The sequence below is a fragment of the Saccharothrix carnea genome (genome assembly GCF_003014735.1).
GTDB classification, from domain to species: domain Bacteria; phylum Actinomycetota; class Actinomycetes; order Mycobacteriales; family Pseudonocardiaceae; genus Actinosynnema; species Actinosynnema carneum.
This window is the reverse complement of the sequence record NZ_PYAX01000002.1, coordinates 576,716-634,386: the sequence shown is the minus strand read 5'-3', so window position 1 is coordinate 634,386 and position 57,671 is coordinate 576,716. Positions and strand designations below refer to the sequence as shown.

The following is a 57,671-nucleotide window of genomic DNA, read 5'->3' as shown; positions in this document are numbered from 1 at the left end:
GGCGGCGGAGGCCTCGCCGGCGCCGGACCCGCCACCTACGACTACCCCGTCCTCGTCCACTGGGACGGCCACACCTGGACCGAGATCGCCGGACCACGCCTCGAACGCGGCCACGTCGCCCGCCTCGCCGCCACCGCACCCGACGACATCTGGCTCGGCCACGTCCGCGACACCGAAGGCCTGCGCGTGCACCGCTGGGACGGCCGGCAGTGGAACGCCGTCCCCACCCCCGACCACACCGGCCGCCTCAGCGTCCACGGCGTCGCCGCCGGCTGGACCTGGGGCGTCCGCGCCACCCGCCGCTCCTTCGACACCCGACCCGCCTTCCACCGCTGGACCGGCCACCGCTGGACCACCGTCGCCCTGCCCGACGACCTCGCCCGCACCTCCGCCTCCCACGTCGGCCTCGCCACCACCGGCACCACCACCTGGGCTTACCTGAAAACAGCGGCGGGCGTCCACGTCCTGCGCCACACTGCCCCGTGACCTTCCGCCTCACCGTCCTGGGCACCGCCACGCCCTACCCGCGCCCCGGCAACCCCTGCTCGGGCTACCTCCTGCGCACCGAGCACACCGCAATCTGGGTCGACGCCGGCCCCGGCACCCTCGCCGAGCTGCAACGCCACCACCGCCCCGACCTGCTCGACGCCGTGTGGATCTCCCACACCCACGCCGACCACGCCGCCGACCTACTGCCCTACTACTACGCACTCCTGTTCGCCGACCGACAACCCCACGCACCCATCCCGCTCTACGGCCCACCCGGACTCGCCGACCGACTCGAGCACTTCCTCGCCGGCGCCACCCCCAACCCGGCCGCCGCCGCGTTCGACATCCACGAACTGCACGACGACCACCACACCGAGATCGGCGACATCACCCTCACCAGCCGCGCCGTCCACCACGGCCTGCCCGCCTTCGGCCTGCGCGCCACCCACGACGACACCACCTTCGCCTACTCCGGCGACACCGGACCCTGCCCGGCCCTCGACGACCTCGCCGAAGGCGCCGACCTGTTCCTCTGCGAAGCAGACGGCACCGGACCACACCACTGCTCCCCCGAAGACGCCGCCACGGCCGGCCGCGGCGCCCGACGCCTCCTGCTCACCCACATCGGCCACACCCTCGGCACCGCCGAAGCCACCGAACGCGCCCACGCCCCCGTCGCACGACCAGGCGAAAGCTTCACGATCAGATGACACCGACCCCCACACCACCGCGACCGCGGCGGACAACCGCCCGAAACCCCACCCGCCGAAGTCACCGCAAAACCGGCGAACGATGCCATTCCACTCCACCCGACACCGGCGAGGTAAATGGTCACCGGCCTCACCACCGCCACCAACAACAGCCACGAACTTTCACCGAACGTTCCCCCCGCCGCCCACGACGACGGATGACCCACGACCGCCACAAACCTGTAACCCCACACACCCCGAAACCGAGAAAAACCACCCACAACCACGGCAACCCACAACCAAAGCGGGGCATGATGCCTGCCCCCGACACCAACACAGTAGGCTGCCTCCTCGCCACCTCCGCAAAGCCGGTATCCCCGGCCCTCGGGTGGAACCACCAAGGACAGGACACAAGGGGAAGGGTCGTGGCAGGGGGATGGGTGTTCCACACCGCAACCTGATCGTCGGTCCTACGAGGTGACCATGAACGGCATCGACATCATGCTCCCCCACTACGGGGACATCTCGTACCTGAAGACCGCGGTGCGCAGCATCATCGCCCAGGACGACACCGACTGGCACCTCACCGTCATCGACGACAGCGTCACCGACAACGGCCTGCCCGACTGGTTCGACGCGCTGCGCGACGACCGCATCGACTACCAGCGCAACGAAGCCAACCTCGGCATCAACGCCAACTTCCAGAAGTGCCTCGACCTCGCCGAACGCGACTTCCTCGTGGTCATGGGCTCCGACGACGCGATGCTGCCCAACTACGTCAGCACCATCCGCCGGACCCTCCAGCGCTACCCCGACGCCGACGTCGTCCAAGCCGGCGTCGAAGTCATCGACAGCACCGGCCAGGTCGTAAGACCCCTCACCGACCGCGTCAAACGCGGCATCTACGCCCCCGACACCACCACCCCCAAACTCATGGGCGGCGAAGACCTCGCCATCAGCCTCCTGCGCGGCAACTGGACCTACTTCCCCTCCCTGTGCTGGCGCCGCGACGCCCTCAAAGACCTCGGCTTCCGCCAAGGCCTCAGCGTCGTCCTCGACCTCGCCCTCATGCTCGACCTGCTCCAACGCGGCGGACAACTCGCCGTCGTCCCCGACGTCTGCTTCCAGTACCGCCGCCACAACGCCAGCGTCTCCTCCTCCCTGGCCTCCCTCGGCGGCCGCTTCACCGAAGAACGCGACTTCTTCGTCGACGTCGCCGCACACCTGGAGGGCATCGGCTGGCACCGCGCCGCCAAAGCCGCCCGCCTGCACCTCTCCTCCCGACTCCACGCCCTGCTCATGCTGCCCGGCGCCGTGACCTCCCGGCAGACCGCCAGCGCCAAAGTCCTCGTCCGCCACGCATTCGGAACCACCAAACCCGTGAGGAAGTGATCAACGGTGCTGTCGACCGCGCCAGAACAACCGCCGCGGACCAGCCCCGAGCACCCCCCGCCGCCACCCACCACCGCACAACCCCGCAGAGGATGGCTCTTCGCCGCCGAAGCCGTCGTGTCCGTGGCCGCCGCGGCGCTCATGGTGTTGCTCGCCCGCCGCATCGAGGTCAACCCCCTCGACCGGATCGGCCAGATCAGCGGCCTCGCCGGACTGCAACTCCGCTACGCCCTCATCGTCCTCGTGCTGCTGATCCTCGTCGTGATCACCGCCCGCGTCCGCTGGGCCGCCCACGCACCCACCGCCCGCCGACTCACCGCCGCCGCGGCAGCAGGCCTGTTCAGCGGCCTCGTCGCCGGCGCGATCCTGATCGCCCTGCGCGGCACCTCCTGGGGACTGTTCGCCAACTACGGCGACGCCGGCACCCTCAGCGACTGGGCACAAGCCCTCATCGACACCGGCACCATGAAAGACGACTACCCGCCCGCCTGGATCCACCTCACCGCCTGGCTCTCCCAGCTCACCGACACCGCGCCCGACAACCTCCTCAAACCCCTCCAGATCGTCGGCACCGCCCTGTTCGGACCCGTCGCCTACCTCGCCTGGCGACTGCTGCTGTCCCCCATGTGGGCACTCGCCCTCGGCGTACTCCCCGCCATCGTGCTCATCGAGCCGTACAAGCCCTACACCACGATCATGCTCGTCGTGATGGTCCCCGTGCTGCTCGCCCTGCTCCGCCGACTCCGGCGCGCCGGCGACACCACCTGGCGCGGCATCGTCCTGCCCGCCCTCGGCTTCGGCCTCGCCCTCGGCGTGATCTTCCTCATCTACTCCGGCTGGTTCGTCTGGTCCGCACCCGGCGTCGTGGTCGCCGCCCTCGTGCTGTTCCCCTGGCGCACCGGCTGGGCCAAGGGCCTCACCCTCATCGCGATCACCGCCGCCGCCTTCGTCGCCGTGTCCTACCGCCACCTCTTCGGCCTGCTGGACGCCTCCGGCTCGGTCAAGGACCGCTACTTCTACTGGGACACCTGGACCGAACCCACCTACATCGCCATGTGGCGCACCGACCTCCCCGGCACCACCGGCCCCTGGCCCCCACCCGGCGAGATCGGCGGCGTCGGCCTGTTCACCATCTTCGCCCTCATCGGCCTGGCCACCGCGATCGCCGTCGCACGCAGCCGCACCATCGTCATCACCCTCACCTGCGTCTTCGCCGGCGCCTGGCTGCTGCGCTTCCACTTCGGCTCCCAGATGTACGCCGCCGACGCCGTGCAGCTGTACCCCCGCAGCACCGCCGAACTCCTCTACTGCCTGCTCCTGCTCACCGGCTTCGCCGCCTACTACGGCGTCCGGCGCTTCGACACCGTCACCCGCGCCCGCGCCGCGCTCACCTCACCCTCGCTCGGCCTCGGCGCACTCGTCGCCGTGTTCCTCCTCCTGGCCTCCGCGGGCTCCTCGATCGGCGACCGCTACATGCCCCGCGCCGACAACTCGCTCGGCGTCCTCGCCCTCGCCTCGCACCTGACCAGGCAGACCGACGGCAACTGCGCCGCCTACGCGCACACGCTGGGCAAGGGCTGCTTCACGAAGAACGACCCGCGCTACCACGAGTCGCTGCTCGAACTGGCCGAGCTCAGCCCCAAGCGCGGCGAACTGCCACACCCGCGCTCGGAAGACGGCTGACGCACGGGCACGTCACGCGCCGGTGGGGCGGTCGGAGCATTCCGACCGCCCCACCGCTGTGTCGGCCCGAGCGCGAAGACCACCCGGCACCGCGACGATCATCGGCGGGCTGAGACGCGCGTTCACCGCCCGGGTGGGATCGGCTCCTGCTGGAGCGACCCGCGCTGACCGCATCGACGGCGTTCGACCGCGACTCCACGCGACCGCGCGACTCCCGCGACGGGACAGCGCGGGCGGTGCAGATGCGCCACGCCTGCGCCGAGGCCTTGGCCCGCAGCACCGTCGAAGGGCGGCACCCGAGAGGGCGGCGGGCCTGCTGGAGGCGTGCGGCCGGTCGAGGCGGGCCTTGTTGTTTCTCCCGACGTTTCAGGTGAATAATAACACCGTTTTTTTTGAAGTCGGGAGCATGATCACCCGATCGTGAACACGGCCGTCAGCAAAAGCGCAGGTCAGAGTGCTTCGATCGCCTTGGTGATGGAGTCCAGAACGCCGGGGAACCGGTGTTCCATCTCCGCGCGCCGCAGCTCGTGGGTGCGGTAGCTGCCCTGCGGCGTCACGCGGAGCACCCCGGCCTCGCGGAGCACCTTCAGGTGATGCGACAGCGTCGACATGCTGACCGGCACGTCGAACTGGCCGCACACGATCCCACCCGATCGTGCGAGCTCGGCCACGATGCGCAGCCGGATGGGGTCCGCGAGCGCGCTCAGCACGGTCGCGAGTTGGAGGTCCTCCACGTCCGGGTGTTGTAGGGCTCGCACGGTTTCGCATAGTAGCGGCCACGGTCAAGAGGCATATTAGTCCACACTGAAGATATCAAGACTATCAACGGTGTTAGGGTGACGGGATGACCTTGCCGGAGCCGGTGCGCGCGGAACTCGACCGGGTGCGGCACGCGGCACCGGTGGACTTCGCGGCACTGGAGCAGGTACGCCGCCGGTTCGACGACGAGCAGGCCGAGGCGCTGTCGGGCTACCTGCGGGCGGCGCAGTCGGCGAACACGGTACGTGCCTACCGCTCGGACTGGGTCGGGTGGGCCGCGTGGTGCGAGGCCGAGGGCCGGGTGGCGTTGCCCGCGGACCCGGTGGACGTCGCGGTGTACCTGGCCGTGGCGGCGGACGCGACGAAGCCGGACGGCTCCCCCGCGTTCGGTCCGTCCACGTTGGAGCGCAAGGCGGCGGCGATCGCCGCGGTGCACGCGGCGGGCGGCCTGCCCTCCCCCACCCGGTCGGACGTGGTGCGGTTGACGTTGCGCGGTATCCGCCGCACCCGGCAGGCGCAGCCGCGGCGCAAGCGGCCGGTGCTGCTGGGCACGTTGGAGGCGTTGCTGGCGGAGCTGCCGCCGCCCGGCTGGCCCACCGGGATGGCCCGGCGGCGTGACGCGTTGCTGCTGCTGGTGGGGTTCGCGGGCGCGTTGCGGCGCAGCGAGCTGGCGGCGGTGGCGTTGGAGGACGTCACGGTGGACGTGGACCCGCGCACGCACGAGCCGCTGCTGCTGGTCGAACTCGGCGTCACGAAGACCGACCGGACGGGCGTGCACCGGCAGCGCGTGGTGCTCCCGCGCGGCGCGCGGCGGCCGACGTGCCCGGTGTGCGCGTTCGCGGATTGGGCGGACGTGCTGACCGCACCGGACCCGCGGGCGCTGCTGGACGGCGAGGGCGGCCCGGAGGCGACGCACCGCTGCCACTCCTACCGGCCGGGGCCGTTGCGCGGCCCGCTGTTCCCCTCGGTGAGCAAGCACGGGCGGATGGGTGGCCGTTCGATGTCGGACCGGGCGGTGTCGGACGTGGTGAAGCGGTACGCGGCGAAGGCGGGGTTGGACCCGGCGCTGTTCGGCGGGCACTCGCTGCGGGCGGGGTTCGCCACCCAGGCGGCGCTGGGCGGCGCGAGCGACCGGGAGATCATGCGGCAGGGCCGCTGGACCAACCCGCGCACCGTGCACCGCTACATCCGCACGGCGAATCCGTTGGAGGACAACGCGGTCACCCGTCTCGGACTGTGATCAAGAGCGCACGCCGGGTCGTTAACTTCTAACACGCCCGGTCCGTCCGGGCGGGGCCGAACGGTCCAACAGGTTAGCGCGCCGGACTGCTTGCAGGTTTGTTTCGCCGGTGTTTCCACCCGTGTTGAGCTGGGCTTTTGATCGTCGTCCCGGTCCGGGGTGGCCGTGCTGACCTGCGCAAGTGCCGTGGCACCGGTGAGAAACCGCACCCGCACGACGGCATTCACCGGCGTGGTGGCGCCCATACGATCGTCTGCACGTGGTCGCCCGCCCCGACCAAGCGCACCGTGGCCCCCGGACTACCCTGCACTGTTCGGGGGCCACGCGCTGCTCAGGCCGAGCGCGTCAGGCGCCGGTGGTGCCGCCCACGACGGCGTCGGAGGACGGCGGTTCCCCGGTCTTCTCCGGCGGCGGCACGAGGACGGACAGGTCGCCGCCGTTGTCGTTGACGCGCAGCACGAACGGCCGGGTCTCGGTGTACTGGACGACGGACACCGACGCGGGGTCGACCACGATGCGCTGGAACCCGTCGAGGTGCACGCCGAGCGCGTCGGCGAGGACGGCCTTGATCACGTCACCGTGGCTGCACGCCACCCACACGGCACGCGGGCCGTGTTCGGCGGTGACGCGGGCGTCGTGGGCCCGGATGGCGGCCACGGCGCGGGCCTGGACGGTGGCGAGGCCTTCGCCGCCGGGGAACACCGCGGCGGACGGGTGCTGCTGCACGACCGACCACAGGGGCTCTTCGAGCAGGTCCTTGATCTCGCGGCCGGTCCACTGGCCGTAGTCGACCTCGGCGAGGTCGGGTTCGACGGTCGGTTCGAGGCCGAGCCGGTCGAGCAGGGGCGCGAGGGTCTGCCGGCAGCGTTCCAGCGGCGAGGTGACGACGGCGGCGAGCGGGATGCCGGCGAGCCGGTCGACCAGTGCCGCGGCCTGCTCCTCGCCCCGCTCGGACAACTGGACGCCGGGTTGGCGGCCCGCGAGGACGCCCGCTCCGTTGGCGGTGGAGCGGGCGTGTCGCAACAAGATCACGGTAGCCACGGTGCCAACCCTATGTCGGGTTGATGAGCCCCATCGACAGCAGCCCCATCAGGACGATGCCGAGCAGCAGCCGGTACCACACGAACGCCGAGTAGCTGTGCTTGGAGACGTAGCGCAGCAGCCACGCGATGGTGGCGTAGCCGACCACGAACGACACGATCGTGGCGACGATCATCTGCGGCACGGAGGCGGCGTTGGGCTCGGCGCGTTCGAGCACGTCGGGGATGCTGAACAGGCCCGCGCCGAACACGGCGGGCAGGGCCAGCAGGAACGAGTAGCGGGCCGCCGAGGCGCGGTCCAGGCCGAGGAACAGGCCCGCGGTGAGCGTCCCGCCGGAGCGGGACACGCCGGGGATCAGCGCCAGCGCCTGGGCCAGGCCCATGCCGACCGCGTCCTTGAGCTGGAGCTTGTTGCGGAGGTGCTGGGCGAAGTGGTCGGCGACGCCGAGCAGGATGCCGAACACCACGAGCACGGTGGCGGTGATCCACAGGTTGCGCAGCGACGACCGGATCTCGTCCTTGAACAGGTAGCCGAGCACGCTGATCGGGATGGACCCGATGATCACGTACCAGGCCATCCGGTAGTCCTCGGTCTTGCGCGCCGCCTTGCTGAACAACCCGCGGAACCAGGCGGCGATGAAGTTGCCGATGTCCTTGGCGAAGTAGATCAGCACCGCGACCTCGGTGCCCAGCTGGATGACCGCGGTGAACGACGCGCCCGCGTCGTTGCCGAAGAACAGCGTGGAGACGATCCTGATGTGACCCGACGAGGAAATGGGCAGGAATTCCGTGAGCCCTTGGACGAGTCCGAGGACGATGGCCTGCAACCAGCTCAACTACCCACTCCTGCCAGATCCAGAGCTTCGGTCGCCGTGCGGAGCGCGGCGATCCCCTGCTCGAGATCTTGCAGCATGGGCGAAAGGGTGAGCGTGGTGACCCCCGCTTCGGCGTAGGCGCGCATCTTCTCGGCGATGCGCTCCTTCGGGCCGAGCAGGGAGGTGGCGTCGAGGAACTCGACGGGCAGGGCGGCCATCGCGCCGTCGTAGTCCTTGGCGAGGTAGCGGTCCTGGACCTGCGCGGCCTCGGCCGCGAAGCCCATGCGGACGGCGTTGTCGTTGTAGAAGTTCTTCTGCCGGCTGCCCATGCCGCCGACGTAGAGCGCGGCGTAGGGGCGGACGCGGTCGGCGCACGTGCGCCAGTCGTCGCCGACGACCACGGGCACGGTGGCGGCGATGTCGAACCCGTCGAGGGTCCTGCCCGCCTTCTCACGGCCCGCCTTGAGCGAGGCGAGCACGTCGCCGGAGTGCTCGGGCGACAGGAACAGGGCGAGCCAGCCGTCGGCGATCTCGCCCGCCAGCTCGACGTTCTTGGGGCCGACGGCGGCGAGGTAGACGGGGATGTGCTCGCGCACGGGGTGCACGGTGAGGGTGAGGGCCTTGCCGGGGCCGTCCGGCAGCGGCAGCGTGTAGTGCTCGCCGTCGTAGCGCAGCCGGTCGCGGCGCAGGGCGGCGCGGACGATGTCGACGTACTCGCGGGTGCGGCCCAGCGGCTTGTCGAACCGCACGCCGTGCCAGCCCTCCGACACCTGCGGCCCGGACACGCCCAGGCCGAGGCGGAACCGGCCGCCGGACAGCGAGTCGAGGGTGGCGGCGGTCATCGCGGTCATCGCCGGGGTCCGGGCGGGGATCTGCAGGATCGCGCTGCCGACGTCGACGCGTTCGGTCTGCGCGGCCACCCACGCCAGGACCGTGGGCGCGTCGGAGCCGTAGGCCTCGGCGGCCCACACCACCGAGTAGCCCAGTCGGTCGGCTTCCCTGGCCAGTTCGAGGTTCGCGGCGTCGTTGCCCGCGCCCCAGTACCCGAGGTTCAGTCCCAGTCGCACGAACCGGACCCTACCGGCCGGTAACCTGCTCCGCCAGGCCGGGTGCGCCACGATCGTGACGGGATTCGGCCTTGACAGGCGCGTGCCACGACCCGCCGGAAAGTCGATCACCCTTTAGGCTCCCCCGCGTGGAACAGCGATACCTCGGGCGCAGCGGACTGCGGGTCTCCCGGATCGCCCTGGGCACGATGACCTGGGGCCGGGACACCGACGCGGACGAAGCGGCCACTCAGCTGCTGGCCTTCACCGAGGCGGGCGGCACGCTGGTGGACACCGCCGACGTGTACGTGGAGGGCGAGAGCGAGCGGATCCTGGGCGGCCTGCTGGGCGAGGTCGTGCCGCGCGACGAGCTGGTGATCGCGACGAAGGCGGTGGCGCGGCGCAACGACGGCCCGTTCGGCGGCGGCGCGTCGCGGGGCGCGCTGCTCAACGCCCTGGACGGGTCGCTGCGCCGGCTCGGCGTGGAGCACATCGACCTGTGGCAGTTGCACGCGTGGGACGCGAACGTGCCGCTGGAGGAGACGCTGTCGGCGCTGGACACGGCGGTGTCGTCGGGCCGGGTCCGCTACGCGGGGGTGTCGAACTACTCGGGCTGGCAGCTGGGCACGGCGGCGGCGCTGCCGGGGCACACGCCGCTGGTGTCGACGCAGGTGGAGTACTCGCTGCTGGAGCGGGGCGTGGAGCGGGAGGTGGTGCCCGCGGCGCGGCACCACGGGATCGGCCTGCTGCCGTGGGCGCCGCTGGGGCGTGGCGTGCTGACCGGCAAGTACCGCAACGGCACGCCATCGGACTCGCGAGGCGCGTCGGCGCACTTCGCCGGGTACGTGGAGCAGCACCGCACGGAACGGGCGGCGCGGATCGTGCAGGCGGTGGCGACGGCGGCGGACGGGCTGGGCACGAACGCGCTGTGCGTGGCGCTGGCGTGGGTGCGGGACCGGCCGGGCGTGGTGGCGCCGGTGGTGGGCGCGCGGGACACGGCCCAGTTGCTGGGGTCGCTGGCGGCGGAGGAGCTGACGTTGCCGCCGGCGATCTGCGCGGCGCTGGACGACGTGAGCGCGGTCGAGCTCGGCTATCCCGAACGGCCGCTGGGCTGAGGCCACGCGGGCGTGTCCGAAATGGACCGGAATGTTGCTTTCCGTGACCGAGGCAGTCGGGTTCGTGACCCCGCGTCACGCCGAGAGTTCGAGTCGGGTCTAGGTTCGGGTCGTGCGTGAGACAAGTGAGCCGGCCGCGGTGACGCGCCGCCGGTTGTTCGGCATCACGGCCGGTACCGCGGCGACCGTCGTGGCCGCCGGAGCGCCCGCGTCGGCCCAGGACCCGGCGACGCGGCGGACCGCACCGGCGCCGGCCCTGGACGCGGAGGGCGCGTGGCGCAAGCTCGCCGAGGGCAACCGGCGGTTCGTCACCGGGCAGCAGACCCACCCGCACGAGTCGCTGCGGTGGCGGGAGTCGCTGGTGCGGGGCCAGCACCCGTTCGCGGTGGTGCTGGGCTGCGCGGACTCGCGGGTGCCGCCGGAGCTGGTGTTCGACCACGGGCTGGGCGACCTGTTCACGATCCGCGCCGCGGGCGAGGTGCTGGACAACAGTGTGCTGGGCAGCGTCGAGTACGCGGTGGAGCACCTGGGCATTCCGCTGGTGGTGGTGCTGGGGCACGCGAACTGCGGCGCGGTGTCGGCGGCGGTGGACGTGGTGCGCGGCCGGGCGGCGGTGTCGGGTGACGTGAGCGTGCTGGTGCGGGCGATCGAGCCCGCCGTGCTGTCCACGCCGGCCGACGCCGACGAGGCGCGGTTCCTCGCGGCGGCGGTGGACAACCAGGCCAGGCGGGTGGCGTCGCTGGTGTTGGAGCGGTCGGTGACGATCCGCACGGCGGTGCGGCACCACGGGGTGCGGGTGGTGGCGGCGAGCTACCGGCTCGACACCGGCGAGGTCACCCGTCTGACGTGACGTCCCCCGGCGGGAGCGGTGCCTTCGCCGGTGCCTCAGATCAGGGCTTCGTCGACGAGCCGGAACCACTCGCGCACCCCGCCGAGCCGGCCTTCCAGCCAGGTGGCGACGTCGGCGGCGAGGTCGAGGGCACGGGGCGTGCGGACGTGCCCGGCGAGGTGCTCGACCAGGGTCTGGATGCGCCGCACCGGCGGCGGGTGGTTGCCCGCGAACGGCACCGCCAGGCCGAGCTCGTCGGCCAGTCGGTCGGTGACCTCGTGCAGGAACAGCACCAGCAGCACCGCGCCGACCAGGCACGGCTCGTACGCCTCCAGCTCGCGGGGCCCGAGGTCGTCCAGGGTGCGCAGCATGATCGTGGCGGCGACGCGGTCGGCCTCGTGCTCGCGCGGCCAGCCGACGGACCGGGCGTCGAGGGCGCCGACCGGGGTGTGGGTGTCGGTGACGCGGCGGGCGTGCAGCAGGTGCCCGGCCAGCACGTGCCCGACCTCGTGGGCCAGCGCGAACTGGGTCGCGCGCCGCGCCATCAGCGAGACCAGCGCGGCCCGCTGCCCGGTCAGCTCGGGCAGCCGCCGCGCCTCGACCGCGCCGTTGCCGTACAGGTGGGCGTTGACGGCCTCGGCCAGCGCGAAGGACGCCTGCTCGGAGGTCAGCAGGGGCGGGGTGCCGTAGTTCGGCAGCGCCCCGGTCATGATCTTCAGCACGGCGCCGAGCAGGTCCAGCAGCGAGGTGTTGACCAGCACCAGCACGCCGCGCCCCGGCACGGGGACGCTGAGCGCGTCGAGCGTGCCGGTGGGGAACACGCCGGCCAGCATCGGGGTGGTGGCGTCCCACCCGGCGACGCGGGCCAGGTGCAGCACCTCCGGCTGCAGGGCGTCGAGGGTGCGTTGCTGCTCGCGCAGGTGCGCGGGCCGGTAGGCGGCGGGCCGGACCCGCACGTCGGCCAGCCGCCCGAGCAGGTCCGGCAGCGGCTCGGCGGCCACCTGGGTCCAGGTGTGGTAGCGCGCGGCGGTGTCGGCGGGGTGCGCCGGTGGGTCGAGGTGGTCGGCCACCCGCCGGTCCCGCAGCAGTTGCACGTGCCGGTTGCGCAGCTCCTCGACGGTCATCGTGACGCCTCCCCGTTCACTTGGGATAGTCGCCGGGAAAGCGCGAGGGGTACGGGTGGGGCGCGACTATCACCTGCCCAGACCAACGACAACACCCGCCCCCTGCGTGACGATGGTGGTTCGGTGATGGATGCTGGGAGGGCTGAACGGGGTCGACTGGGAGGTCCGACGTTGCGCCGACTGGCGGCGGTAGTGCTCACCGGGGTCGCCTTGGTCTCGGGCTGTGCAACCGAGGAGAACCCGGCCGATCCGCTGCAGCTCGCGGCGACGTTGGAGCCCGCGCGGCCCGCCGCGTCACCGGAGCAGGGCACCGCGCCGCACGGCCGGGTGGTGCCGCTGGGACGGGCCACGGCGGTCGCGGTCGCGGGCGGGCGGGTGGCGGTGGCGCTGGCCGATCCGCCGTCGGTGGCCCTCTACCCCGCCGACACGCTGGGTGAACCCGTAATCGTGCCGCTCCCCGGTCCGGCCGAACAGCTGGTCACGGTCGGTGACGCGGTGGAGGCCGTGGTCCCCGCCGGTGCCGTGGTGACGATCCGGCCGGACGGCACGACGTCGCAGCGCGCGGTGGACGGTGCCCCGGCGGACGTGGTCCGGGTGGGCGAGCGGACGTTGGTGGCGCAGCGCGACCTGCGGCAGGTGTCGGTGGACGGGCACGTGGTGCGCGGTATCTCCAGCCCGGACCGGCTGGTCGCGGTCGGCGGCGCGGCGGTGGTGCTGGACCGGCCGCGCAGCGCGGTGTTCGACCTGGACCCGGCGGCGGACGGCCCCGGTGCCGGGCTGCGCGCGGGCGAGGGTGCGACGAACGCGGTGGCCGACCGGTTCGGCCGGGTGCTGGTGGTGGACACGCGCGGCGGTGAGCTGATGGCGTTCTCCACCGGCCCGTTGATCATGCGGCTGCGCTACCCCGTGCCGGGCGAGCCGTACGGGATGGCCTACGACGAGGCGCGCGACCTGGTGTGGATCACGCTCACCGGGCGCAACGAGGTCGTGGCGTTCGACGTGTCCGGTGCGGAGCCGGTGGAGCGGCACCGGTACGCCACGGTCCGGCAGCCGGACTCGGTGGCGGTTGATCCAGGCAGCGGGCGCGTGTTCGTCGCGTCCGGGAACGGCGCAGGGATGCAGGTGATCGGATGACGGGCGAAGGGGTGGTCGACGGGGACTGGGAGTACCGGCCGCTGCGGTTGCCGGCCGGTGTCTCCCGTCGCACGGCGACGACGCAGCTGACGATCCACGCGGAGTTCGCCGGGTGGGAGCTGTCGCGGACGTTGTTGTTCGGCGACGGTTCCCGCAAGGTGTGGCTGCGGCGCAAGCGGACGGCCGCCGTGGTGCCGGGCGTGATCACCTAGAACGCTCGGACCCGGCCCTCCCGCCACCGCTTCGGGCGGTGGCGGAGATCCCGTCCGGCCTACCACCACACCTGTGGTACCACAGGTGTGGTGAAGCGGGCTCGACCTGCACTTCCGCCACGCCCTGGTCGGGCGGAGGAACGCCGGGCGACCGCTTCACGGCCGCTCGGAGCCGGTCTCGGGGACCAGGGTGCGGAGTGCCAGTTCGGCCACCCGGTGCAGCTCGTCACGGGTGCGACCGCTCGCCGCCTGCACCGCGATGCCGTCGGTGACAGTGTGGACCAGGCGGGCGAGGGTGGTGGCGTCGCAGTCCGCGGGCAGGTCCGCCGCCTGCTCGAACCTGCGGCGCAGGGCCGCCTCGCCGGCCATCCGGCAGGCGATGGCCGCGTGGCGCACGGCCGCCGAATCCGGGTCGCAGGCGTGGACGCCGTGCACGGTGAGGCACCCCGGCGGCGTGTGCGGTCCGGTGGTCAGCTCGACGGCGCCGAGGACCAAGCGCTGGACGACCTCCCGCACCGTGGGCGCCGCCAGGGCCTCGGCGGCGTAGGCACCCGGGCCGGAGTTGTAGCGCTCCAGCGCCTTGAGGAACAGCTCCTCCTTGTTGCCGAAGGCCGCGTACAGGCTGGGCCGGTTGATCCCGAGCGCGGTGGTCAGGTCGGTCAGCGACGTGCCCTCGTAGCCCTGCCGCCAGAACACCTCCAGGGCGCGGTCGAGCGCGGCGTCGGCGTCGAAGGCCCTCGGGCGCCCGCCTGCCATGCCCCTCCCCCGTTCTTTACCTGTCGATACAGTACCGGGTTGAGTTCCGGACCGACCTCCCCTAGTTTCATACCTATCGGTACACAAATGGGGGTGCGTGTGATCAAGGTCGGAGTGGTCGGGGCGAGCGGGTGGGCGGCCGGGTCGCACCTGCCGGCCCTCGCGGGGCTGGCCGAGTTCGAGGTGGCTGCGGTGGCGACCACGAGGCGGGCCAGCGTCGCGCGGGTGGCGGAGGCTCACGGCGTGCCGCTGGCGTTCACCGACGCGGCGGAACTCGTGTCGCATCCCGACGTGGGCCTGGTCGTGGTGTCGGTGAAGGCGCCCGGTCACGCGGAGCTGATCAGGGCCGCGGTGCGGGCGGGCAAGCACGTGCTGTCGGAGTGGCCGCTGACCGTGGGACCCGGCGAGGCCGACGAGCTGGCGCGGTTGGCGACCGGCGCCGGCGTGACGCACGCCGTGTGCCTGCAGGGGTACTGGTCCCCCGACGCCAGGTTCGTCGCCGACCTGCTCGCCGGTGGCCGGATCGGCCGGGTGGTGTCGGCCGCCCTGTCCGCCTCGGGCGCGCCGTTCGGGGGTGGCAGCGTCCCGGCGGAGCTGGAGTGGGCCACCGATCCCGCCGGTGGCTCGTCGATCCTGACGATCATGGCCGGGCACTTCCTGGCGACGTTCGAAGCGGTGGTGGGCGAATTCGCGGAGGTGTCCGCGCGGCTGCCCCGGCGGCACGACCGGATCACCGTCGCCGGCACCGACCGGACCGTCCCCAACCGCACACCCGACGACGTGCTGGTCCGAGGTGTGCTGCGGGACGGTGCGACGGCGTCGGTGACCGTCCGCGGGGGCAGCGGGAGCCCGGACGGGTTCCTCTTCGAGGTGGTCGGCTCCCGAGGCACGCTGACCGCCGTGCCGACGCGGCCGGACCACTACCCGCACTGGACCGACTGGGAGATCCGCGTCGACGGCGAGCCGGTGACGGTGCCCGCCGGCTACCGGCGGACGCCGTTCGGTCCGGCCGCCGGGCCGGTCGCGGGCATCGCGGAGCTGTACCTGGAAGTCGCGCGGGCGATCGCGGAGGGACGCCCGCCGCACCCCGACTTCCACACCGCCGCCCGGCTGCACCGCCTGCTCGCGACGATCGAGGCCGCCGCCCGGACCGGCGGGACGGCGCCGGTCCGGTGAGGGTCAGTCGGGATCGGTGTCGGTGAGGGCGGCGGTCGGGTCGCGGTGCGGGATGCCGGTCGGCCACCAGGTGCCGTCCGTGTCGCGGTAGGGGTACCAGCGGCCGTCGCGGCCGTAGCGGAGTTGTCGGTCGTGGACGGTCCAGCGGTTGCGCCACACGGTCGGTTCGGGGAGTTCGCCGCTGTCCCAGGCGGCACGGGCGCGGGCGGTGTCGGTCCTGCCCGGGGTCCAGGGTTGTTCGAGGACGTCCAGGGCGGCGAGGCCGCCTTGGCGCCAGGCCCGGACGGCGCGGGGGTCGGCGTCGAGCCGGTCGCGCAGGGCGGGCACGGTGGCGGCCAGCCGGATGTGGTCGCGGCGGTCGTCGGGCGCGGGCCAGTGGCCGGTGGCGAGCACGTCGCGGGCTTTGGCGGCGGCGTCGGCGACCAGCAGGCGCAGCACGTCGACGTCCAGGCCCGGCGCCGGTTCGAACTCCGGCAGCGGGCCGAGGTCGCCGGGCGGCGGGTCGCCGGGCAGGTCCCGGACCGGTTCGGCGTAGGCGGCGGTGGCCAGGACGCCGGCGGTGGGTCGGGAACCGGCGACGACTTCGTCCTGGTCGCGTCCGCGCAGGAGCAGCAGGACCCACGGGTCGGCGTCGAGCAGCCACGACGCCTGGTGGCACAGCGCGGCGGCGTGGCGGCAGGGCAGTTCCCAGCCGGGGCAGGTGCACTCGGGGTCGAGGTCGCCGATGCCGGGCAGGAGCGGCACGCCCGCGTCCGCGGCGGCGTCGGCGAGTTCACGGGGCATCTCGCGGTCGAGCAGTGCGGCGAGGTGGCCCGCCTTCACGGCGATCTGGCCGAGGAACCGGTTCCACTCGCCGTCGGTCAGCTCGGTGACGTGGACGGTGGTCCGGTAGGTGTCCTCGGTGTCGTAGACGGTGGCGTCGAGGCGGCCGGGGCTGACGGTGATGGTGCCGACGAGCCCGGCGTGGGCGTACTTGCGGCCCTGCCGCAGCGGCGCCTGGTCCAGCGAGGTGTCCTCCAGGGCCTGCAGCCACGCCCTGCCCCACCAGGAACGGGCGCGGCGCACGCCCTTGCCGAACGCGGGGAAGCCCTTGACGCGGTCGCTCACGTGCCGCTCCTGAGTTCGACCAGGTTGCCCAGTTCGTCGTCGGACAGTTCGGTCAACGCGGCGTCACCGCGGGCCAGGACGGCGTCGGCGAGGTCGCGCTTGGCGCGCAGCATCGCGGCGATGCGGTCCTCGATGGTGCCCTCGGCGATGAGCCGGTGCACCTGCACGGGCCGGGTCTGGCCGATGCGGTGGGCGCGGTCGGTGGCCTGGTCCTCCACGGCGGGGTTCCACCACCGGTCGTAGTGCACGACGTGGTCGGCGCGGGTGAGGTTGAGGCCGGTGCCGGCGGCTTTGAGGGACAGCAGGAACACCGGGCACCCGCCGTCCTGGAAGCGGCGCACCATGTCCTCGCGGGCGGGGACGGGCGTGCCGCCGTGCAGCAGCTGGGTCGCGATGCCGCGGCCGGCGAGGTGGCGTTCGATGAGCCGGGCCATGGCGACGTACTGGGTGAACACCAGCACCGCGCCGTCCTCGGCGAGGATCGTGTCGAGCAGTTCGTCGAGCAGTTCGAGCTTGCCCGACCGACCGGCGAGCTTCGGCGAGGTCTCCTTGAGGTACTGGGCGGGGTGGTTGCAGACCTGCTTGAGGCCGGTGAGCAGCTTGACGATCTTGCCGCGGCGGGCGATGCCGTCGGCTTCGCGGACCTCGGCCATGAGCTCCCGCACGACCGCCTCGTAGAGCGCGGCCTGTTCACGGGTCAGCGCGACGGGCTGGTCGGTCTCGGTCTTCGGCGGCAGTTCGGGCGCGATGCCGGGGTCGGTCTTGCGGCGGCGCAGCAGGAACGGCCGCACGAGCCGGGCGAACCGCTGCGCGGCCTCGTGGTCGTGGTCGCCTTCGATGGGACCCGCCCAGCGGGCCTTGAACTGCGCCATCGTGCCGAGCAGGCCGGGGGTCGTCCAGTCCAGGATCGCCCACAGCTCCGACAGGGCGTTCTCCACCGGCGTGCCGGTGAGGGCGATGCGGGCGCGGGCGGGGATGCGGCGCAGCGCCTTGGCGGTGTCGGAGGCGGGGTTCTTCACGTGCTGGGCCTCGTCGGCGACGACCATGCCCCAGTCGACGTCGGCGAGCCGGTCGGCGTCCAGGCGCATGGTGCCGTAGGTGGTGAGCACGAAACCCTCGTGCGCGACCTCCCGGCGGGGACCGTGGAAGCGCCGCACGGGCACGCCGGGCGCGAAGCGCTCGATCTCGCGCTGCCAGTTGCCCATCAGCGACGCGGGGCAGACCACCAGCGTGGGTCCGGGGTCGCGCCGGTCGCGGTGCAGGTGCAGCGCGATGAGGGTGACGGTCTTGCCCAGGCCCATGTCGTCGGCCAGGCACGCGCCCAGGCCGAGCGAGGTCATGCGGTCCAACCAGCGCAGGCCGTGCAGCTGGTAGTCGCGCAGGGTCGCCCGCAGCGCGGACGGCTGGGCGATCGGGTCGGTGTCCAGGTCGGCGAGGCGCGACTTCAGCTCGTCCAGCCAGCCGGTGGCGGCGACCTCCACCTCGACGCCGTCGACCCGGGTGCTGCCGGTCAGCGCCGCGCCGAGCGCGTCGATCGCGGTGACGGGTTTGAGGGCGCGCTCGCGGGCGCGGCGGGCCAGCTCGGGGTCGACCAGGGTCCAGCGGTCGCGCAGCCGCACGACCGGCCGGGTGGCCTCGGCGAGCCGGTCCAGTTCGTCGGGGGTGAGCGGGTCGTCGCCCAGGGCGAGCTGCCAGTCCACGGAGGTGAGCTGGTCGGGGCCGAAGAACGCGTGGCCCGAGGAAGCGGGCACAGCGCTCGGCCGTTCGCCGATGACGACCTTGGCCGACAGGTCCCGCACCAGGTCCTTGGGCCAGTGCACGTCCACGCCCGCGCCGGCCAGCCGGACCGCGCCGGTCGTGAGCAGGTGCTCGACGTCGGAGTCGAGCAGGGCGACCTCGTCGGGCACGGCCTGGTCGAGCAGCCGTTCCAGCGGCGCCCAGGCTCGGGCGGCACGGCGCAGGGCGACCATGGCGTCGGCGCGGGACCGCTGGTTGGCCGACGCCCACAGCTCGGCGGCGTCGACCACGCGGGCCGGGTCGGCGAGGCTGTGCACCTGCACGACACCGCGGAACGGGCCGAAGCCCTCGATCCGCAGGGAGACGCGCACGCCCTGGTCGGCCCAGTCGCGCAGGTGCGGCACCTGCTGGGGCGCCACCGCGGCGAACGCCGGCGCGCCGGCCGCGTGCACGGCCGCCGCGCCACGCGGCATGGTGTCGGCGACGGCGTCGAGGAAGGCGCGCAGCAGCGGTTCGGCGTCGGGCAGTTCGAGCGGGTCGCGGCCGGGCAGCGGCACGGCGCGGGCGTGCGCGGGCATCGCGTCGGCCAGGTCGCGCACGCGGGCGTGGTCGCCCGCGTCGAGCGGGCCGAGCAGCCACGCGTCGAAGTCGCCATCGGTGACCGCGGGCCGCACCCGGCCCCGGGCGACGAGCTGCAACGCCACCACCACGGCCGCGCCCCAGAACGCGGTGGCGGGGTGGGCGTGCGCGGTGCGGCGGGCACGGCTGAGCAGCGGGACGGCCTCGGCCACCGGCAGCCGCAGGGCGGGCACGGTCTGCCGGGTGCCGTCCGCGGTGGCGATGGTGAGCCGGTCCGGGCCGGGTGCGTCGACCTCGTCGACCTCATCCGGGTCCGCGGACGGCTGCGGCGACAGCACCGAACCGGCGGGACGGGGGTCCTGGGCGGGGTAGAAGGCGATCGTGGACGTGCGTGGCGGGTCGGCGACCTCGAAGACGGCCGCGTACCGCTCCAACCCTGTGTTCAGCACTCCCCCTCGCGCTACTCAAGTTTGAGTATAACCCAGCTGCCCGGTGCGCCCGGCGATCCCGGTTCGCCGGCCATCGGGTAGGCGCCCGACTCCAGGCGCTCGACCAGGCCCCGCGTCCACTCCGCCCCGGTGGCCGCGGTGTGCTCCCACAGCCCGAACAGCTCCTTCACGTGCGGCGGCTCCCGCCATTGCCCCACCTGCTCGCGCGCCGCGTCACGGCGGGTCTCCAACGCCGCCAGCCGCTCGGTGAGCAGGCCGACCGCCTCCTCCCGCGTCAACGACGGCAGCAGCGCCAACCCGGCCGCGAGCAGGTCCGGCCGGGTCTCCGGCCGCCGCAGCGCGTCCCTGAGCAACGTGCGGTACTCGGCCTCCCCCGCGGGGGTGATCTCGTAGTCCGTGCGACCGGGCGGCACGCTGTGGTCGACCAGGCAGCCGTCCTTGGTCAGCTGCTTCAACGCGTGGTAGATCGAGCCCCACTTGACGTTGGCCCACTCCCCCGCACCCCACGACATCAGGTCGTTGCCGATCAGGTAGCCGTGGGCGCGCCCGTAGCCGCGCACCACCCCGAGCACCAGCAGCCGTGTTGCCGACATCGCGTCCTCGTCCAGCGGTCTCCGGGTTGCGTGGATCCCGGTTTCGCCGATCAGGGTAGATCGCCGAGGATGGACCGGTGACGCTCGCCAAGATCGACGACGCCCAGCGGCGGGCCCGCCTCGGCGTCCGGCACCTGCTGTCCGCCCGTGTCACCGCGGTGGAGGAGGTGGTCGAGGCGCTCGTCGGCCTGCACGCCACCGACCCGGCCACGGTGTTCCTCTCCGCGTGCGCCCGCCTGGAACACCCCTCGGTGGCCGAGGTGGAAGCCGCGTTCTACGACCGGCGGACGCTGGTCCGGTCGCTGTGCATGCGCCGCACGATGTTCGCCGTCACCGCCGGGACCGCACCCGTGGTGCGGGCCGCCGCGGGCGCCGCCATCGCCGCCAAGGAACGGCAGAAGCTGCTCACCTACCTCGCGGACGGCGTCGGCTGGGACGCCGAGCGCCTCGCCCGGGTCGAGGACGCCACCCTCGAAGCGCTGCGCCTGCGCGGCGAGGCCACCGCAGTCGAGCTCACCCGCGACGTCCCCGACCTGCTCGAACAGGTCGTCGTCGCACCCGGCAAGCCCTACGAGACCCGCCAGAACGTGTCCAGCCGGATCATCCGCGTGCTGGCCGCGGACGGCAGGCTGCGCCGCGGCCGACCCCTCGGCACCTGGCTGAGCACCCAGTTCCGCTGGGCGCCCGCCACGCCGTGGCCCGAGCTCGACCCCGCCCTCGGCCGCGCCGACCTCGCCCGCCGCTGGCTCGCCTCCTACGGCCCCGGCACCGAGGCCGACCTCAAGTGGTGGACCGGCTGGAACCTCGGCCACACCCGCGCCGCCCTCACCGCCGCCGGCGCCGTCCCGGTCGAGCTCTCCACCGGCACCGGCTACGCCCTGCCCGACGACCTCGACCCCGTCGACCAGCCCCCGCCGTGGGCCGCGCTGCTGCCGGCACTGGATTCGACACCGATGGGATGGCAGGCTCGCGACTGGTACCTGCCCGCCCGACACCGGCCGCGCCTGTTCGACACCGCCGGCAACGTCGGCCCGACCGTCTGGTGGAACGGCTCGGTCGTCGGCGGGTGGGCCCAGCGCGCCGATGGCGGACTCGTGTGGGAACTCCTCGACGACGTCGGCGCGGACGCGGAAGCGGCTATCGCCCGGGAGGCGGACCGGTTGGCGTCCTGGCTCGGCGGGGTGCGCGTGATCCCCCGCTTCCGGACACCGTTGGAGAAGGAGCTGACGACATGATCGGATTGCGGAGGTTGGACGACGCGGGAGTGGAACGGCTGCTCGGCCTGGCGGTCGCGGACACCGACCCCGCCGACGTCATGCCACCGGGCTGGACCCTGGACCGACCGGACGACTTCCGCGAGTTCTACCGCGGCTTCCAGGACGACGCCTACGAGATCGTGGACGGCGACCGCACCGTCGGCATGATCCGGCTCACCGCCAAGGGCGAGACCGGCATCTGGGTCGCCCGCTGCGCCCGCGGCCACGGCGTCGGCCTCGCCGCGCTGCGCCGCGTCGTCGACGAGGCACCCCGACGCGGCGTCAGCGCGGTCTTCGCCGACACCACCACCGACAACACCGCCGCCTTGGCCCTCCTGCGCAAGGCCGGCGCGGTGCTCGACGTCGACGGCACCCACGTCCACGCCCGGATCGCGGTGCCCGTCGAACCGCCCCGGGCCGCGACGACGGCGTGATCGCGAGCTGACCGGTCCCGGGTCTCGGGCTTGCCGGGCGCGGCGATCGTGCGGGCGGGCGTGCCGAAGGTCAGGGGAACGAACCGACCACCACGGTCGCCGACAGCTCCTCGTCCGACACGACCTCCGCGCGCAACCCGCCCCGGGCGAACGCCGCCACCGTCCCCGACGCCTGCCGCGCCCCCGTCTCCACCAACAACCGCCCACCCGGCGCCAACCACCGCGCCGCGCTCGCGATCACCCTCCGCTGCACGTCCAGACCGTCCACCCCGCCGTCCAGCGCCACCCGCGGCTCGTGGTCGCGCGCCTCCGGCGGCATCAAGCCGATCGCCCCGGTCGGCACGTACGGCGCGTTCGCCACCAGGACGTCCACCCGCCCCGCCAACGACACCGGCAGCGGATCGTAGAGATCACCCACGTACACCCGGCCCGCACCCACGTTGCGACGCGCGCAAGCCACCGCCACCGGGTCCACGTCCACGGCGTGCAGCTCCACCCCCGGCACCCGATCGGCGACCGCCGCACCCACGGCCCCCGAACCACAGCACAGGTCCACCACCACCGCACCCGGCCGCGCCCCACCCGCCGCCACCGCCACCAGGAACTCGGTACGCCGACGCGGCACGAACACACCCGGCTCCACCACCACCCGCAACCCGCAGAACTCCGCCCACCCCACCACGTGCTCCAACGGCACCCCGGCCACCCGCCGCGCCGTCAACGACGCCAGCTCGGCCGGACCACGCGCGGCGGCCACCAACAACCGCGCCTCGTCCTCCGCGAACACACACCCAGCCGCACGCAACCGCGCGACGACATCGACCACCAACACCACGAACGCCTCTCGCGAGAAACCCGCGGGCGCCCCTCACACCGCCACGACGCGGCCGGGGGCGACCCGATGCACACCAGCAGAAATGGGTCCCACCTCCCTCGTCCGCGCCAACGCGCACACCGTATCCCACCACCACCCGACCTCAGCCCCCAGCGACACGCGCACGCGCCACCGCCGCCTCCACCCCGTCCAACAACACGTCCAACCCCGTCACGAAGTTCAGCACCGCGTCCCGCTCCAGGTACGGCACGGACTCGTCCCCCTCCACCGGCGGCGGCTCCTCCTCCCCCAGCGCCGCCGACAACGGGAACCGCTCCGCGAAATCCGGCGCCACCTCCTCGAACACCTCCGACCGCGAGAACCACCACTCCTCGTCCGTCATCCCCGTCTCCCGCGCCGCCCGCCGCGTCTCCGCGATCATCCCCGCCGCACCGCGCACGAACTGCACCACCGCACCCACCACACCCCGCAGCACCGACGACCCCAGCCCCGTCTGCCGCAGGATCCGCAACAACACCTCCAGCATCGCGAACTCGTTCGGCCCCAACACCGGCCGCGCCTGCGACACCTGCAACACCCACGGGTGCGCCAGGAAGAACTCCCGCGCGTCCATCGCCCACGCCCGCAACGCCACCCGCCACCCGTCGTCCACCGGGTACTCCGAGGGCAACTCACCCAGCACCCGGTCGTACATCAGGTCCAAGAGCTCCGCCTTGCTCGGCACGTACGTGTACAACGCCATCGCCGAACGCCCCAGCCGCTCGCCCACCGCGCGCATCGACAACGCCGCCATGCCGTCCCGGTCCGCCACCTCGACCGCCGCGTCCACGATCACGTCCACCGACAGCCCCGGCCCCGCGGCACCACCCGGTGCACGCCACAGCAGCCGCATCGAACGACGCGCGTCACCCTGCCCGGCGTACACCGCCACTTGCCCACCCCTTACACCGTAAAGTACCGTTCCGCGAGCACCTTACGGCATAAACAAACCAGGGGGAAAGCCGGCGATGGCCGCACCAGCAGACAGCCACGACGTCATCCAGGTACGGGGCGCGAGGGAGAACAACCTCGCCGACGTCTCCGTCGACATCCCCAAACGACGGCTCACCGCCTTCACCGGCGTCTCCGGCTCCGGCAAATCGTCCCTCGTCTTCGGCACCATCGCCGCCGAGTCCCAACGGCTCATCAACGAGACCTACACCGCGTTCATCCAGTCCTTCATGCCCAGCCTCGGCCGCCCCGACGTCGACGCCCTGCGCAACCTCAGCGCAGCGATCATCGTCGACCAGGAGCGCATGGGCGCCAACTCCCGCTCCACCGTCGGCACCGCCACCGACGCGCACACCATGCTCCGCATCCTCTTCAGCCGCCTCGGCCAACCCCACGTCGGCACCTCCGGCGCGTTCAGCTTCAACCTCCCCGAAGGCATGTGCCTCAAGTGCGAGGGCCTCGGCCGCGTCTCCACCGTCGACGTCGACCAACTCGTCGACCGCACCAAGTCCCTCACCGAGGGCGCCATCACCATCCCCGGCTTCACCGTCGACAACTGGTACGTCCAGACCTACGTCCAGTCCGGCTTCTACGACCCCGACAAGAAACTCCAGGACTTCACCGAGGAAGAATGGGACGCCTTCCTCCACCGCGACACCACCAAGGTCAAAGTGGGCAAGACCAACGTCACCTACGAAGGCCTCGTGGTGAAAGTCCAGCGCCTCTACCTCGGCAAGGACCGCGAATCCATGCAGCCCCACATCCGGGCGTTCGTGGACCGCGCCGTCACCTTCACCGAGTGCCCCGAGTGCCACGGCGCCCGCCTCAACGCCGCCGCCCTCTCGGCCAAGATCGACGGCCACACCATCGCCGACTGCTCCACCATGCAGATCAGCGACCTGGCCGACTGGGTCGCCAAGATCGACGACCCCTCGGTCCGCCCCATGCTCACCACGCTCAAGGAACTCCTCGACAACCTGGTCGAGATCGGCCTCGGCTACCTCAGCCTCGACCGACCCGCCGCCACCCTCTCCGGCGGCGAGGCCCAACGCGTCAAGATGGTCCGCCACGTCGGCTCCGCCCTCACCGACGTCACCTACGTCTTCGACGAACCCACCATCGGCCTGCACCCCCACGACATCCAGCGGATGAACGACCTGCTCCTGCGCCTGCGCGACAAGGGCAACACCGTCCTGGTGGTCGAGCACAAACCCGAGACCATCGCCATCGCCGACCACGTGATCGACCTCGGACCCGGCGCGGGCACCAACGGCGGCCACATCACCTTCAGCGGCACCGTCGAGGAACTGCGCGCCTCCGACACCCTCACCGGACGCCACCTCGACCACCGCGCCCGGCTCCGCGACCGGGTGCGCACGCCCACCGGCCGGTTGCCGATCACCGGCGCCACCCTGCACAACCTCAAGGACGTCGACGTCGACATCCCCCTCGGCGTCCTCACCGTCGTCACCGGCGTCGCGGGCTCCGGCAAGAGCTCCCTCATCCACGGCTCCCTCGCCCGCCGCGACGACGTCGTCACCGTCGACCAGTCGCCCATCCGCGGCTCACGACGCTCCAACCCCGCCACCTACACCGGCCTGCTCGACCCGATCCGCACCGCCTTCGCCAAGGCCAACGGCGTCAAGCCCGCCCTGTTCAGCGCCAACTCCGAAGGCGCCTGCCCCAAGTGCAAGGGCATCGGCCTCGTCTACACCGACCTCGCGATGATGGCCGGCGTCGCCTCGGTCTGCGAGGAGTGCGCGGGCAAGAGGTTCACCGCCGAAGTCCTCACCCACACCCTGCGCGGGCGCGACATCAGCGAGGTCCTCGGCATGTCCGTCACCGAGGCCCGCGACTTCTTCACCGAGAAGCAGGCCAAGGCCATCCTGGACCGCCTGGTCGACGTCGGCCTCGGCTACCTCTCCCTCGGCCAACCCCTCACCACCCTGTCCGGCGGCGAGCGGCAGCGGCTCAAGCTCGCCATCCACATGGCCGAGAAGGCGTCCACCTACATCCTCGACGAACCCACCACCGGCCTGCACCTCGCCGACGTGGACCAGCTGCTCGGCCTGCTCGACCGCCTCGTGGACGACGGCAACACCGTCATCGTGATCGAGCACCACCAGGCCGTCATGGCGCACGCCGACTGGATCATCGACCTCGGCCCCGGCGCCGGGCACGACGGCGGCCGGATCGTCTTCACCGGCACGCCCGCCGACCTGGTCGCGAACGCCTCCACCCTGACCGCCCAACACCTCCGCGCCTACGTCGGCGGCTGACCGTCCTCGGCGGTTTTCTGCTGAAGTCTTCTCCCGGTGCCAGGTGTGGCACTGGGAGAAGACCTCTTTCAGTCCACACTGAAGTTATTAATTCGATCGAGTGATCTTGCGCCGGTACGCCCCGGTGGGACCGGCCGTTCGGAACACCGCAGGTCGTTCCCACTGCCGGCCGATTGTCCGACCACAGGCGGTCCTCTAACGTTGCCGATCACGTCCGCGCGAACGTGATCGCAGAACCTCCGCTCCCCGGCCGGCCCGCGTCACCACTGGGTCTGCCGGAACCCCTGCACGAGGGAGAACCCTGCAATGGGAGACGTTCGCGGATCCAGACGAGCCCTGCTCGCGTTAGCCACGGCGGCCATCACCGCCACCGCACTGGCCGCCGGGACCACACCCGCCGCGGCCGAGGCCGACATCCTCGGCACGACCAACCCGACCGCCATCAAGGACAGCTACATCGTCGTCTACAACGAGCTGTCCACCCAGAGCGTCGACGTGCTCACCGCCGACCTCAGCGCCAAGTACGACGCCAAGGTCGACTTCACCTACCGCCACGCCTTCAAGGGCTTCGCGGGCACGCTGTCCGAACGGGCCGCGCGCCGCCTGGCCGCCGAGCCCGGCGTGGCCTACGTCCAGCAGAACGGCGAGGTCAGGGCGACCGCGACCCAGCCGAACCCGCCGTCGTGGGGCCTGGACCGGATCGACCAGCGCGACCTGCCGCTGGACTCGTCCTACACCTACCCCAACGACGGCACCGGCGTCACCGCCTACATCATCGACACCGGCATCCGGACCACGCACTCCGACTTCGGCGGCCGGGCCACCTGGGGCACCAACACCGTCGACACCAACAACACCGACTGCAACGGCCACGGCACGCACGTCGCCGGCACGGTCGGTGGCACGGCCCACGGCGTGGCCAAGGGCGTCCGGCTGATCGCGGTCAAGGTCCTCAACTGCGCCGGCTCCGGCTCGTTCGCCGGTGTCGCCGCGGGCATCGACTGGGTCACCGGCCACCACACCTCCGGCCCGGCCGTGGCGAACATGAGCCTCGGGGGCCAGGGCAGCGACCCGACCGGCGAGACCGCGGTCCGCAACTCGATCGCCGATGGCGTGACCTACGCGATCGCGTCGGGCAACTCCAACGCCAACGCGTGCAACTTCACCCCCGCCCGGGTCGCCGAGGCGATCACGGTCAACGCGTCGACCAACACCGACGCCCGCGCCTCGTTCTCCAACTTCGGCACGTGCACGGACATCTTCGCGCCGGGCCAGAACATCACCTCGGCGTGGATGACCAACGACACCGCCACCAACACCATCAGCGGCACGTCCATGGCGGCGCCGCACGTCGCCGGCGGTGCGGCGGTCCTGCTCGGCGCCACGCCGTCGTTGACGCCCGCGCAGGTCGCCGACGCGATGGTCGCCAACTCCACCCCGAACAAGATCACCGGTCCGGGCACCGGCTCGCCGAACCGGCTGCTGTTCGTCAACACCGGCGACCCGGGCGGCCCCGGCAGCCCATCGGTCACCCCGCCGGGCAACCAGACCGGCAGCGTCGGCACCGCCACGAGCCTGCAGCTCAAGGCCGCGGGCGGCACGCCGCCGTACACGTGGTCGGCCACCGGCCTGCCGCCCGGCCTGGCGATCGCGGCGTCCACCGGCCTGATCTCCGGCACGCCCACCACCGCGGGCACCTACAGCGTGACCGCCACCGCGACCGACAGCGTGGGCAAGGCCGGGAGCACCACGTTCACCTGGACGATCAACCCGCCCGGCGGCTCCTGCGCCGCGCCCGGCGAGAAGGTCGTCAACGGCGGCTTCGAGAGCGGCACCACCGGCTGGTCCAACGCCACCCACACCATCGCCGCGTGGACCGGTGAGGGCGCGCCGCGCACCGGCACCCGCTCCTCGTGGATCAGCGGTTACGGCTACTCCAACACCGAGACGCTGACCCAGACCGTCACCGTCCCGGCGGGCTGCGCGAACACCACCCTGTCGCTGTGGCTGAAGATCAGCACGGCCGAGTACGAGCCGGAGGTGTTCGACACCTTCACCGTCAAGGCGGGTTCGACCACCCTGGCGACCTACACCAACCTCAACCCGTCCGGCTACGCGGTGCGCACCTTCAGCCTGGGCGCGTACGCGGGCCAGAGCGTCACGCTGAGCTTCACCGGCACGGAGGACTGGTCCTACCAGACCTCGTTCGTGCTCGACGACGTCTCGGTGAACGCGGCCTGAGCCGACCGGTGGGGAGGCCCCGCAACCCAGGGCCTCCCCACCGCCTCACCTCAACACGTCAGCACGCGATCGGCGAGGAACCCACCGCGACGTCGTCGTACCAGAGGGTGTTCGCGCCGTCGCCGTAGCTCTCCCAGCCCAGCCGCAGGTCGGTGACGGCGGGCCGCCAACCGGTCTTGCGCAGCCACTGGCTGTCGATGTCCGGCGTGGACACGCCGTCGACCACCAGGCCGTTGACCACCTCGCCGTTCAGCGAGGTCGAGATCCGGCCGGCCGGGTCGACGGTGAACTGCACGCAGTTCCACCGGCCGGTGGGCAGCGGCTTGCTCTGCGCGACACCCGCCGGGCTCTGCTCGGGCAGGGTGGCGTCGTCGGACTCGCGGTTCCACTGCAGCGCCGAGTTCTGGCCGCCCATGCGCAGGTCCTTGCCGGCGTCGCCCGCGTCCTTCATGGCCATGAACGTCACGTGCGCCATCGGCAGGGCCGTGGTGTGGCGGACGTAGAACCGGCCGTGCACGGCGCCGGAGGACCCGTCGACCCGCGTGCCGAAGAAGATGTGGTTGCAGTAGCCGGACGCGCCGTTGACCCGCACCGACTTCGAGCCGCTGTGCGCGACCGAGTTGTCGATGCTGACCGAGCCCTGACCGGTGCAGTTCGCCGCGCCGACGGTCCAGCGGCCGGCCGGGGTGGTCCCGGTCTGCTGCTCGAAGTCGTCGCACAGCGCCGCCGTGCCGCAGCCGACCGGCGGCTGATCGGTCGTGGTCGTCGTCGTGGTGGTGGTGGTGGTGGTCGTCGTAGTGGTCGTGGTCTGGTCACCACTGCACGAGACGCCGTTGAACGCGAAGTCGGTCGGCGGCGCGTTCGTGCCGCTGTAGGTGGCCTGGAAGCCGAACTGGGCGCTCGCGCCCGTGCCCAGCGTCCCGTTCCACGGCATGTTGGACGCCGTCACCACGGCGCCGGACTGCTTCACGTCGGCGCTCCACCCGGAGCTGATCGACTGGTTACCGGCGAACGTCCAGGTGAGCTTCCACGAAGTGACCGGAGCGGACTGGTTGGTCACGGTCACGTTGGCGGTGAACCCGGTGGACCACTGGTTGAGCTTGTAGTCCACGGCGCAGACGGGAGCCGCACCCGCGGTGCTGGTCCCGCCGATCACCACCAAACCGGCTATCGACACCACAGCGGCCACCGCCGCCAGCAGATTTCGCACAACAACCCCTTCGTTGTCGTCTCTGGGAGCGTTCCCAGAAACCGACTGTAACGATTCCGTCACCGCAAGGGAATAGGCCGCTTGCCGCAACGGCCACTCGGACGAAGGGCTTGATCGACCGGCTACGCCGGCGCGGTCACGGTGCCGTCAGCACGGTCACCGCGCCACGCCCGCCGTCCACCCGGACGCGGTCGCCGGTCTTGATGCGGGTGGTGGCGTTGCCGCAGCCGACGACGGCCGGGATGCCGAGCTCGCGGGCGACGATCGCGGCGTGCGACAGCGGCGCGCCGACGTCGGTCACCACGGCGGCGGCGCGCGGGAACAGCGGGGTCCAGCCGATGTTCGTCACCGTCGTCACCAGGACCTCGCCCGGTTCGAGGGCCGCACCGTCCGCGACGTCGTGGATCACCCGTGCCACTCCCTCCACCACGCCCGCCGCACCGGGGAAGCCGGACACGTCGTCACCGGGCGGTGCGGCGGAGGCGTCGAAGACGTCCAGCCGGCGGTTCGGGTCGGCGGCCCACGCCTCGGGGTCGAACCGGCCCCGGATCACCGTCGGGTACGGCGGCAGCGCGCGGTAGCGGTCGTAGGCGGCACGGCGGGCCGGTACCGACGCCAACGGGGTCTCGTCGCCGTCGAGAACGCGCAAGGTCTCCTCGATCGGCAGGAAGAACAGCGCGTCGCCGTGCCCGGTGACCTCACCGGCCCGCACGAGGAAGTCCCGCAGCACGGCGAACGTCCGGGCGAACTCCGAGCGCGCCCGTTCCCGCTCACGGGCCAGGGCCGCGAGCTTGTCCACCTCGCGGCGCAGGCGCGCGACCTTGCCGGGGTGGGCGGCGCGCAGCCGTTCCCACGCCGCGTCGCGCACGGCGGCCTGCCTGGCCAGCAGCTCCTCGGGGTCGACGCCGACGTCGTCCGCGGGTGGCCACTCCGGGTCCTCGGCCGGGCGCGGCGCGGACACCTCGAACTCGTCGGCGAACCGGTGCCCGTACTGCCGGGCGTACGCCTCACGGGTGATCTCGCCGCGCTGGAGCCGGGCCAGGCCGAGCACCGGGCCGAGGCTCTCCAACTCCCCCGCCGCGCCGTGCGCGCCGGTCAGCAGCGCGGTGGTGTCGTCCTCCCCCACCAGCTTCACCAGCCGGCGGCGGAGCTTGACCGACGACATCGAGCCGTTGCGGGCGCCGGCGTCGAACACCTCGGCGTCCACGTGCAGCACGTCGTGCACGTCGGAGCGCCACAGCGCGAGCAGGTCGGCGGGCGTCGAAGCGGCGCGGAAGGCGGCCTTCAGCCGGTCGGCCCGGGCGGGCGCGGACGCTAGCAGCACGTCGATCTTCGCCCGGAACTCCCGGTTCTGCCGCAGGAACGGCAGCGCCGCGCCGACCGCCGCACGCAGCACGGCCAGGCGCGACATCGGCAGCGGTGGCACGCGCACGCCCGCCGGGATCCGGCCGAAGTACAGCTCGACGGTCCGCTGCATGAACCCGCCGCGGGCCAGGCCGAGCGCCTGCCCGACCGCCAGCGCGGCGCTGAGGTTGAGGTAGAACCGGCCGCCGATGTTGCCCGACGTCGGGTGCCCGCCGATCGGCGGCTGGGCCAGCACCCGGGCGAACGACCAGGTCGCGGGTGTCATCACGCTCGGCACGGCTTCACGCAGGTTCGCGCACGTCCACAGGTAGTCGCCGCGCAGGGTGTCGTTCCAGACCTCGGCCAGCGCGGTGATCGGCCGTGCCTGCAGCACCGCGATCCGGCCGCCGGCCACGGCCCACTCGACGTCCACCGGCACGCCGTACAGGTCCTGGATGCGCGCGCCGAGCGCGGCCAGTTCCCGCACCCGCGCGTCGGACAGCAGCGAACCGCCGGACCGGCGTACCGCGCCGTCGACGGTGACCACGTACTCGTCGGGGGTGACCGTGCCGCCGACCAGGGCCTCGCCGAGGCCGGGCGCGGCGTTGACCACGGTCTCCGTCCGCGCACCCGTGACCGGGTTGGCGGTGAACAGCACCCCGGCCGCGTCGGCGGGCACCATCTCCTGCACGACCACGGCGATCGCCACGTCGGTGATGCCGTGCCGGGCGCGGTAGGCGACGGCGCGCGTTGTCCACAGGGAGGCCCAGCAGCGCTTGACCGCGGTCAGCACCTCCTCCCCCGACACGTTGAGGAAGGTGTCGTGCTGGCCGGCGAACGACAGGTCCGGCAGGTCCTCGGCGGTCGCCGACGACCGCACCGCCACCGGGCCCGCCGGCAGGGCCGCGCGGAGGGCGTCGGCGATGTCCTCGGGCAGGTCGCGGCGGTCGAAGGCGGCGGCGATCGCGTCCTCGTCGCCGTCCCGCAGCTCGGCGTCCAGGTCCGCGGTGAACCGGCGGTAGGCGTGCGTGGTCAGGTGGAAGCCGTCCGGAACGGGCAGGCCCGCGGCGGCGAGCTTGGCCAGCGAGGCGCCCTTGCCGCCGACCGTCTCCAGGTCGGCGGCGGGATCGGCGAGCGGCAGCACCAGCGCGGTCGTCCCCATGTGGCGATCTTCGCACCTGTGACTACGGGACGTGGTGGGAACGGCTGCCTACGGCTTTGTGCAGGGCGATGGTGATGCCCAGTGCCACCGCCACGACGCCGGTGGCGAGCACGAGCGCGGCCGAGTGGCCCGCCGCGGTGAACGCCAGGCCGACCACCGCGACGCCGAGCGCACCCGCCAGCTCACGGCTCGCGGTGACGGTCGCCGACGCGATCCCGGCGGACCGCGGTGAGGTGGCGTCCAGCGCGACCGTGGTCAGCGGGGTGGTCAACGCCGAGCCGAAACCGATCACCACCAGGCAGGCGAGCAGCGCCGGAGGGTGGGCGAACGGCGTCGCGACCAGTCCCGCCGTCACGGCGCCGAGCCCATAGGCCGCCGTGCGCCACGGACCCAGCCGGACGACGAGGGCGGGCACGAGCGGTGCGCCCGCGATCACGGCGAGCGCGGCGGGCACGAAGAACAGGCCGGTCGCCAGCGGGGTGAAGCCCTCGGCGCGGTGCAGGTGCAGCGGCAGCACGAACAGCACGCCACTGACGCCCGCACCCCACAACGCCTGCGCGACCGTGCCGCCGACGAACACCGGCCGTGCCAGTGCTCTGGGGAACAACGGGCGCGCGGCCGACCGCTCCACGGACACGAACAGCAGGCACGTCGCGCCCGACAACGCGGCCAGTGCCGCGACCAGGCCTTCGTCGCCGATGCTCAGCACGGTCGCCGTGACGGTGAAGACGGCCGCCGTCAACACCGCCGTCGAGCGGATCGGCAACGGCGTCGGTCGCGTGATCCGCGGTCGTGGCAGGACCTGGTGCGCGAGGACGGCCGCCGCCACGCACAGCGGGACGTTGCCCAGGAAGATCCACCGCCAGTGCGCCGCCTCGCTGAGCAGGCCGCCCAGCGCGGGCCCGACCGCCAGCGCCACGGCCAGCGCGCCCGTCCACGCCGCGATGCCCGTCCGGCGCCGCGCCTCGTCGAGGTCGGTCCGCAGCACGGCCAGCCCGGTCGGCACGATCGCCGCCGCGGTGGCGCCCTGGGCCGCGCGCCACAGCGCCAGCTCCCAGCCGGACTCCGACGTGCCGCAGCCCAGGGACGCGGCAGCGAACGCGAGCAGCCCGACCAGCAGCACCCGCCGGTGCCCGAACCGGTCACCCACCGCGCCCGCCGCCACCATGAGGCTCGCGAACGCCAGCATGTAGGCGACCACGGCCCACTGCAGGTCGTTCGTGGACAGGCCGAGGTCGCGGCCGATGGTCGGCAGGGCCACCATCAGCACGCTGTTGTCCAGCGCCGTGACGAAGGCCGCGAAGCAGGTCACCAGCAGGGTGCGCCTCACGAGAGCGCGGCCGTCAGCATCGGCCAGGACGCCCGGAGCTCGCGCTGCCAGTACTTCCAGGTGTGCGTGCCGCCGCCGTAGGCGTTGACCGTGATCGGGATGCCCAGCGACCGCATCCGCAGCACGAAGTCCGGCGAGGTGGTGCCGACGATCGTCTCGAACGGGTCGTAGGACCACCAGTCGGTGTCCAACGCACCTCTGAACCCGTTGCCGTACGACATGTAGAGGGACAGGCCGCGCAGGTTCGCCGCGAGTTGCCGCGGGTTGTGCGCCGCCCACACGGCGGGGACCAGCGACTCGCGTCCCCACGGGCCGTACGGGTCGAGCCCTTCGCGCAGGACGGTCGTGTAGACGAACTGGGGGACGCCGACGAACTGCGTCGACAGCAGCCCGCTGTAGGACGCGGCGGCCCGGAACATGCCGGGGTGCTTGGCCGCGTACCCGAACGCCCCCGTGCCGCCTGCCGACAGTCCGGCGATCGCGCGCACGGTGCCGCCCCGGTAGTTCCGCTCGATGAGCTGCGGGAGTTCACCGGTGTGGAACGTCTCCCACTTGGGCGTGCCGCCGCGCCCGCCGTTCCACCAGTCGGTGTACCACCCGGCTCGTCCGGCGTCGGGCATGACGACCAGGACGTCGCTGGTCGCGCTGAGTTCTTCGACGTCGGTTTCCCTGGTCCAGGAGGTGTAGTCGTCGCCGACGCCTTGGAGGAGGTAGAGGACCGGCCAGGTGCGGGTGGCGTTCGGCGACCAGCCCGGTGGCGTGAGCACGCGGACCGGGACGTGACCGCCGACCGCGGGCGAGGACACCGTGAGGTCGACGGTCCGCGCGTCGAGCCACCTCTCCGCGACGACCTGTGCCCCGTCGTCGGCCGGGACGGGCGTGGCCGCGACGGGCGCCGGTACGACTATCAGGGCAGCGGCGGACAGGGCCGACAGCAGCGCGCGCGTCATCACTTCTCCCGAAGATGTCCGAGACCGATCACGATGCGGGCAGCTGCCCGCCGAGGTAGAGAGCGCGGCAGGCGGCGCGCGACAGCTTCCCGCTGGACGTCCTGGGCACCGAGCCCGGTTCGACCACGAGCACGTCCCGCACCCGCACGTCGTGGTGCCGAGCGACCGCGGCGCGCACCCGTGCTCGGACACGGGCCTGGTCGACAGCCTGGCGCGGCACCTTGGAACTCCGCTCGGCGACCACGACCATCGCCTCGCCATCGAGGGACGGCACGGCGAACGCGGCGACATGACCGCGCCGGACCACGTCGTCGGCCTCCTCCACGACGGCCTCCACGTCCTGCGGGTAGTGGTTGCGGCCGTCGATGACGATCAGGTCCTTGATCCTGCCGACCACGTACAGGTGCCCGTCGTGCAGCACGCCGAGGTCCCCGGTCCGCAGCCACGGCCCGAGCGGCGAACCGGGTAGCCGGGCGCCGAACCCCTCGCCGCCGGACCAGTACCCGGGCGACACGTTCTCGCCGCACACCCAGATCTCGCCGACCCGGTCACCCTCACCGACCGGCTCCCCCGTCACCGGGTCGACGATCGCGAGGTGCTGGTCGACCGCGCCGCCGCAGCCGACCAGCACGCTCGCCCGCTCCGGGTCGACCGCCGGCACCGCCCGTCCCCCGGCGAGCGCGGCGCGGTCGAACCCGGTGGTCGTCGGCCCGGTCGCGGCGGTCACGAGCACCGTCGCCTCGGCCAGGCCGTAGGACGGGCGCTGGGCGTCCGGCCTCAGCCCGCACGGTCCGAACGCCTCCTGGAACGCGGCCAGGGTCGCCGCCCGCACCGGCTCGCTGCCGTTGATCAACGCCACGACGCCGCCCAGGTCCAGCCCGGACCGCTCGACCGGCGACACCCGCCGCACGCACAGGTCGTAGGCGAAGTTCGGCCCGGCGCTGATCACGTCACGCCGCCCGTGCATGGCGCGCAACCACCGCGACGGCCGGTAGAGGAACGCCTGCGGGTCCATCAGCACCGCCTCCGCACCGGTCGTCAACGCCACGCCGACACCGAGCACCAACCCCATGTCGTGGAACAGCGGCAGCCAGCTCACCGGCGCGGGCTCGGCGTCCGCCAGGCCGTAGGCGGTGAGTGCCTGGCGCACGTTGACCCGGAAGTTCCGGTCCGTCACCACGACACCGGCCGGGGTGCGCGTCGAGCCGGACGTGTACTGCAGGTAGGCCGGGCCGCCGAGCCGGCGCACCGGGGGCTCGGCGGACGGCGGCACGCTGCCGACCACCACCACGTCCAGGTCGAGCGCGGCGGGAGCGGCGGTGAGCGCGACCTTCGGCGTGCAGTCGCGCAGGACGCCGTCGAGGCGTTCGCGGTGGCCGTCGCCGGTGATCGGGAACAGCGGCACGGCGAGCACGTCGGCGTACAGGCAGCCGACGAACGCCACGACGTAGTCCAAGCCCTGCGGCAGCAACAGCAGCGCGCGGTCACCCGGAGCGCACCGCCGACGCAGCTCGGCGGCCACGCCGCAAGCCCGCGCGTCCAGCTCGGCCCACGTGATCGACACCGGCACGCCGTCCGGGTCCACCTCGTAGTCGACGAACGTGAACGCGGTGTGGCCGGGCCGTTCGCGTGCCCAGCGCCGCACGGCGTCCACGACCGTGCCGGTGGTGGTCGCGGTGACCGTCATGAGCACCCTCTCTTCCCCGTGATGACAACTCCGGAAATAGCTTTTGTGCGGTCGTCACAACTTTTCCCGCAAGTGATTTCCAGCACGTTGGACGAGGAAGCTACCGACGAGTACAACAACTGTCAACAACTACCCCCGACAACCCGAGATTGACCCGATCGGCCTATTGTTCGCCGACGTTCACCCAGGCCACGATCACTCCCACGCCGCCGAGAACCTGATCGCGGACATTTCATCCTCCGCCTCGCAATTACTTCGAGGCGTCTTGTGGAAATCGCATGAAAGGTGACCCATGACCGGCCTCGGCACGCCCGCGGAAGCGGAACTCCGCGCCTGGTTGGTGCGGCGCGTCGCGGAACTCGCCGACCTGACCGAGGGCGAGGTGGACGTCGACCAGCCCCTGGCCGAAATCGGCCTGTCGTCACGTGACGCCGTCGTGCTCGCGGGCGTGTTGGGCGAGTTCCTCGACGCACCGCTACCCGCGACGGTGTTCTACCAACACCCGACGATCGCCCGGCTGGCCCGCCACCTCGCCGCGCCGGGCACCGCGGCCGCTCCCGAACCCACCCGGCCGGTCGCCGAGGGCATCGCGGTGGTCGGCGTCGGCTGCCGGTTGCCGGGCGGTGTCGACGGTCCCGACCGGTTGTGGGACTTCCTGCGCTCGGGTGGTGACGCGGTCACGCCCGCGCCGCCGGACCGGTGGCCCGGCCTGCCCGAGGGCACGCCCCGGTTCGGCGGTTTCCTGCCCGACCTCAAGGGCTTCGACGCGGAGTTCTTCGGCATCGCGCCGCACGAGGCCGCGCTGATGGACCCGCAGCAACGGCTGGTGCTGGAGGTGTCGTGGGAGGCGCTGCACCACGCGGGCATCGCGCCGGACAGCTTGCGCGGCAGCCGGACCGGCGTGTTCGTCGGCATCTCGACCGGCGAGTACGGCGCGTCGAGCGCGGCCGACCTGGGCCGGGTCGAGCCGTGGACGGCGACCGGCGGCGCGCTGAGCATCGCCGCGAACCGGCTGTCGTACCTGCTCGACCTGCGCGGGCCGAGCCTGGCGGTGGACACGGCGTGCTCGTCGTCGCTGGTGGCGGTGCACCACGCGGTCCAGAGCCTGCGCGCGGGCGAGACGGACGCCGCCGTGGCCGCCGGGGTGAACCTGCTGCTCGGACCCGCCGTCACGCTCACGTTCCACCGCGCGGGCCTGCTGTCGGCCGATGGGCGGTGCAAGCCGTTCGACGCCTCCGCGGACGGCATCGCCCGCGCCGAGGGCTGCGCGGCGGTCGTGCTCAAGCGGCTGTCGGACGCGCGGCGCGACGGTGACCGGGTGCTGGCGGTGATCCGGGGCAGCGGCGTGAACTCCGACGGGCGCTCGAACGGACTGATGGCACCGAACCCCCAGGCACAGGCCGACCTGCTGCGCCGGGTGTACGCGGACGCGGGCGTCGACCCGTCCCGGGTGGACTACGTGGAGGCGCACGGCACCGGAACGCTGCTCGGCGACCCGATCGAGGCCGGTGCGCTGCGGGAGGTGCTGGGTCGGTCGGACGGGCCGTTGCTGCTCGGGTCGGCCAAGGCGAACTTCGGTCACGCCGAGTCGGCGGCGGGCGTGATCGGGCTGGTCAAGACGGTGCTGGCGGTGCGGCACGGCGAGCTGCCGCCGAGCCCGCACTTCCGCGAGCCCAACCCGCACATCGACTTCACCGGCCTGCGCGTGGTCACCGAGCCGACACCGTGGCCGCGCTACTCAGGCCACATCACGGCCGGTGTGTCGTCGTTCGGGTTCGGCGGCACGAACGCGCACGTCGTGCTGGAGGAGCCGCCCGCGCCCGAACCGGCGGACCGGCCGGACGGCCCGGCGTTCCTCGTGGTGGCGGGCACGTCCGAGGGGCGCGTGCGGCGGCACGCCGCCGAGCTGGCGGACTGGCTGTCCACCACGCACGCCGACCTGCACGACGTGGCGTCGACCCTGGCCCGCCGTCGTGGCCGTGAGCGGCACGCGGCGGTCGTCAGCGGGTCGGACCGAACCGCGGTGGCGGCCGAACTCCGGGCGTTGGCCAAGGGAGACCGCCCGGTCGGCCGCGCCGAACGACGCGACCGCGCGGTGTGGGTCTTCTCCGGCTACGGCTCGGGCTGGGCGGGCATGGGACGGCGGCTGCTGGCCGAAGAACCCGTGTTCGCGGCGGCGGTGGACGAGGTGGACCGGCTGATCGCGCCGCACTCGGTGCGCGCGTTGCTGGACCAGCCCTCGGACACCCTGGGCGACGGCCAGATCGCGTTGTTCGGCGTGCAGTTCGCGCTCGCCCGGCTCTGGCAGTCGCGCGGACTGCGCCCGGCGGCGGTGATCGGGCAGTCCGCGGGAGAGGTCGCCGCCGCGGTGGTGAGCGGCGCGTTGTCGCTGGCCGACGCGGCGTTGGTGATCACCACCCGGGCACGGCTGCTGGACGTGGTCGACGCGGCCGGTGGCGGTGGGATGGCGGCGGTCGAACTGCCCGCCGACGAGGTGGACGACCCGGCGCTGTCGGTCGCCGTGCACGCCGCCCCGCGCCGCTGCACGGTGTCCGGTCCCGCCGACCGGCTCACCGCGCTGGTCGCCCGGGTCGAGGCGGACGGCGGGCTGGCGCGGGTCCTGCCGCTGCGCACCAGCGGCCACTCCCCCGCCGTCGAACCCGTGCTGGACGAGCTGGCGTCGGCGCTGCGGCACGTCACCGGACGACGCGGTGACGTGCCGCTGTACGGGACGGTCCTGGCCGACCCCCGGCACGCGCCGCCGTTCACCGCCGACTACTGGACCGCGCACCTGCGCCACCCGGTCCGGTTCACCCAGGCGGTGACCGCCGCGCTGGAGGACGGTTTCACCGCGTTCCTGGAGGTCTCGCCGCACCCCGTGGCGCTGCCCGCGATCGCCGAGCACGCACCCGACCTCGTGCTGGTCGGCTCGCTGCGCCGCGACACCGACGACGTGCGCACCTTCCACGACAACCTGGCGTCGCTGCACCTGCACGGCCTGGTGCCCGCCCGGGGCGTCACCGACGTGCCGACCGCGCCGTGGGAACACCGCCCGCACTGGACCGCTCCCCCGCTCCGGCGGGCCGGGCACCCGCTGCTCGGCGACCACGTCGAGCTGCCGGACGGCACGCACGCGTGGCAGGCCGACGTGGGCCTGGCCGCGTTGCCGTGGCTGGGGGACCACCGGGTGCGGGACACCGCCGTGCTGCCCGGCGCCGCGTACGTGGAGATCGCCCTGGCCGCCGGCGCGCAGGTGGTGGCCGGTCCGCTGTCGGTGCGTGACGTCGTGTTCGAGGCGCTGCTGCCCCTCACCGACGAGGTGCGGCTGAGCACCACGTTCCGGGATGGACGCGTCGAGGTGCACGCGAAGGCGTCGGACGGGTGGGTGCGGCACGCCACCGCGACCGTCGTCCCCGGCGAGCGGTCCGACGCACCACCAACTGTCCACACTGGACTCCAGCCGGTCGACCTGTACGACCGGCTGGCCGAGGCCGGGATGGACTACGGCCCGGCGTTCCGGGGTGTCCGGTCCGCCCGCGCGGGTGCGGGCGCGGCGAGTTGCCTGGTCAGCCGGCCGGACGGTCCCGACCGCGGTTGGCGGCTGCCGCCGACGCTGCTCGACTCGTGCCTGCACGCGCTCGCCGCCGCCGCGCTCGACCGCGCCGCCGGTGGGCCGTACCTGCCGGTCGGCATCGGTGCCGTGCGGCTGCACGGCGACCCGCGGCGCGCGGACCGGTGCGAGGCCGTGGTGCGGGAGAGCGGCGGCGGCGAGCTGACCGGGTCGGTGTGGCTGTACGACGACGCGGGCACGCTGCTGGTGGAGGCGGCGGACGTCCGGGTGCGGCCGGTGTCGGTCGCGTTGTCGGGGCTCGCGCTGGAGACACGGTGGGAACGGCAAGACCTTCCCTCCGTCGACGACGCGTCCCGCACGTGGCTGCTGCTCGCCGACGACCGGGACCTGGCCGACGCCCTGATCGACGCCGGGCACCAGGTGACCACCGATCCCTCCGCCCGAGCGGACGGCATCGTGTTCGGTCCCGGCGGTCTTGAGCAGGACTTGCTGCGGTTGGCGGCGTTGGCGCACGACACGCGGCGGCTGTGGATCGTCACGCGCGACGCGGCCTGCGTGCTGGACGGTGAGGCGGGCGTGCCGGAGCGGGCCGCGTTGCGCGGCGCGGTGCGGGTGCTGGCGTTCGAACGGCCGCAGTTGCGGGCGACCGTCGTGGACGTGGACGACGTCGCCGTGCTGCCCCGTGAACTCCTCGCCGACCAGACCGACGACGAAGTCGCCTGGCGCGGTGGCGTGCGCTACGCGGCACGGCTGCGGCGGGCGGAGGTCGAGGTGCCCGCGACCGGGTCCGCGGTCGACTCGGGCGGGTACCTGATCACCGGCGGGCTGGGCGCGTTGGGGCTGGTCATGGCGCGGTGGTTGGCCGAACGCGGTGCGGTGCGGATCGTGCTGTGCGGTCGTCGTGAGCCGTCGCCGGACGCGCGGGCCGAGGTGGCGAAGCTGCGGGCGCTCGGCGCGGACGTGGTCGTGGTGACCGGTGACGTCGCCGAACCCGGGGTGGCCGAACGGGCGGTCGCGGCGGCGGTGGACGGCGGGCTGCGGCTGTGCGGGGTGGTGCACGCGGCCGGTGTGCTGGCCGACGCGCCGTTCGACCGGCTCGACCCCGCCGACGTGCGCCGCGTGCTGCGGCCCAAGGTCGACGGCGCGCTGCGGCTGCACGAGGCGACGGCCGGGCACCGGCTGGACTGGTTCGTGGTGTTCTCCTCGGCGGCGGCACTGCTCGGCTCGCCCGGTCAGGCCGCGTACGCCGTGGCCAACGCGTGGCTGGACGGCTTCGCCCGGTGGCGGCGGGCGTCCGGGCTGCCCGCGACGACGATCGACTTCGGCGCGTGGAGCCGGGTCGGGTTGGCCCGGGACAACGACAACCCGCTGCTGCGGCCGATCTCGCCGGCCGAGGGCGTGCAGGCGGTGGAGGCGCTGTTGATGTCCGGGCGGGTGGCGACCGGTGTGGTGCGGTTCGACCGGCGCCGGGTGGTGGAGCTGTTCCCGCGGCTCGCGCACCGGCCGTTCTTCGAGTCGTTCCTCCGGCCACCGTCCGACGTGCCGCCGGCGGACCGGTTGAGCGCGATCGTGGCGCGGGTGATGGGCGGTGTGCCGGACCCGTCGCTGCCGTTGACGTCGCTCGGGTTGGACTCGTTGATGGCGATGAGGTTGCGCAACGCGGTCGAGCACGACCTGGGCGTGGAGCTGCCCGTGCCGTTGCTGCTGCGCGGCGCGAGCCTGCGTGACGTCGAACGGCACGTGGCCGGGCTCGAACCCGAGGCGCCGACGCGGGTCGAGCCGCGTGACCCGACCGAGCGGTGGGTGTTCGGGCTGTGGGCGGAGGTGCTGGGGCGGCGGGACTTCGGCGTCCGCGACGACTTCTCCGCCCTCGGCGGCTCACCCGAGCGGCTGCTGGCGTTGGTGCGTCGCCGGGTGGCGGTGGACGACTCGCTGTTGACCGCGCCGACCGTCGAGGCGATGGCCGAACGGCTGCGCGCGGCGTTCGAGGACGTGGGCGGGCCGGTGCGGGTGCTGCGCGCGGGCGGGTCGCGGCGGCCGGTGCACCTGTTCCACCCGGCGGGTGGGCCGACCAGCGTGTACGAGCCGCTGGTGGGGTTGCTGGAGGACCGGCCCTGCTACGGGTACGAGCGGATCGACGACGTGCCGGACATCCCGGCCAAGGCGGCGCGGTACGCGGAGCTGGTGCGGTCGGTGCAGCCGTCCGGGCCGTACGTGCTGGGCGGCTGGTCGTTCGGCGGGTGCCTGGCGCACGAGGTGGCGTGCCTGCTGCGGGACGCGGGCGCCGAGGTCGAGCTGGTGGTGATGATCGACACCGTCCGGCCGCTGCCCGCGCCCGACGTCCCGCCCGCCGACCTGGTGCGCCACCGGTTCGCCCGGTACGCCCGGCACGTCGAGGAGGTCTACGGCACGTCGGTCGAGCTGCCGTGGGAGTCGCTGTCCGGGTTGGACGACGTGGGCCAGATCGACGCGGTGCTGGCCGCCGTCGCCGACCTGGGCATCAGCCCCGGGGCGCTGCGCCACCAGCGCACGTCCTACCTGGACGCGCGGGCGGCCGAGCGGTTCACGCCCCGGTACTACCCGGGGCGGGTCGTGTTCTACCGGGCGACCGACCGGGAGACGCTGACCACCGTGCTCGACCCGCGCTACCTGCGCCGGCAGGACGACGACGACCTCGGGTGGGCCGACGCGTGCGGCACGTTGGAGGTCGTGCCGGTGCCCGGCGACCACCTGTCCATGGTCGACCTGCCGCACGTCGCCGCGCTGGCGCGGCACCTCTCGGCGGTGCTGGACGCGTAGGGTTCCCCGGCGCGCGGGTGAGGGCGCTTACCCCCGCGCGCCGGGGAGGTTCACAGGCCGTTGCTGAACAGCAGGCGGTTGACCGTGCCGCCGGTGGTGCCGCCGCTGACGATGTTCGGCGTGGCGCTGGAGTTCAGCCAGTTGTGCACGGTGGCCGACGGCTGGTCGCCGAACCGCTGCTTGTAGAGCGCGGCCACGCCCGCCACGTGCGGCGTCGCCATCGACGTGCCGCTCATCGAGCCCGAGCCGCCGGTGCGGACGGTCGAGATGATCGAGCTGCCCGGCGCGTAGAGGTCGACGCACGCGCCCGTGCTGGAGAACGACGACCGGGCGTCGGTGTTCGTGGAGGAGGCCACCACGCTGGCCGTCTCGACCTTGCGCGGCAGGCGGTCGCACGAGTTGCCGCCGGTGTTGCCCGCCGAGGTGGCCAGGAAGACGCCCGCGGCGATCATGTTGCGGATCGCGGTCTCCAGGCTGGCCGACGCGGTGAAGTTCCACGACGTGTTGGCCACGGCCGGCTTGGTGTGGTTGGCGGTGACCCAGTTGATCGCGTTGAGCGCGGCCGTGGTGGTGGCGCCGCCGGAGCAGTTCATCATCTTCACGCCGTGCAGCCGCACGCCCTTGGCGATGCCGTAGGTGTTCGAGCCGATCGTGCCGGCGACGTGCGTGCCGTGCCCGTGGCAGTCGGTGTTGTTGGTGTCGATGCCGTTGTAGTCGAACGTGGCCCGGCCGCCGTAGTCGGCGTGGCCCGGCGTGATGCCGGTGTCGATGATGTACGCGTGCACGCCCGCACCGGTGTAGTTGTAGGTGAAGCTGTTCGACAGCGGCAGGTTGCGCTGGTCGGTCCGGTCGATGCCCCACGACGGCGGGTTGGCCTGGGTGGCGTCGAGCGCGTCGGTGACCAGCACGTCCTGCTCGATCGTGGTGACCGCCGGGTCGCGGCTGAGCTTGCGCAGCTGCGCCGGGGTGAGCTTGGCGGCGAAGCCGTGGAACGCCGCGTCCCAGACGTGGGTCGGCGTGACGCCGGCGGTGGCGGCGACGCTCGCGCCGCTGCGGGCCGTGGCGTCGAGCGTGACGATGTAGGAGTCCTTGATCGGGTGGACGGTCGCGGACGCCGTCGCGGTGATGATGTCGGCCTGGTGCAGGGGTTCGGCCGAGGCGGTGGTGGCGGTGAGGCCGACGGCGGTGGTCGCGACGGCCAGGACGGTGAGTGTTCGACGGAAAGGACGCACGGGTTGGCTCCTTCGGGTGAACCCGAACGAGTGCGCCCCGCCGCAGGGTTGACGGGGCAAGCGGTCACTCGAACGAGGTCCAGACCAGCAGCCTGACCAGCGGTTATGCCATGGTCAACGGTGGTCGGCCGAACGGCCGCCTGCCCCGTCACGCTCGGTGGACATAACGGACAACTGGTAACGGTCCGTTCGCTCGCTCGGCCGCTTGCCCGACGCCGACCGGGCCAGTGCCAGCCGGGTCAGCGCGACGCCGGCCAGGACCACCGCCATGCCCGCGACGACCCGCGGTGTCAACGGCTCGTCCAGCACCAGCGCGCCCAGGGCGACGGAGACGACCGGCAGCAGGTAGCCGACCGTGGCGGCGCTGGTCGGCCCCTCGTCCTCGATGATCCGGTAGTTGAGGATGAACGTGAAGCCGGTGCCGAAGACGCCGAGCACCACCACCGCGACGATCGCGGTGGCGTTGAGCGTGGCCGGGGCGCGGTCGAACGGGAGCATCAGGGTGCTCAGGCCGGTGGCGGCGGCGAGTTGGGCGGCCGACACCGCGACCGGACCGCCCTTGCCGACCAGCTTGCGCCCCATGTAGGCGAACGCGACGGCGTAGCTCGCGGCCGCGCCGAGGAGTGCGAGCGCGCCGAAGCCGGACACGCCCTGCTGCTGCCACGGGGCGAAGATCAGCGTGACACCGGCGAAACCGACGACCAGGCCGAGCACGCGGACCGGCGTGACCGGGCCGTCCGTGCCCAGCGCGAAGCCGATGAGGAGCGAGAACAGCGGGGTGGTCGCGTTGAGGACGCCCGCGACGCCGGAGCCCACGGTCTGCTGGCCGACCGCGAACAGCAGGAACGGCAGCGCGTTGCAGAAGAACGCCGCGACCGCCAGGTGACCCCACAACCGGCGGGGCAGCCGCTGGCGGTGCACGCGGGCCAGCACGAGCAGCGTGACGGCACCCAACGCGCAGCGGACCACCGTGATCTGCACCGGAGACAGTCCGGTCAGCGCCAGTTCGATCCACAGGAACACCGAACCCCACAACAGGGCCAGCGCCCCCATCCGCAGCACACCGCGTCCGGTCATGGGACCACCGTCGCCCATACCGGAGTTCAAGAAAAGTGAAACCTCATGACGCCGCGTTAAGCACAACTACAAGATTGATCCTGAATGCAGAACTCGGAGGTCCTGAACGTTCGACACGCGGGCGCGCCGAACGGAGGACTCGCGCGTGTCCTGCGTTCGGAACGCGAGAGTCCTACGTTCAGGTACCCCGAGTCGAACGCTCAGCGCGTGTGCACGAACAGCGAGTCGACGCCGTGGACGATCGACGCGGTGCGGAACGCGGGTTGCCGCTCGTCGGCCAGCCGGAGGTTCGGGAACCGGCGCAGCAGGGCCGGGTACGCGGCGCGCAGCTCCAGCCGCGCCAGCTCCGCGCCCACGCACCGGTGCGCGCCGTAGCCGAACGCCAGGTGCTGCGACGCCGGACGTCCCGCGTCGAAGTCGGACGCCTCCTCGCGGTTGGCCGCCGACAGCGACACCACGACCACGTCACCCTCCTCGATCCGCTGCTCACCGACCGTCAACGGGTGCCGGGCGAACCGCGGGAACGCCACCTGCACGACGCTCAGGTGCCGCAGCAGCTCCTCCACCAACGGCGCGACCGCCGCGTCGTCGTCACGCATCGACGCACGCGCGGCGTCGTCCCTCAGCAGCACGATCGCGCCCAACGCGAGCATCGACGCCGTCGTGTCGAACCCACCGGTCAGCACACCGTCCGCCAGCCCGGCCAGTTCCACGTCGCTCACGTCGTCACCGTGCTGCCGGATGATCGACCCGATCAGGCCGTCACCCGGCGACCGGCGCTCGCGGCGCACGATCTCCTCCATGTAGGACAGCGACTCAGAGATCGCGCCCAACGCCTGCCCCGCACCGCCGAACAGGTCGAACCGCGCCGCCGCCAGCTCCTGGAACCGGTCACGGTCCTCGTAGGGCACGCCCAGCAGCTCGCAGATCGTCAGCGACGGGATCGGCAGCGCGAACTCCTGGACCAGGTCGACGGGCCCGTCCGCGGCCTGCATGGCGTCCAGCCGCTCGGTGACGATCGCGTCGATGCGCGGCACCAGCCGCGACAGCCGGCGCATGGTGAACTCCGGCGTGAGCAGCTTGCGCAGCCGGGTGTGGTCGGGCGGGTCGGCGAAGCCGAGGCCGCCGGGCGACTGCTCCAGCCGACCGACCGCCGCGCCGAGCCGGGCGTAGTCGTTGCTGAACGCGCCTGTGTCGGAAAGCACCTTCTTCGCTTCGTCCTGACCTGTGACCAACCACACCCGCAAGCCGAACGGCACCGGGATCCGGTGCACCGCGCCGGTATCCCGCATCCGCTCCAACTCGGCGACCGGTACCACCCCGTCCCGCTTCAACGGGACCAGCGCACGGTCCGGGAGCAGCGAAAACGCCCGCGAACCGATCTTGCCCAACACCCACCGCGTCGCCGAACGCCGTGCGACCCACGCCACCAAGCCGTCGCGCACGGACGCCAGAGTCGTCATCGAACACCCCTCTTCCCCAGATCGAATCGACCGACGGTAACCGTACGTAGGGGTGAGCAGCATCGCGCCAGAGGTGGATTGACACGCCAAGGTCGGTGACAGACGATCGGCAATCGCGCGTGACACGGGGGAAGCCGGTCGAAATCCGGCGCTGACCCGCAACGGTAGGTCCCACCCGGGACGAGCCCGAACACCCGGCACGCGTGCCACGCTCCTGACACCGTCGAGGTCAACGGGTCGGAGCCCGGGGGATGTCGGTCACGGCTGTCCGGGGTCCGCTCGCGCCTCGCGCCCCGGAAAGGCCGAACATGCCGTTGAGACGGACCGCCGCCGTCCTCGCCGCCGCCGCTGTCACCGCGCTCGCGCTGGTCCCGCCGAGCCAGGCGCAGGCGGTGCCGACGACGGACGCGGGCGCCGCCGCCGCGGGCTGGCTCGCCCGGCAGCTCGTCGACGGCGACCACTTCGAGAACGTCCTCGACGGCGTCGCCTACCCCGACCAGGGCCTCACGCTGGACGCGCTGTTCGCGTTCACCGCGGCCGGCGTGGCGGCGGACCGCGCGGACCGGGCCACCGCCTGGCTCGCCGAGCCCGCGATCATCGACAACTACCTGCACTTCGGCGACCCGGCCGAGTCGTTCGCGGGCGCGCACGCCAAGCTGGCCCTGGCGGTCCAGGTGCGCGGGCTGGACCCGACGAGCTTCGGCGGCACCGACCTGATCGCCGGCCTCACCGCGCTGCGGGCGCCGTCCGGCCGGTTCCAGGACAAGTCCAAGTACGGCGACTACTCCAACGGCTTCACCCAGGCGTTCGCGGTGCTCGCGCTGGACCGCTGGGACGGCGCGCCGAAGGCCGCCGTCGACTACCTCGTCGGCACCCAGTGCCCGAACGGCGGTTTCCCGCTCGTCCTGGAGGCGACGCCGTGCGTGTCCCACGTGGACGCCACCGCGATGGCCGTGCAGGCGCTGCTGGCGGTCGACCGGACGGCGGTGGCGGACAAGGCGCTCGACTGGCTGTCCGGCGACGGCGTGCAGCAGCCCGGTGGCGGGTTCCGCGACGAGGGCCAGGCCGGTGAGGGCAACGCCAACAGCACCGGTCTCGCCGCGCAGGCGTTGCGCGCGGGCGGCCGCACCGCCGCTGCCGACAAGGCGACCGCGTTCCTCAGGTCGTTGCAGGTCGGCTGCACGGCCGTCGAGGCGGACCGGGGCGCGATCGCGTTCGACAAGACCGCGTTCACGCGGGCCACGTCGTTGCGGGCGAGCGCGCAGGGCGTCCTCGGCCTGGTCGGCGTGAACTTCGCGGACCTGACCGCCGAAGGCGACCAGGCGGACGTGCCCGTGCTCGACTGCCCGGTCACCACCACTACGCCGACGTCCTCCACTTCGGACATCACCACTACCACCACCACCGCCACCACGTCGACGGACGCGACCACCACCTCCACCACCACGGACGCCACGACGACGAACGCGGTGGTGGCCGTGGCGAGCAACCGCGGCACCCTCGCCCGCACGGGCGCCGCGGTCGGCCCGGCGCTGTGGATCGGCGCGTTGCTGCTGGTGGGCGGTGTGCTCGCGGTCCTGTTGTCGCGCAAGCGCCACGCGGACGCAGGCAAGTGACGAGCTGGTGGCGACGAGCGCTGACGGCGTCGGCCGTCGTCGGGCTCGCGATGACGAACACCCCCCTGACCGCCCGGGCGGCCGACTGCGCGGGCGTCACGGTGGTCGTGGACTTCCGCTCCCTCGGCGGCGGCGTGCAGACCGGCTGCGCCCCGGGTGATCCGTCGTCGGGAACGGCCGCGCTGGCCGCCGCCGGCTTCGGCTACACGTTCGCCTCCCGGCAACCCGGCTTCGTGTGCCGGATCAACGGCAAGCCGAGCGGCGATCCGTGCGTCACCACGTCCCCCGCCACCGCCCACTGGGCTTACTGGCACGGCCGGCCCGGCGGATCGTGGACCTACAGCAGCGCCGGCGCGGGCTCGTACGACCCGGCGCCGGGCAGCGTGGAGGGCTGGTCGTTCGGTGCGGGTGAGCAGCCGGGGATCGCCCCACCGGCGCCCGCCCCGAAGCCGGTCCAACCCGCCCCGCCACCACCCGCCCCGGCCCAGCCCGCGCCCAACCCGGCACAACCCGCGCCGGATCCGGGCCAACCCGCGGCACAGCCCGGACAACCGGCTCCCGCTCCGGCGACGGTCACGTCCACGTCGACCTCGACAGCGGAAACCACGACCACCCCGCCCACCTCGGCGGAAACGGTGGCCGGCAGCACGACCTCCGGCCCGACCACGACCGCGGCTCAGCCTTCCACCGCGGCCGAGCCGCCCGCCGACTCCGGTGGCACGGTCGGCTTGGTCATCGGGATAGTGGTGATCGCCGCACTGGCCGGTCTCGGCGGGTGGACCGCGCGAAGGCGCGCCAAGGCGGCGGAGTGAGGCTTCACCCCGGCGCGTGGTGGGTGTGGGCGTTGTGCCTGGCCGCCATCGCGAGCCGCACCACCAACCCGGTGCTGCTGGCGCTGGTGATCGCGGTCGCCGGGTACGTGGCCGTGTCGTGCCGCGAGGACACCCCGTGGGCCAGTGCCTACGGGGTGTTCCTCAAGTTCGCGCTGGTGGTGCTGGCCATCCGGGTGGTGCTGCACGTGCTGCTCGGTGGCGTGACCGGGCCGACGGTGCTCGTGACGTTGCCCGAGGTCCCGTTGCCGGAGTGGACGAAGGGCATCCGGCTGGGTGGCCCGGTCAGCGCCGAAGGGCTCGCTTTCGCCGTGTACCAGGGGCTTCAGCTGGCGACGTTGCTGTGTTGCGTGGGCGCCGCGAACGCGTTGGCCAACGCCAAGCGGCTGCTGCGATCGCTGCCGGCGGCGTTGTACGAGGTGAGCGTGGCGGTCGTGGTGGCGTTGACGGTCGCACCGCAGCTCGTGGCCAGCGCCCGGTCCGTACGGCGGGCTCGGGCACTGCGCGGTGACGTGGTGCGTGGCGTGAAGGCGATGCGCGTGCTGATGGTGCCGGTGCTGGAGGACGCGTTCGAGCGGTCACTGGTGCTGGCCGCCGCGATGGACTCGCGCGGCTACGGCCGGACGGCGGGGCTGCCCCGGCGGACCCGCCTCCTGACCGGCGTCCTGGTCCTGGGCGGGTTGACGGGTCTGGCGGTCGGCGCGTACGGGCTGCTGGGTGGCGGCACGCCCGCCGCGCCGATGCTGCTGGTGGGCTCGGTGTCGGCGATCGGGGGCCTGTGGACCGGCTCACGGCGGGTGCGGCGCAGCCGGTACCGACCGGACCGCTGGGGGCCGCACGAGCTGCTGGTCATCGGGTCCGGGCTGGTCGCGGCACTGGCGACGTTCCTCGCGCCGGACGGCCTCGGCGGCGCCGCGTTGACCCCGTCGACCGTGCCGCTGACCGTGCCCGGACTGCCGCTGCTGCCCGCCATCGGCCTGCTGTGCGCGCTCGCACCCGTCGTCATCGCCAGGAACAGGGTGAACACGTGATCCGGTTCGAGAACGTCTCCGTCACCTACCGCGACGCCGCCGCACCGGCGCTGTCCGCGGTGGACCTGCACGTGCCGGAAGGCGAGCTGTGCCTGGTGGTCGGGCGCACGGGGTCGGGCAAGTCGACGTTGCTGCGCGCGGTCAACGGCCTGGTACCGCACTTCACCGGCGGCACGCTCACCGGTCGCGTGCTGGTCGCCGGACGTGACACCCGCACCCACCCACCGCGTGAGCTGGCGGACGTCGTGGGCCTGGTGGGACAGGACCCGCAGGCCGGATTCGTCACGGATTCCGTCGAGGAGGAACTGGCCTACTCGATGGAATCGCTGGCGCTGCCGAACCCCGTGATGCGCAAGCGGGTCGAGGAGACGTTGGACCTGCTCGGCCTGGCCGAACTCCGACACCGGCCGCTGGCCACGTTGTCCGGCGGGCAGCAGCAACGCGTCGCGGTCGGCGCGGCCCTCACCGCCCATCCCAAGGTGCTGGTGCTGGACGAGCCGACCTCCGCCCTGGACCCCGGTGCGGCCGAGGACGTGCTCGCCGCGCTGCACCGCCTGGTGCACGACCTGGGCATGACGGTGCTGATCGCCGAACACCGCCTGGAACGGGTCGCGCAGTACGCGGACCGCGTCGTGTGGCTGCCCGGTGGCGGCCTGCCGCCGGTCACCGGCGAGCCGGGCCCGGTGCTGGCGGACGCGCCGGTCGCGCCTCCCGTCGTGCGGCTCGGCCAACTGGCCGGCTGGCAACCGGTGCCGGTGTCCATCCGGGACGCGCGGCGGCTGGCCGGTCCGCTGCGCGACCGCCTCGCCGAACCACCGGTGGCGTCACCGTCGCCGTCCGGGGAGCTGATCCGCACCGACGACCTGCGGGTCCGGTACTCCACCGTGGACGCTGTGCGCGGCGTGTCGCTGAACGTCGGCGCCGGCGAGCGGGTGGCCGTGATGGGCCGCAACGGATCGGGCAAGTCCAGTCTGCTGTGGGCCGTGCAGGGCACCGGCAAGCGGTCCGGCGGTGACGTCGCGGTGGACGGCGTCGACCCGGCGACCCTCAAGCCCGGTCCGCGGCGCGCGGCCATCGGTCTGGTCCCGCAGCAACCCGGCGACCTGCTGTACCTGCACACCGTCAGCGGCGAGTGCGCGCAGGCCGACCGCGAGTCGGGCAAGCCGCCTGGCACGTGCCGCGAGTTCCTCGACCGGCTCGCGCCGGGCATCCCGGACGACCGGCACCCGCGCGACCTGTCGGAAGGCCAACGGCTCGCGCTGGTGCTGGCCGTCGCCCTCACGCCATCACCGCGGGCCGTGCTGCTGGACGAGCCGACGCGGGGCCTCGACTACCCGGCCAAGACCCGCCTGGCCGCCGCGTTGCGCGACCTCGCCGGCCGAGGCCACGCGATCGTGCTCGCCACGCACGACGTGGAGTTCGTCGCCGAGTACGCGACCCGCGTCGTCGTGCTGGCCGAGGGCGAGGTGGTGGCGGACGGCCCGACCGCCGAGGTGGTGACCGCGTCCCCGGTGTTCTCACCGCAGGTGGCCAAGGTGCTCGCCCCACAACCCTGGCTGACCGTGGCCGACGTCCGCGCGGCCCTGGCCGCGTCATGAGCGAACCGGTCCGGATCCGCCCGCGCGCCACCCTCGCCCTGGCCATCGCCGCCGCGATCAGCGTCGTCGCCTTCGGCTGGCCGTTGCTGGTCTCCTCCGACGCCGCGCTCGCGCAGGGCGCCACCGCGCCGTGGACGTTCGCCCTCCTGCTCCCCCTCGTCCTGGCCGTCGTCCTCGCCGAGATCAGCGACCGCGGCCTGGACGCGAAGGCCGTGGCGATGCTGGGCGTGCTGTCCGCGCTGGGTGCCGCGATCCGACCCCTCGGCGCGGGCACCGCGGGCATCGAGACGGTGTTCTTCCTGCTCGTCCTCGGCGGGCGAGTCTTCGGGCCCGGGTTCGGGTTCGTCCTCGGCAACACCATGCTGTTCGCGTCCGCCTTGCTCACCGGCGGTGTCGGGCCCTGGCTGCCGTACCAGATGCTCGGCGCGGCGTGGGTGGCGTTGGGCGCGGGGCTGCTGCCGCCGTTGCGCGGCAAGGCCGAACTCGCGCTCCTCGCCGCCTACAGCGCCGTCGCGTCCCTGGTCTACGGGCTGCTGCTCAACCTCTCGTTCTGGCCGTTCGCGTTGAGCGCGGGCAGCACCTCGCTGTCCTTCCAGCCGGGCGCGCCGATCCTGGACAACCTGGTGCGCGTGGTGGCGTTCAGCCTGGCCACCTCGCTCGGCTGGGACGTCGGCCGGGCCGTCACGACCACGATCCTGGTGCTGGTGACCGGCCCGGTCCTGCTGCGCACGCTGCGCCGGGCCGCGCGCCGGGCGTCGTTCGGCGACCCGGCGTTCAGCGGGGCAGCCGCGCCGCCACCTCCGCCAGCGCGTCCAACACCTCCGGCGTGACGTACCCGGTGGCGACCTCCGCCTCGGCGACGGTGACCGTCGTCCGGTCGCATTCCGAGCCGTAGTTCGCGCCGCTGAACGCGACCTCGGCCAACCCGACCTGAGCCGTGCCGAGCGCCTTCACGTCACCGGTGCCGGGCGCGTCCACCAGGTCCTGGAACTCCCGCGCGTCACCGCGCGAGGCCAACGCCACCCAGGCCACCGCGATCACCGCCGAGTTGCCCGCGTCGTCCCCCACGGTGAACAGCACCCGGTCCACCGACGTGCACTCGTGCTGCCGGAGGAACTCCCGCACCCGGCCGAACGACGCGTCCGCGCACGGAGCACGCTGCACGTCCGTCCGCTTCAGCTCGCGCAGCCCCATCCGCTGCCACGCGCCCTCGGCGTCACCTCTCCGGGCGAGATCACCGCCCTGAACCGCACGCTCCTCGACGCTCGACCCCGGGCCACCGCCACCGCCCGAACCGCCGCCCGCGCTGAGGCCGACCGCTCCCCCGTACCCCACCGCGCTGAGCGCGATCAGCCCGGCCAACAGCACCGAACCGCTCCGCCCACCCCCTCCGGCGACCGGTCGCACCCGACCGCGGTCGTCGGCGTAGAAACCTCTGGGCACCGCGACCTCCTCCCCCTGAGGGAAGGTTTAGCAATCCACGCGCCTCGAAACCCGAATTTCGCGGAGAACCGCTCGAAGAGCGCAAACCAAACGGTCGGTTCACTGACCGTGCGTAACCCGCCACACCACGTAGTCCCCCGGTCGATCACGCGTCACGGCGCCACGGGCGGCACCGACCTCCGCTTCGCCGCCAGCAACAGCGCGAGCCCCAGCACCGACATCACCAGACCCATGCCGTACGCCGTGCGGTACCCGAAGTGCTGCGCGAGGCCCACCAACGGGCCGGTCAGCATCGCGCTGGTCTTGTACGTGTTCGTGAACAGCGTGCTGGCATACCCGGGCCGGTCGGGTGCGAGGTCCTGGAAGTAGGAGATGCCGACACCCATCACCGCCGAGATGACCACGGCGTGCAGCACCTGCGCGGCCATCACCTGCCAGGTCGCCTGGGTGAGCAGCATGATCGTGTAGTACGCCAGCGCGACCACGCCACCCGACAGCACGAGCACCCGGTGGTTGAACCGCAGCGCCAACGCGCCGAAGCCCAGCATCAGCGGGATCTCCAGCGCCGCGCACAGCCCCAGCACGAGGCCCGCGTCCCGGGTCGTGCCTCCCAGGCTCTCCGTCACGAACAACGGCATCGCCGTCACACCGACCGTCGTCGCGCCCTGCAACAACACGAACGCCAGCGCCGCCAGCACCATCTCCCGCCGCAGCCCGGCTCGCGGCGCCACCTCGTGCGTCGGCGCGGCGGACGGTCCCAGCTCGGGCAGCCAGGCCAGCGCCACGAGCACGGCCACCACGTAGATGGCCGCGCTCACGCCGAACAGCCAGGTGAACCCGCCGCCCCCGATCAGCAGCGCGCCCAGCGGCGGCCCGCCCACCCAGGCGATCGACATGGTCATCCGCAGGCCGCTCATCGCCAGCGGTGCCTTCGCCGAGCCGCTGCGTTCCAGCAGCTGCCGCGCGTAGGCGTACATCTGCGGGATCTGCGAGGACGAGACCGCCCAGAACGTGACCGCGACCACCAGCAGCAGCCAGTACTCGCGCAGCACGGAGAACAGCACCCAACCCACCGCACCCGACACCCCGGCCACCACCAGCAGCGTGCGACGGATCGCGCGTGCGTCGGACAACCGCCCGACCAGCGTGCTCACCAGCATCGACGCCAGGGCGCTGACCAGGAGGAACGCGCCGACCGCGATCGGCCCGGCCTGGACCTCCTTGATCAGGAACAGCGACAGGAACGGGCCCGCCAACGCGTATCCGACACCGGTCAGCAAGCTCATCGACACGAGCGGCACGAAGGAGTGGGACCGGGTCGGGGCAGGGGTTTTGTTCAGGACGGGCACACCGGCGATCCTCGCCGCCCACCGGGGCGACGAGGAAGCCGATTTCCAGCATCCGGACCTGTGGGAGCGCTCACACCAAGCCTCGCACCGGGTCTCACGCCGTGGCGCGCGCCACCAGCACCGCCATGTCCAGCGGCAGCTCACGGATGTCCTGCAACGCGAACCCGTTGGCCGCCAACAGCCGCCGGTGCTCCTCGGTGGTCCGCTCGCCGCCCTGCACGGTGTTGACCATCATGTGCACGTTGAACGCCAACGGCAGCACCGTGCGCGGGTCGTCCCGGATCGGGCGCTCGATCACGGCCAGCGTCGCGCCCTCGGCCATCGCCGCACGGACGTTGCGCAGGATCACCGAGCAGCGCTCGTCGTCCCAGTCGTGCATGATCCGCGACAACAGGTACAGGTCGGCACCCGCGGGAACCGGGTCGTGGAAGAAGTCGCCCGCGACCACCGACGCCCGCGCGCCGTGGCCCGCGAGCGCCTCGGCCGCCGCGCCGACCACGTGCGGCCGGTCGAACAGCACACCACGCAGCCCGGGCCCGGCCGTCAGCACCAGGTCGAGCAGCCGCCCGTCGCTGCCGCCCACGTCGACCACCGTGCCGGTGGCCGGCAGGTCCAGCAGGCCGGGCACCAGCTCCAGGAACGTCGTGCCCGCCGCCATCGCGCCTTCGAACAGCCGCGCGTCGGCCGGGTTCGCGGCGAAGTGCTCGAACGGCTGCGCGCCGTACACGTGGACGAACGCGCTCTCACCGGTGCGCAGGGTGTGCTCCAGCCCGCTGAACGACCGGTAGAACAGCCCTCCGTAGATCCGCGCCAGGTCCCGCTGCGACCCGGCCACGTCGGTGCGCAGCATCGCGCCGACCGCGGTCAGCGACCACCGCTCGCCGTCACGCCGGAACACGCCGAGCGCGGCCAGGTAGGCGAGCACGCGCCGCAGCTTGTCCGCGTGCGAACCGGTGCGCTCGGCCAGCTCGGCGGTGTCGAGCGGGCCGCCGGCGAGCAGGTCGGCCAGCCCCAGCTCGGCCGCCGCCGCCACGGCGCGGGTGCGCCACGCGCCGGTCATCAGGTCGAGCATCGTGCGCCGCACCCGGTCGGGCCGCCCGACGTGGCGTGCCAGCGGCTCGGTGCGGTGACCGGGCGCCCGCAACGTCAACCGCCCCCGACCCGCACCGCGGAAGTGCAGCACCGTCACGTGCTCGTCGTAACCGCCGCCGTCAGCCGTGAGGCCCGCGTCCAGCAACGTCGCGCACACCCCGCGCAGCAGCACGTCGTCCTCGCCCGTGACGTCGAACGCCACGGACGACTCGGCCTCGCGTTCGGCCTCGGACCACATCGTCCCGGGCACCGCGAGCAGCTCCACCTCGCGCGACCCACCGGAGACGACGCCGCGCACGCTCCACACGTCGCGCCCCTGACCGGCCCGTTCGCGGAGCCGGTCCCCCGGCACCGCGCTCGGTCGCGGCTCCCCCGCCCGCACGCCCAGGTCGGCGAGCACCCCGATCAGGTCCGCCGGCTGTGCCACGGCGACGAGCACCGCGGCGCCCGCGAACTCCAGGTGGCGTAGGACAGGCGCGGGCGGCTCGCCGGCCACCACGGCGGCCAGCGCGTCACCGGCACTCCGGTCCCGCGCGAAGGCCACGGTTTCCGCCAACCGGCGGAGGTCTCTCTCCCCCAGCGCGCCGGGCGCGCCGCTGACCGTCACGGACATTGCTGATCCTCCCCAGAGGATGGCCGTGCCCTGCCCGCGGGCTGAACACGGCGGAGTCGTCACCCCGGCCGGGGCTAAGGTCTGTCGAGCTCCGGGTGGAGCTCGACGTCACACCAGCGCACGAGGCCCGCGATCCGCGGCTGCCCGTCGTGCCGCCACACCATCGAGGCCTTGGTCATCGCACCGGGCGCGCACACCCGGCTCGCGCCGAGCTCGGCCAGTTCCCGCGCGGTCCGCCGGAACTGCTCGCCGACCGCGCCGAGGCCGACGTTCTGCAGGTGCTCGGCGAACGGGCGCATCGCGTCGACCGCCGCGGCCACGTCCGGCACCGACACGATCCGCGCGACCCGGTTCCCCGCCCCGCTGAGCGGCATCAGCGCGTCGTCCAGCACGACCGTCCACTCCAGACCGTCCGGCGACCACACCTCGCTCGCGTCCGACGTGGCCGCACGCCACTCGGCGACGAGCCGGCGGTGTTGCAGCACGGTGGCGTCCTGAGCGTCGATCGTCCCGGGTGGGCTGTCCTGCGCCTCGCGCCGCATCGCGCCCGCCAAGTGCTCGGCGACTGCCCGCGCGTGCTCCTCCTGCACCAGGTAGACCTGCGGCGAGAGGCACGCGTGCTGGTCGAAGTCGCTGCAGTCGGCGGCGATCCGCCGCGCCACCTCGGCCACGCCGTACCTCGTCACGTACTCGGCGCTGACGATGCCGAACGACAGCTTGTGCCCGTGCTCCTCGTAGAGCTGGCGCGGCCGGACCCTGGCGCGGATCGCCGCGCACGCCTGGTCGCCGCCGTAGGCGATGACCGCGTCGGCCTGGTCCAGCGCGGCCTCCAGCACGGCCTCGTCGTCGCGTTCCCAGTAGGTGGCCACGACGGCGTCGGCGAGCACCGGCTCCACGTCGTGCAGGGTGCGCAGGAACGCCGCGGTGAAGTGCGGCTCCTTGGCCGGGACCTTGGCGATCACGGACGCCTTCACCAGCAGCGACCGCACCAGCGACCGCGCGGGCAGGCCCGGGACGTTGCCGGAGAACACCGCCAGCACGGTGCGGGGTCCGACCGCGGTGGTGCCGCCGCGGAAGCCGTCGAGCACTTCCGGGTCGCCCAGTTCGCGGGTCAGGGCGGCCAGCAGCGAGTCCGCGCGCAGGTGGCCGAGCTCGGCGTCCAGCGCGCGGTCGATCGTCTCCTCCGACATGCCGGTGACCAGCGCCGCGCTGCGGACGGTGGTGCGGCGGGCGGTGAAGTCGCGCTTGGCCCACAGGTCGACGACCGCGTCGACGGCTTCCACGATCCGCCGCACGGGCAGCCGCCGCAGGTCCTCGTGCGCGATCCGGAGGCCGGCGCCGACCGCCGCCCAGTCGGTGGGTCGCACGCCGCGCCACTCGTGCGGGCCTGCCTTGAGGGTGAACGGCGCGCGGTCGGCCGTCAGCCACTCCGGGGTCCACGACACGGTCATGCGGCGCCTCCCGTCATCTCGTCCAGGGTCAGCGAGCAGCCGCGGCTGCTGCCCGCGATGCGTCCCGCGATCGCCACGCCCTCCGGCACGGCGATGCCGAGGTCGCCGGTGAGCAGCACGTGCGGCCGGTCCAGCAGGGACAGGTCGGTGACCTCCAGCAGGCCGCGGCCCTCGGTCAGGTGCTCTCGGGTGCGCGGGTCGCGGACCTTGGGACCGCCCGCCGGGTGACCGCCCTTGGGACGTTCGCCGAGCGGGCCGACCGGGGTGTCGGCGGCGTCGAAGAGCTGGTTGGCCAGCTCGGTCATGCCGAAGATGTTGCCGTGCCGCTCGATGCCGAAGACCCGGCGCACGGCGTCGTGCAGCTCGTCCACGCGCATGACCCGTGACCGGCCCTTGAACCCGCCGCCGTCCCACATCCGCGAGCCGGGTGGCAGTTCCCAGCGCCTGCCCTGCGCTTCCAGGGCGTCGCAGACGTTGACGAACGCGAAGGTGCCGCCGATGAGCACCACCGGCAGGCCCTCGGCCACGGCGGCGTCCAGGCGACGGCCGAGCAGGTCGAAGTCGACGCCGTTCGCGCCGATGACGGCCGTGCTGAGCCGGGGGTCGCCGCACGAGCGCGCGATGCGCACCATGTCGAACGCGATCGCCATCTCCGGCGCGGCCTCCTCGGACGGCGTGAACGCCAGGATCACCGGCCGCACGCCGTCGTCCGGCCGGAGGTTCCGCCGGGCGTTGGCCTCGATGGCGAGACTTTTCAGCTCCAGCCCGAGCCTGGAGTAGCGGACGGTGCCGCGGACGCTGCCGGTCGTTCCGCTGGTGCGGAA

The 57,671-nt window shown here is 73.0% G+C and carries 44 protein-coding genes and 1 riboswitch (2 of these 45 running past the window's edge); of the genes, 20 read left to right on the top strand and 24 right to left on the bottom strand.

Annotated elements, in window-relative coordinates:
• The 4 genes from B0I31_RS07060 to B0I31_RS42495 form a co-directional block, all read left to right on the top strand.
• On the top strand, positions 1-486 hold the 3' end of the coding sequence (locus tag B0I31_RS07060) for a hypothetical protein (RefSeq protein ID WP_146173771.1). The gene continues 489 nt to the left of window position 1, outside the view; only the last 486 of its 975 coding nucleotides appear in the window; its start codon lies off the left edge, out of view; its stop codon occupies positions 484-486.
• The gene (locus B0I31_RS07055) at positions 483-1,199 is read left to right on the top strand and encodes an MBL fold metallo-hydrolase (protein ID WP_106614475.1); all 717 of its coding nucleotides are present in this window, start codon (positions 483-485) and stop codon (positions 1,197-1,199) included. The genes B0I31_RS07060 and B0I31_RS07055 overlap by 4 nt, the downstream gene beginning before the upstream one ends.
• A gap of 462 nt (positions 1,200-1,661) precedes the next feature.
• Positions 1,662-2,570 (top strand): glycosyltransferase family 2 protein, encoded by a 909-nt coding sequence (locus tag B0I31_RS07050; protein ID WP_106614474.1) that lies wholly within the window; start codon positions 1,662-1,664, stop codon positions 2,568-2,570.
• Positions 2,571-2,687: 117 nt separating this feature from the next.
• Positions 2,688-4,253: a hypothetical protein gene (locus B0I31_RS42495; RefSeq protein WP_106614473.1), complete on the top strand. Its 1,566-nt coding sequence runs from the start codon at positions 2,688-2,690 to the stop codon at positions 4,251-4,253.
• Positions 4,254-4,702: 449 nt separating this feature from the next.
• Here B0I31_RS42495 and B0I31_RS07040 read toward each other — a convergent pair whose 3' ends face one another.
• The gene (locus tag B0I31_RS07040) at positions 4,703-5,011 is read right to left on the bottom strand and encodes an ArsR/SmtB family transcription factor (protein ID WP_106614472.1); all 309 of its coding nucleotides are present in this window, start codon (positions 5,009-5,011) and stop codon (positions 4,703-4,705) included.
• Positions 5,012-5,097: 86 nt separating this feature from the next.
• Between B0I31_RS07040 and B0I31_RS07035 the strand changes: the two genes are divergently transcribed.
• Complete coding sequence (locus B0I31_RS07035; protein WP_106614471.1) at positions 5,098-6,252, top strand: site-specific integrase; 1,155 nt, start codon at positions 5,098-5,100, stop codon at positions 6,250-6,252.
• 345 nt (positions 6,253-6,597) lie between these two features.
• On the opposite strand, the gene B0I31_RS07030 is transcribed toward B0I31_RS07035, so the two are convergent.
• Genes B0I31_RS07030 through B0I31_RS07020 form a run of 3 tightly spaced genes read right to left on the bottom strand, consistent with a single transcriptional unit; the run spans position 6,598 to position 9,174 of the window.
• Positions 6,598-7,293, bottom strand: coding sequence for a histidine phosphatase family protein (locus B0I31_RS07030; protein ID WP_106614470.1), 696 nt, complete (start codon positions 7,291-7,293; stop codon positions 6,598-6,600).
• A gap of 10 nt (positions 7,294-7,303) precedes the next feature.
• Positions 7,304-8,128, bottom strand: a complete 825-nt coding sequence (locus tag B0I31_RS07025) for an undecaprenyl-diphosphate phosphatase (protein ID WP_106614469.1) — start codon at positions 8,126-8,128, stop codon at positions 7,304-7,306.
• A complete protein-coding gene (locus tag B0I31_RS07020; protein ID WP_106614468.1) occupies positions 8,125-9,174 on the bottom strand; it encodes an LLM class F420-dependent oxidoreductase in 1,050 nt (349 codons plus the stop codon). Before B0I31_RS07020 ends, B0I31_RS07025 begins: the two co-directional genes overlap by 4 nt.
• Positions 9,175-9,302: 128 nt before the next feature.
• Between B0I31_RS07020 and B0I31_RS07015 the strand changes: the two genes are divergently transcribed.
• Both B0I31_RS07015 and B0I31_RS07010 read left to right on the top strand, forming a co-directional pair.
• The gene (locus tag B0I31_RS07015) at positions 9,303-10,268 is read left to right on the top strand and encodes an aldo/keto reductase (RefSeq protein ID WP_106614467.1); all 966 of its coding nucleotides are present in this window, start codon (positions 9,303-9,305) and stop codon (positions 10,266-10,268) included.
• Positions 10,269-10,380: 112 nt separating this feature from the next.
• Positions 10,381-11,118: a carbonic anhydrase gene (locus tag B0I31_RS07010; RefSeq protein WP_106614466.1), complete on the top strand. Its 738-nt coding sequence runs from the start codon at positions 10,381-10,383 to the stop codon at positions 11,116-11,118.
• Positions 11,119-11,153: 35 nt separating this feature from the next.
• On the opposite strand, the gene B0I31_RS07005 is transcribed toward B0I31_RS07010, so the two are convergent.
• Complete coding sequence (locus B0I31_RS07005) at positions 11,154-12,221, bottom strand: M48 family metalloprotease (RefSeq protein WP_106614465.1); 1,068 nt, start codon at positions 12,219-12,221, stop codon at positions 11,154-11,156.
• A 171-nt stretch (positions 12,222-12,392) separates the two neighbouring features.
• On the opposite strand from B0I31_RS07005, the gene B0I31_RS07000 reads away from it, so the two are divergent.
• Entirely contained in the window at positions 12,393-13,355 is a 963-nt protein-coding gene (locus B0I31_RS07000; RefSeq protein ID WP_181320028.1) for a YncE family protein, read from the top strand.
• Positions 13,352-13,567, top strand: a complete 216-nt coding sequence (locus B0I31_RS06995) for a DUF5703 family protein (protein ID WP_073893111.1) — start codon at positions 13,352-13,354, stop codon at positions 13,565-13,567. Before B0I31_RS07000 ends, B0I31_RS06995 begins: the two co-directional genes overlap by 4 nt.
• Positions 13,568-13,723: 156 nt before the next feature.
• Here B0I31_RS06995 and B0I31_RS06990 read toward each other — a convergent pair whose 3' ends face one another.
• Positions 13,724-14,323, bottom strand: a complete 600-nt coding sequence (locus B0I31_RS06990) for a TetR/AcrR family transcriptional regulator (RefSeq protein WP_106614463.1) — start codon at positions 14,321-14,323, stop codon at positions 13,724-13,726.
• Between the two features lie 93 nt (positions 14,324-14,416).
• Between B0I31_RS06990 and B0I31_RS06985 the strand changes: the two genes are divergently transcribed.
• Positions 14,417-15,499, top strand: a complete 1,083-nt coding sequence (locus B0I31_RS06985; protein WP_219910620.1) for a Gfo/Idh/MocA family protein — start codon at positions 14,417-14,419, stop codon at positions 15,497-15,499.
• 3 nt (positions 15,500-15,502) lie between these two features.
• Here the strand turns inward: B0I31_RS06985 and B0I31_RS06980 are convergent, their stop codons facing one another.
• From B0I31_RS06980 to B0I31_RS06970, 3 genes are read right to left on the bottom strand one after another with little or no spacing between them, the layout of a single operon-like run.
• A complete protein-coding gene (locus B0I31_RS06980) occupies positions 15,503-16,606 on the bottom strand; it encodes an SWIM zinc finger family protein (protein WP_106614461.1) in 1,104 nt (367 codons plus the stop codon).
• Entirely contained in the window at positions 16,603-19,371 is a 2,769-nt protein-coding gene (locus B0I31_RS06975) for a DEAD/DEAH box helicase (protein WP_425444349.1), read from the bottom strand. The genes B0I31_RS06980 and B0I31_RS06975 overlap by 4 nt, the downstream gene beginning before the upstream one ends.
• An 11-nt stretch (positions 19,372-19,382) precedes the next feature.
• On the bottom strand, positions 19,383-19,964 hold the full coding sequence (locus tag B0I31_RS06970; RefSeq protein WP_106614460.1) for a PadR family transcriptional regulator: 582 nt from the start codon (positions 19,962-19,964) through the stop codon (positions 19,383-19,385).
• A 77-nt stretch (positions 19,965-20,041) separates the two neighbouring features.
• Here B0I31_RS06970 and B0I31_RS06965 point away from each other — a divergent pair, with 77 nt between their 5' ends.
• Both B0I31_RS06965 and B0I31_RS06960 read left to right on the top strand, forming a co-directional pair.
• Positions 20,042-21,199 carry a winged helix DNA-binding domain-containing protein gene (locus tag B0I31_RS06965; RefSeq protein WP_106614459.1) on the top strand — a complete coding sequence of 386 codons (1,158 nt, stop codon included), beginning with the start codon at positions 20,042-20,044 and terminating at the stop codon, positions 21,197-21,199.
• The gene (locus tag B0I31_RS06960) at positions 21,196-21,654 is read left to right on the top strand and encodes a GNAT family N-acetyltransferase (RefSeq protein ID WP_106614458.1); all 459 of its coding nucleotides are present in this window, start codon (positions 21,196-21,198) and stop codon (positions 21,652-21,654) included. The genes B0I31_RS06965 and B0I31_RS06960 overlap by 4 nt, the downstream gene beginning before the upstream one ends.
• 70 nt (positions 21,655-21,724) lie before the next feature.
• On the opposite strand, the gene B0I31_RS06955 is transcribed toward B0I31_RS06960, so the two are convergent.
• Both B0I31_RS06955 and B0I31_RS06950 read right to left on the bottom strand, forming a co-directional pair.
• Positions 21,725-22,486, bottom strand: coding sequence for a putative protein N(5)-glutamine methyltransferase (locus B0I31_RS06955; RefSeq protein ID WP_219910619.1), 762 nt, complete (start codon positions 22,484-22,486; stop codon positions 21,725-21,727).
• 145 nt (positions 22,487-22,631) lie between these two features.
• On the bottom strand, positions 22,632-23,420 hold the full coding sequence (locus B0I31_RS06950; protein ID WP_106614457.1) for a TetR/AcrR family transcriptional regulator: 789 nt from the start codon (positions 23,418-23,420) through the stop codon (positions 22,632-22,634).
• 76 nt (positions 23,421-23,496) lie between these two features.
• Between B0I31_RS06950 and B0I31_RS06945 the strand changes: the two genes are divergently transcribed.
• Together B0I31_RS06945 and B0I31_RS06940 are read left to right on the top strand one after the other, a co-directional pair.
• A complete protein-coding gene (locus B0I31_RS06945; protein WP_106614456.1) occupies positions 23,497-25,758 on the top strand; it encodes an ATP-binding cassette domain-containing protein in 2,262 nt (753 codons plus the stop codon).
• A 306-nt stretch (positions 25,759-26,064) separates the two neighbouring features.
• Positions 26,065-27,999 carry a S8 family peptidase gene (locus B0I31_RS06940; protein ID WP_106614455.1) on the top strand — a complete coding sequence of 645 codons (1,935 nt, stop codon included), beginning with the start codon at positions 26,065-26,067 and terminating at the stop codon, positions 27,997-27,999.
• A gap of 58 nt (positions 28,000-28,057) precedes the next feature.
• On the opposite strand, the gene B0I31_RS06935 is transcribed toward B0I31_RS06940, so the two are convergent.
• From B0I31_RS06935 to B0I31_RS06915, 5 genes are all read right to left on the bottom strand, one after another.
• The gene (locus tag B0I31_RS06935; protein WP_106614454.1) at positions 28,058-29,209 is read right to left on the bottom strand and encodes a cellulose-binding domain-containing protein; all 1,152 of its coding nucleotides are present in this window, start codon (positions 29,207-29,209) and stop codon (positions 28,058-28,060) included.
• Between the two features lie 136 nt (positions 29,210-29,345).
• Positions 29,346-31,715 carry a PEP/pyruvate-binding domain-containing protein gene (locus B0I31_RS06930; protein ID WP_106614453.1) on the bottom strand — a complete coding sequence of 790 codons (2,370 nt, stop codon included), beginning with the start codon at positions 31,713-31,715 and terminating at the stop codon, positions 29,346-29,348.
• 22 nt (positions 31,716-31,737) lie between these two features.
• Positions 31,738-33,045 (bottom strand): MFS transporter, encoded by a 1,308-nt coding sequence (locus tag B0I31_RS06925; protein ID WP_106614452.1) that lies wholly within the window; start codon positions 33,043-33,045, stop codon positions 31,738-31,740.
• Entirely contained in the window at positions 33,042-33,995 is a 954-nt protein-coding gene (locus B0I31_RS06920; RefSeq protein WP_106614451.1) for an alpha/beta hydrolase, read from the bottom strand. Before B0I31_RS06920 ends, B0I31_RS06925 begins: the two co-directional genes overlap by 4 nt.
• A 28-nt stretch (positions 33,996-34,023) precedes the next feature.
• Positions 34,024-35,682 (bottom strand): fatty acyl-AMP ligase, encoded by a 1,659-nt coding sequence (locus B0I31_RS06915; protein ID WP_106614450.1) that lies wholly within the window; start codon positions 35,680-35,682, stop codon positions 34,024-34,026.
• Positions 35,683-35,974: 292 nt separating this feature from the next.
• Between B0I31_RS06915 and B0I31_RS06910 the strand changes: the two genes are divergently transcribed.
• Complete coding sequence (locus tag B0I31_RS06910) at positions 35,975-42,052, top strand: type I polyketide synthase (protein ID WP_106614449.1); 6,078 nt, start codon at positions 35,975-35,977, stop codon at positions 42,050-42,052.
• A gap of 50 nt (positions 42,053-42,102) precedes the next feature.
• Here B0I31_RS06910 and B0I31_RS06905 read toward each other — a convergent pair whose 3' ends face one another.
• From B0I31_RS06905 to B0I31_RS06895, 3 genes are all read right to left on the bottom strand, one after another.
• Complete coding sequence (locus B0I31_RS06905; protein WP_106614448.1) at positions 42,103-43,284, bottom strand: S8 family peptidase; 1,182 nt, start codon at positions 43,282-43,284, stop codon at positions 42,103-42,105.
• 114 nt (positions 43,285-43,398) lie between these two features.
• Positions 43,399-44,361 (bottom strand): DMT family transporter, encoded by a 963-nt coding sequence (locus B0I31_RS06900; RefSeq protein WP_245949727.1) that lies wholly within the window; start codon positions 44,359-44,361, stop codon positions 43,399-43,401.
• Positions 44,362-44,561: 200 nt separating this feature from the next.
• Entirely contained in the window at positions 44,562-45,824 is a 1,263-nt protein-coding gene (locus B0I31_RS06895; protein WP_106614447.1) for a cytochrome P450, read from the bottom strand.
• A gap of 127 nt (positions 45,825-45,951) precedes the next feature.
• Positions 45,952-46,020, top strand: a riboswitch (cobalamin riboswitch).
• 112 nt (positions 46,021-46,132) lie between these two features.
• Here B0I31_RS06895 and B0I31_RS06890 point away from each other — a divergent pair.
• The 5 genes from B0I31_RS06890 to B0I31_RS06870 are packed head-to-tail and all read left to right on the top strand — an operon-like array spanning position 46,133 to position 51,729.
• Positions 46,133-47,440 carry a prenyltransferase/squalene oxidase repeat-containing protein gene (locus B0I31_RS06890; protein WP_219910618.1) on the top strand — a complete coding sequence of 436 codons (1,308 nt, stop codon included), beginning with the start codon at positions 46,133-46,135 and terminating at the stop codon, positions 47,438-47,440.
• 50 nt (positions 47,441-47,490) lie between these two features.
• Positions 47,491-48,252, top strand: a complete 762-nt coding sequence (locus B0I31_RS06885; RefSeq protein ID WP_146173770.1) for a hypothetical protein — start codon at positions 47,491-47,493, stop codon at positions 48,250-48,252.
• The gene (locus tag B0I31_RS06880) at positions 48,249-49,301 is read left to right on the top strand and encodes a CbiQ family ECF transporter T component (protein WP_106614717.1); all 1,053 of its coding nucleotides are present in this window, start codon (positions 48,249-48,251) and stop codon (positions 49,299-49,301) included. The genes B0I31_RS06885 and B0I31_RS06880 overlap by 4 nt, the downstream gene beginning before the upstream one ends.
• Positions 49,298-50,899 (top strand): ABC transporter ATP-binding protein, encoded by a 1,602-nt coding sequence (locus B0I31_RS06875; RefSeq protein ID WP_106614445.1) that lies wholly within the window; start codon positions 49,298-49,300, stop codon positions 50,897-50,899. The genes B0I31_RS06880 and B0I31_RS06875 overlap by 4 nt, the downstream gene beginning before the upstream one ends.
• Entirely contained in the window at positions 50,896-51,729 is an 834-nt protein-coding gene (locus tag B0I31_RS06870; RefSeq protein WP_106614444.1) for an ECF transporter S component, read from the top strand. The genes B0I31_RS06875 and B0I31_RS06870 overlap by 4 nt, the downstream gene beginning before the upstream one ends.
• Here the strand turns inward: B0I31_RS06870 and B0I31_RS06865 are convergent.
• The 5 genes from B0I31_RS06865 to B0I31_RS06845 all read right to left on the bottom strand — a co-directional run.
• Entirely contained in the window at positions 51,674-52,342 is a 669-nt protein-coding gene (locus tag B0I31_RS06865; RefSeq protein ID WP_106614443.1) for a hypothetical protein, read from the bottom strand. The two genes, B0I31_RS06870 and B0I31_RS06865, sit on opposite strands and share 56 nt — an antisense overlap.
• Before the next feature lie 152 nt (positions 52,343-52,494).
• Entirely contained in the window at positions 52,495-53,628 is a 1,134-nt protein-coding gene (locus B0I31_RS06860; protein WP_106614716.1) for a sugar efflux transporter, read from the bottom strand.
• 157 nt (positions 53,629-53,785) lie between these two features.
• Complete coding sequence (locus B0I31_RS06855) at positions 53,786-55,396, bottom strand: methyltransferase (protein ID WP_106614442.1); 1,611 nt, start codon at positions 55,394-55,396, stop codon at positions 53,786-53,788.
• 74 nt (positions 55,397-55,470) lie between these two features.
• The gene (locus B0I31_RS06850; protein ID WP_106614441.1) at positions 55,471-56,847 is read right to left on the bottom strand and encodes an acyl-CoA reductase; all 1,377 of its coding nucleotides are present in this window, start codon (positions 56,845-56,847) and stop codon (positions 55,471-55,473) included.
• Positions 56,844-57,671: the 3' portion of an acyl-CoA reductase gene (locus B0I31_RS06845; protein ID WP_106614440.1), read on the bottom strand. 240 nt of this gene lie beyond the right edge of the window; 828 of the gene's 1,068 nt are visible here — the last part of the coding sequence; its start codon lies beyond the right edge, outside the window; its stop codon occupies positions 56,844-56,846. Before B0I31_RS06845 ends, B0I31_RS06850 begins: the two co-directional genes overlap by 4 nt.

Coding starts and splice junctions, on each gene's coding strand:
- B0I31_RS06910 (WP_106614449.1), top strand. CDS start 35,975: ATGACCGGCCTCGGCACGCCCGCGGAAGCGGAACTCCGCGCCTGGTTG.
- B0I31_RS06890 (WP_219910618.1), top strand. CDS start 46,133: ATGCCGTTGAGACGGACCGCCGCCGTCCTCGCCGCCGCCGCTGTCACC.
- B0I31_RS06960 (WP_106614458.1), top strand. CDS start 21,196: ATGATCGGATTGCGGAGGTTGGACGACGCGGGAGTGGAACGGCTGCTC.
- B0I31_RS06940 (WP_106614455.1), top strand. CDS start 26,065: ATGGGAGACGTTCGCGGATCCAGACGAGCCCTGCTCGCGTTAGCCACG.
- B0I31_RS06900 (WP_245949727.1), bottom strand. CDS start 44,361: ATGACCGGACGCGGTGTGCTGCGGATGGGGGCGCTGGCCCTGTTGTGG.
- B0I31_RS06920 (WP_106614451.1), bottom strand. CDS start 33,995: ATGACGCGCGCGCTGCTGTCGGCCCTGTCCGCCGCTGCCCTGATAGTC.
- B0I31_RS06895 (WP_106614447.1), bottom strand. CDS start 45,824: ATGACGACTCTGGCGTCCGTGCGCGACGGCTTGGTGGCGTGGGTCGCA.
- B0I31_RS06860 (WP_106614716.1), bottom strand. CDS start 53,628: ATGAGCTTGCTGACCGGTGTCGGATACGCGTTGGCGGGCCCGTTCCTG.
- B0I31_RS06850 (WP_106614441.1), bottom strand. CDS start 56,847: ATGACCGTGTCGTGGACCCCGGAGTGGCTGACGGCCGACCGCGCGCCG.
- B0I31_RS06915 (WP_106614450.1), bottom strand. CDS start 35,682: ATGACGGTCACCGCGACCACCACCGGCACGGTCGTGGACGCCGTGCGG.
- B0I31_RS06855 (WP_106614442.1), bottom strand. CDS start 55,396: ATGTCCGTGACGGTCAGCGGCGCGCCCGGCGCGCTGGGGGAGAGAGAC.
- B0I31_RS06930 (WP_106614453.1), bottom strand. CDS start 31,715: ATGGGGACGACCGCGCTGGTGCTGCCGCTCGCCGATCCCGCCGCCGAC.
- B0I31_RS07050 (WP_106614474.1), top strand. CDS start 1,662: ATGAACGGCATCGACATCATGCTCCCCCACTACGGGGACATCTCGTAC.
- B0I31_RS06945 (WP_106614456.1), top strand. CDS start 23,497: ATGGCCGCACCAGCAGACAGCCACGACGTCATCCAGGTACGGGGCGCG.
- B0I31_RS07035 (WP_106614471.1), top strand. CDS start 5,098: ATGACCTTGCCGGAGCCGGTGCGCGCGGAACTCGACCGGGTGCGGCAC.
- B0I31_RS06870 (WP_106614444.1), top strand. CDS start 50,896: ATGAGCGAACCGGTCCGGATCCGCCCGCGCGCCACCCTCGCCCTGGCC.
- B0I31_RS06995 (WP_073893111.1), top strand. CDS start 13,352: ATGACGGGCGAAGGGGTGGTCGACGGGGACTGGGAGTACCGGCCGCTG.
- B0I31_RS06990 (WP_106614463.1), bottom strand. CDS start 14,323: ATGGCAGGCGGGCGCCCGAGGGCCTTCGACGCCGACGCCGCGCTCGAC.
- B0I31_RS06970 (WP_106614460.1), bottom strand. CDS start 19,964: ATGTCGGCAACACGGCTGCTGGTGCTCGGGGTGGTGCGCGGCTACGGG.
- B0I31_RS07005 (WP_106614465.1), bottom strand. CDS start 12,221: ATGACCGTCGAGGAGCTGCGCAACCGGCACGTGCAACTGCTGCGGGAC.
- B0I31_RS06885 (WP_146173770.1), top strand. CDS start 47,491: ATGACGAACACCCCCCTGACCGCCCGGGCGGCCGACTGCGCGGGCGTC.